Origin of the sequence: Pseudonocardia xinjiangensis (assembly GCF_050948425.1) — a bacterium.
GTDB classification, from domain to species: domain Bacteria; phylum Actinomycetota; class Actinomycetes; order Mycobacteriales; family Pseudonocardiaceae; genus Pseudonocardia; species Pseudonocardia xinjiangensis.
On the sequence record NZ_CP192009.1, the window covers coordinates 6373134 to 6429960 of the forward strand.

General features: G+C 72.5%; 52 protein-coding genes and 1 pseudogene (2 of these 53 only partly in view). 26 read left to right on the forward strand and 27 right to left on the reverse strand.

Annotated features, from left to right (window positions below):
* The 3 genes from ACQPZA_RS29980 to ACQPZA_RS29990 all read right to left on the reverse strand — a co-directional run.
* A protein-coding gene (locus tag ACQPZA_RS29980) for a class I SAM-dependent methyltransferase (RefSeq protein ID WP_433275466.1) crosses the window boundary here: on the reverse strand, positions 1 to 930 show its 5' portion. 27 nt of this gene lie to the left of the window's left edge; 930 of the gene's 957 nt are visible here — the first part of the coding sequence; it begins with the start codon at positions 928 to 930; its stop codon lies off the left edge, out of view.
* A gap of 25 nt (positions 931 to 955) precedes the next feature.
* The gene (locus tag ACQPZA_RS29985; protein ID WP_433275467.1) at positions 956 to 1735 is read right to left on the reverse strand and encodes an enoyl-CoA hydratase/isomerase family protein; all 780 of its coding nucleotides are present in this window, start codon (positions 1733 to 1735) and stop codon (positions 956 to 958) included.
* 106 nt (positions 1736 to 1841) lie between these two features.
* Positions 1842 to 2606, reverse strand: a complete 765-nt coding sequence (locus ACQPZA_RS29990) for an ABC transporter ATP-binding protein (protein ID WP_169394442.1) — start codon at positions 2604 to 2606, stop codon at positions 1842 to 1844.
* A gap of 155 nt (positions 2607 to 2761) precedes the next feature.
* Between ACQPZA_RS29990 and glgX the strand changes: the two genes are divergently transcribed.
* Positions 2762 to 4765 carry a glycogen debranching protein GlgX gene (gene glgX, locus ACQPZA_RS29995; RefSeq protein ID WP_433275468.1) on the forward strand — a complete coding sequence of 668 codons (2004 nt, stop codon included), beginning with the start codon at positions 2762 to 2764 and terminating at the stop codon, positions 4763 to 4765.
* Positions 4766 to 4781: 16 nt separating this feature from the next.
* Here the strand turns inward: glgX and ACQPZA_RS30000 are convergent, their stop codons facing one another.
* Positions 4782 to 5633 (reverse strand): alpha/beta fold hydrolase, encoded by an 852-nt coding sequence (locus ACQPZA_RS30000; RefSeq protein WP_433275469.1) that lies wholly within the window; start codon positions 5631 to 5633, stop codon positions 4782 to 4784.
* Between the two features lie 70 nt (positions 5634 to 5703).
* On the opposite strand from ACQPZA_RS30000, the gene ACQPZA_RS30005 reads away from it, so the two are divergent.
* The 3 genes from ACQPZA_RS30005 (at position 5704) to ACQPZA_RS30015 (ending at position 7752) form a co-directional block, all read left to right on the forward strand.
* Positions 5704 to 6336, forward strand: coding sequence for a TetR/AcrR family transcriptional regulator (locus ACQPZA_RS30005; RefSeq protein WP_433275470.1), 633 nt, complete (start codon positions 5704 to 5706; stop codon positions 6334 to 6336).
* A 31-nt stretch (positions 6337 to 6367) separates the two neighbouring features.
* Positions 6368 to 6586 carry an FmdB family zinc ribbon protein gene (locus ACQPZA_RS30010; RefSeq protein WP_169394388.1) on the forward strand — a complete coding sequence of 73 codons (219 nt, stop codon included), beginning with the start codon at positions 6368 to 6370 and terminating at the stop codon, positions 6584 to 6586.
* Between the two features lie 158 nt (positions 6587 to 6744).
* Positions 6745 to 7752, forward strand: coding sequence for a DUF6454 family protein (locus tag ACQPZA_RS30015; protein WP_433275471.1), 1008 nt, complete (start codon positions 6745 to 6747; stop codon positions 7750 to 7752).
* Positions 7753 to 7764: 12 nt separating this feature from the next.
* On the opposite strand, the gene ACQPZA_RS30020 is transcribed toward ACQPZA_RS30015, so the two are convergent.
* Both ACQPZA_RS30020 and ACQPZA_RS30025 read right to left on the reverse strand, forming a co-directional pair.
* The gene (locus ACQPZA_RS30020; protein ID WP_433275472.1) at positions 7765 to 9126 is read right to left on the reverse strand and encodes an FAD-binding oxidoreductase; all 1362 of its coding nucleotides are present in this window, start codon (positions 9124 to 9126) and stop codon (positions 7765 to 7767) included.
* 122 nt (positions 9127 to 9248) lie between these two features.
* Entirely contained in the window at positions 9249 to 10112 is an 864-nt protein-coding gene (locus tag ACQPZA_RS30025) for an NAD(P)H-binding protein (protein ID WP_433275473.1), read from the reverse strand.
* A gap of 91 nt (positions 10113 to 10203) precedes the next feature.
* On the opposite strand from ACQPZA_RS30025, the gene ACQPZA_RS30030 reads away from it, so the two are divergent.
* Positions 10204 to 10920 (forward strand): TetR/AcrR family transcriptional regulator, encoded by a 717-nt coding sequence (locus ACQPZA_RS30030; protein WP_433275474.1) that lies wholly within the window; start codon positions 10204 to 10206, stop codon positions 10918 to 10920.
* Positions 10921 to 10943: 23 nt separating this feature from the next.
* On the opposite strand, the gene glgP is transcribed toward ACQPZA_RS30030, so the two are convergent.
* Entirely contained in the window at positions 10944 to 13502 is a 2559-nt protein-coding gene (gene glgP / locus ACQPZA_RS30035) for an alpha-glucan family phosphorylase (protein WP_169394383.1), read from the reverse strand.
* Between the two features lie 225 nt (positions 13503 to 13727).
* On the opposite strand from glgP, the gene ACQPZA_RS30040 reads away from it, so the two are divergent.
* Positions 13728 to 15707, forward strand: a complete 1980-nt coding sequence (locus ACQPZA_RS30040) for an alpha-1,4-glucan--maltose-1-phosphate maltosyltransferase (RefSeq protein ID WP_169394382.1) — start codon at positions 13728 to 13730, stop codon at positions 15705 to 15707.
* Positions 15708 to 15777: 70 nt separating this feature from the next.
* Here ACQPZA_RS30040 and ACQPZA_RS30045 read toward each other — a convergent pair whose 3' ends face one another.
* Complete coding sequence (locus ACQPZA_RS30045) at positions 15778 to 16386, reverse strand: hypothetical protein (RefSeq protein ID WP_433275475.1); 609 nt, start codon at positions 16384 to 16386, stop codon at positions 15778 to 15780.
* Positions 16387 to 16669: 283 nt separating this feature from the next.
* On the opposite strand from ACQPZA_RS30045, the gene treS reads away from it, so the two are divergent.
* From treS to glgB, 3 genes and pseudogenes are all read left to right on the forward strand, one after another.
* Positions 16670 to 18421, forward strand: a complete 1752-nt coding sequence (gene treS / locus ACQPZA_RS30050) for a maltose alpha-D-glucosyltransferase (RefSeq protein ID WP_433275476.1) — start codon at positions 16670 to 16672, stop codon at positions 18419 to 18421.
* Positions 18418 to 19815 (forward strand): maltokinase N-terminal cap-like domain-containing protein, encoded by a 1398-nt coding sequence (locus ACQPZA_RS30055; RefSeq protein WP_433275477.1) that lies wholly within the window; start codon positions 18418 to 18420, stop codon positions 19813 to 19815. Before treS ends, ACQPZA_RS30055 begins: the two co-directional genes overlap by 4 nt.
* A gap of 101 nt (positions 19816 to 19916) precedes the next feature.
* Positions 19917 to 22106, forward strand: a pseudogene (gene glgB, locus ACQPZA_RS30060) (1,4-alpha-glucan branching protein GlgB); the annotation flags it as partial.
* A gap of 263 nt (positions 22107 to 22369) precedes the next feature.
* Here glgB and ACQPZA_RS30065 read toward each other — a convergent pair.
* Positions 22370 to 23632: a glycosyltransferase family 87 protein gene (locus ACQPZA_RS30065; RefSeq protein ID WP_433283053.1), complete on the reverse strand. Its 1263-nt coding sequence runs from the start codon at positions 23630 to 23632 to the stop codon at positions 22370 to 22372.
* 88 nt (positions 23633 to 23720) lie between these two features.
* Here ACQPZA_RS30065 and ACQPZA_RS30070 point away from each other — a divergent pair, with 88 nt between their 5' ends.
* Complete coding sequence (locus ACQPZA_RS30070; RefSeq protein WP_433275478.1) at positions 23721 to 25100, forward strand: neutral zinc metallopeptidase; 1380 nt, start codon at positions 23721 to 23723, stop codon at positions 25098 to 25100.
* A 185-nt stretch (positions 25101 to 25285) separates the two neighbouring features.
* Positions 25286 to 26305 carry an adenosine deaminase gene (add, locus tag ACQPZA_RS30075; protein ID WP_433275479.1) on the forward strand — a complete coding sequence of 340 codons (1020 nt, stop codon included), beginning with the start codon at positions 25286 to 25288 and terminating at the stop codon, positions 26303 to 26305.
* On the opposite strand, the gene ACQPZA_RS30080 is transcribed toward add, so the two are convergent.
* On the reverse strand, positions 26302 to 27528 hold the full coding sequence (locus tag ACQPZA_RS30080; protein WP_433275480.1) for an FAD-dependent monooxygenase: 1227 nt from the start codon (positions 27526 to 27528) through the stop codon (positions 26302 to 26304). The genes add and ACQPZA_RS30080 overlap by 4 nt on opposite strands.
* Before the next feature lie 109 nt (positions 27529 to 27637).
* On the opposite strand from ACQPZA_RS30080, the gene ACQPZA_RS30085 reads away from it, so the two are divergent.
* Entirely contained in the window at positions 27638 to 28102 is a 465-nt protein-coding gene (locus ACQPZA_RS30085) for a MarR family winged helix-turn-helix transcriptional regulator (RefSeq protein ID WP_433275481.1), read from the forward strand.
* A gap of 34 nt (positions 28103 to 28136) precedes the next feature.
* Here ACQPZA_RS30085 and ACQPZA_RS30090 read toward each other — a convergent pair whose 3' ends face one another.
* Together ACQPZA_RS30090 and ACQPZA_RS30095 are read right to left on the reverse strand one after the other, a co-directional pair.
* Entirely contained in the window at positions 28137 to 29051 is a 915-nt protein-coding gene (locus ACQPZA_RS30090; protein WP_433275482.1) for a tetratricopeptide repeat protein, read from the reverse strand.
* Between the two features lie 135 nt (positions 29052 to 29186).
* The gene (locus tag ACQPZA_RS30095; protein WP_433275483.1) at positions 29187 to 30077 is read right to left on the reverse strand and encodes an SCO6745 family protein; all 891 of its coding nucleotides are present in this window, start codon (positions 30075 to 30077) and stop codon (positions 29187 to 29189) included.
* A gap of 266 nt (positions 30078 to 30343) precedes the next feature.
* Here ACQPZA_RS30095 and ACQPZA_RS30100 point away from each other — a divergent pair, with 266 nt between their 5' ends.
* Complete coding sequence (locus tag ACQPZA_RS30100) at positions 30344 to 30637, forward strand: hypothetical protein (RefSeq protein WP_169394372.1); 294 nt, start codon at positions 30344 to 30346, stop codon at positions 30635 to 30637.
* A gap of 68 nt (positions 30638 to 30705) precedes the next feature.
* Here ACQPZA_RS30100 and ACQPZA_RS30105 read toward each other — a convergent pair whose 3' ends face one another.
* A complete protein-coding gene (locus ACQPZA_RS30105; RefSeq protein ID WP_169394371.1) occupies positions 30706 to 31014 on the reverse strand; it encodes a thiamine-binding protein in 309 nt (102 codons plus the stop codon).
* Positions 31015 to 31087: 73 nt separating this feature from the next.
* Between ACQPZA_RS30105 and ACQPZA_RS30110 the strand changes: the two genes are divergently transcribed.
* On the forward strand, positions 31088 to 31591 hold the full coding sequence (locus tag ACQPZA_RS30110; RefSeq protein WP_169394370.1) for a MarR family winged helix-turn-helix transcriptional regulator: 504 nt from the start codon (positions 31088 to 31090) through the stop codon (positions 31589 to 31591).
* Positions 31592 to 31615: 24 nt separating this feature from the next.
* On the opposite strand, the gene ACQPZA_RS30115 is transcribed toward ACQPZA_RS30110, so the two are convergent.
* Positions 31616 to 31843, reverse strand: coding sequence for a hypothetical protein (locus ACQPZA_RS30115; protein ID WP_433275484.1), 228 nt, complete (start codon positions 31841 to 31843; stop codon positions 31616 to 31618).
* A 111-nt stretch (positions 31844 to 31954) separates the two neighbouring features.
* On the opposite strand from ACQPZA_RS30115, the gene ACQPZA_RS30120 reads away from it, so the two are divergent.
* Together ACQPZA_RS30120 and ACQPZA_RS30125 are read left to right on the forward strand one after the other, a co-directional pair.
* A complete protein-coding gene (locus ACQPZA_RS30120) occupies positions 31955 to 32872 on the forward strand; it encodes a pentapeptide repeat-containing protein (RefSeq protein WP_433275485.1) in 918 nt (305 codons plus the stop codon).
* Positions 32869 to 33990 carry a helix-turn-helix domain-containing protein gene (locus tag ACQPZA_RS30125; RefSeq protein WP_433275486.1) on the forward strand — a complete coding sequence of 374 codons (1122 nt, stop codon included), beginning with the start codon at positions 32869 to 32871 and terminating at the stop codon, positions 33988 to 33990. Before ACQPZA_RS30120 ends, ACQPZA_RS30125 begins: the two co-directional genes overlap by 4 nt.
* A 212-nt stretch (positions 33991 to 34202) precedes the next feature.
* On the opposite strand, the gene meaB is transcribed toward ACQPZA_RS30125, so the two are convergent.
* On the reverse strand, positions 34203 to 35171 hold the full coding sequence (gene meaB / locus ACQPZA_RS30130; protein WP_433275487.1) for a methylmalonyl Co-A mutase-associated GTPase MeaB: 969 nt from the start codon (positions 35169 to 35171) through the stop codon (positions 34203 to 34205).
* A 24-nt stretch (positions 35172 to 35195) separates the two neighbouring features.
* Entirely contained in the window at positions 35196 to 36386 is a 1191-nt protein-coding gene (locus tag ACQPZA_RS30135) for an acetyl-CoA C-acetyltransferase (RefSeq protein ID WP_433275488.1), read from the reverse strand.
* 139 nt (positions 36387 to 36525) lie between these two features.
* On the opposite strand from ACQPZA_RS30135, the gene mce reads away from it, so the two are divergent.
* The 4 genes from mce to ACQPZA_RS30155 all read left to right on the forward strand — a co-directional run bounded on the left by mce (position 36526) and on the right by ACQPZA_RS30155 (position 41132).
* Positions 36526 to 36963, forward strand: a complete 438-nt coding sequence (mce, locus tag ACQPZA_RS30140) for a methylmalonyl-CoA epimerase (RefSeq protein WP_433275489.1) — start codon at positions 36526 to 36528, stop codon at positions 36961 to 36963.
* A 110-nt stretch (positions 36964 to 37073) separates the two neighbouring features.
* Positions 37074 to 38405 carry a crotonyl-CoA carboxylase/reductase gene (ccrA, locus tag ACQPZA_RS30145; protein WP_433275490.1) on the forward strand — a complete coding sequence of 444 codons (1332 nt, stop codon included), beginning with the start codon at positions 37074 to 37076 and terminating at the stop codon, positions 38403 to 38405.
* A 90-nt stretch (positions 38406 to 38495) separates the two neighbouring features.
* On the forward strand, positions 38496 to 39779 hold the full coding sequence (locus ACQPZA_RS30150) for a hypothetical protein (RefSeq protein WP_433275491.1): 1284 nt from the start codon (positions 38496 to 38498) through the stop codon (positions 39777 to 39779).
* Between the two features lie 480 nt (positions 39780 to 40259).
* Entirely contained in the window at positions 40260 to 41132 is an 873-nt protein-coding gene (locus ACQPZA_RS30155) for a helix-turn-helix domain-containing protein (protein ID WP_169399926.1), read from the forward strand.
* Between the two features lie 13 nt (positions 41133 to 41145).
* Here ACQPZA_RS30155 and ACQPZA_RS30160 read toward each other — a convergent pair whose 3' ends face one another.
* The 9 genes from ACQPZA_RS30160 to ACQPZA_RS30200 form a co-directional block, all read right to left on the reverse strand.
* A complete protein-coding gene (locus tag ACQPZA_RS30160) occupies positions 41146 to 41454 on the reverse strand; it encodes a hypothetical protein (protein ID WP_169399925.1) in 309 nt (102 codons plus the stop codon).
* Positions 41455 to 41470: 16 nt separating this feature from the next.
* Positions 41471 to 43255, reverse strand: coding sequence for a 3-hydroxyacyl-CoA dehydrogenase family protein (locus ACQPZA_RS30165; protein ID WP_433275492.1), 1785 nt, complete (start codon positions 43253 to 43255; stop codon positions 41471 to 41473).
* A 104-nt stretch (positions 43256 to 43359) separates the two neighbouring features.
* Positions 43360 to 44859, reverse strand: coding sequence for an aldehyde dehydrogenase family protein (locus tag ACQPZA_RS30170; RefSeq protein WP_433275493.1), 1500 nt, complete (start codon positions 44857 to 44859; stop codon positions 43360 to 43362).
* A 141-nt stretch (positions 44860 to 45000) separates the two neighbouring features.
* On the reverse strand, positions 45001 to 45660 hold the full coding sequence (nucS, locus tag ACQPZA_RS30175) for an endonuclease NucS (RefSeq protein ID WP_433275494.1): 660 nt from the start codon (positions 45658 to 45660) through the stop codon (positions 45001 to 45003).
* 111 nt (positions 45661 to 45771) lie between these two features.
* On the reverse strand, positions 45772 to 46668 hold the full coding sequence (murQ, locus tag ACQPZA_RS30180; protein ID WP_433275495.1) for an N-acetylmuramic acid 6-phosphate etherase: 897 nt from the start codon (positions 46666 to 46668) through the stop codon (positions 45772 to 45774).
* On the reverse strand, positions 46659 to 47588 hold the full coding sequence (locus tag ACQPZA_RS30185; protein WP_433275496.1) for a MurR/RpiR family transcriptional regulator: 930 nt from the start codon (positions 47586 to 47588) through the stop codon (positions 46659 to 46661). Before ACQPZA_RS30185 ends, murQ begins: the two co-directional genes overlap by 10 nt.
* Entirely contained in the window at positions 47585 to 48754 is a 1170-nt protein-coding gene (locus ACQPZA_RS30190) for an anhydro-N-acetylmuramic acid kinase (RefSeq protein WP_433275497.1), read from the reverse strand. The genes ACQPZA_RS30185 and ACQPZA_RS30190 overlap by 4 nt, the downstream gene beginning before the upstream one ends.
* Positions 48755 to 48758: 4 nt before the next feature.
* Positions 48759 to 50102: an MFS transporter gene (locus tag ACQPZA_RS30195; protein ID WP_433275498.1), complete on the reverse strand. Its 1344-nt coding sequence runs from the start codon at positions 50100 to 50102 to the stop codon at positions 48759 to 48761.
* A gap of 67 nt (positions 50103 to 50169) precedes the next feature.
* Positions 50170 to 51141, reverse strand: a complete 972-nt coding sequence (locus ACQPZA_RS30200) for a helix-turn-helix transcriptional regulator (RefSeq protein ID WP_433275499.1) — start codon at positions 51139 to 51141, stop codon at positions 50170 to 50172.
* Between the two features lie 43 nt (positions 51142 to 51184).
* On the opposite strand from ACQPZA_RS30200, the gene ACQPZA_RS30205 reads away from it, so the two are divergent.
* Both ACQPZA_RS30205 and ACQPZA_RS30210 read left to right on the forward strand, forming a co-directional pair.
* Entirely contained in the window at positions 51185 to 51715 is a 531-nt protein-coding gene (locus ACQPZA_RS30205; RefSeq protein WP_312859292.1) for an NUDIX hydrolase, read from the forward strand.
* 60 nt (positions 51716 to 51775) lie between these two features.
* Positions 51776 to 52939: an acyl-CoA dehydrogenase family protein gene (locus ACQPZA_RS30210; protein WP_433275500.1), complete on the forward strand. Its 1164-nt coding sequence runs from the start codon at positions 51776 to 51778 to the stop codon at positions 52937 to 52939.
* Between the two features lie 253 nt (positions 52940 to 53192).
* Here the strand turns inward: ACQPZA_RS30210 and ACQPZA_RS30215 are convergent, their stop codons facing one another.
* Positions 53193 to 53390 carry a helix-turn-helix domain-containing protein gene (locus ACQPZA_RS30215; RefSeq protein ID WP_169397833.1) on the reverse strand — a complete coding sequence of 66 codons (198 nt, stop codon included), beginning with the start codon at positions 53388 to 53390 and terminating at the stop codon, positions 53193 to 53195.
* 136 nt (positions 53391 to 53526) lie between these two features.
* On the opposite strand from ACQPZA_RS30215, the gene ACQPZA_RS30220 reads away from it, so the two are divergent.
* From ACQPZA_RS30220 to ACQPZA_RS30235, 4 genes are all read left to right on the forward strand, one after another.
* Positions 53527 to 53730, forward strand: coding sequence for a hypothetical protein (locus tag ACQPZA_RS30220; protein WP_433275501.1), 204 nt, complete (start codon positions 53527 to 53529; stop codon positions 53728 to 53730).
* Positions 53731 to 54388: 658 nt separating this feature from the next.
* A complete protein-coding gene (locus tag ACQPZA_RS30225; protein ID WP_433275502.1) occupies positions 54389 to 54907 on the forward strand; it encodes a MarR family winged helix-turn-helix transcriptional regulator in 519 nt (172 codons plus the stop codon).
* On the forward strand, positions 54904 to 56151 hold the full coding sequence (locus ACQPZA_RS30230; RefSeq protein ID WP_433275503.1) for an MFS transporter: 1248 nt from the start codon (positions 54904 to 54906) through the stop codon (positions 56149 to 56151). Before ACQPZA_RS30225 ends, ACQPZA_RS30230 begins: the two co-directional genes overlap by 4 nt.
* A 127-nt stretch (positions 56152 to 56278) precedes the next feature.
* Positions 56279 to 56767: a hypothetical protein gene (locus ACQPZA_RS30235; RefSeq protein ID WP_433275504.1), complete on the forward strand. Its 489-nt coding sequence runs from the start codon at positions 56279 to 56281 to the stop codon at positions 56765 to 56767.
* Positions 56768 to 56775: 8 nt separating this feature from the next.
* On the opposite strand, the gene ACQPZA_RS30240 is transcribed toward ACQPZA_RS30235, so the two are convergent.
* Positions 56776 to 56827: the end of a cytochrome P450 family protein gene (locus ACQPZA_RS30240; RefSeq protein WP_433275505.1), read on the reverse strand. The gene runs 1187 nt beyond the window's last position; the window shows 52 of its 1239 coding nt (coding positions 1188–1239); the start codon falls outside the window, past its right edge — the gene reads right to left on this strand; the stop codon is at positions 56776 to 56778.

Below are 56827 nucleotides of genomic sequence, written 5' to 3' on the forward strand. Positions count from 1 at the left end.
CGCGTTGTAGAACCACGCCCTCGGCACGACGCGGGTGAGCACGCGCTGGTCCAGCCACGACAGCCGCTGCCAGGAACGGTAGGCGAACATCGCCCAGCCCATGCCGAGCTTGCCCGCCGGCACCGCGGCCTCGAACGTCCGTACCGGCCAGCCCAGCATCGCCGCCGTGAACTCCTCGGTGACCACGCGGGCGTCCGCCGCCCCCGCCCGGCGGGCGATGCCCTCGAGCTCGGCCGGGTCGAACGTGTGGATGTCGACCACGGCCTCCAGCGCAGCGGCCCGGGACGACTCGTCCAGCTCCGCCTGCGGGCGCCGCCACCCCCGCAGGGCGGGCAGCCGCGTGATCGTCGTGGTCGCCTTCCAGGTGAGCGCCCCGAGCCGGCGCGCGTAGGCGTCGCCGACCGTGGTGGGCTCCCCGGCGAACACGAACCGGCCGCCCGGCTTCAGCACCCGCAGCACCTCGCGCAGCGCGAGCTCGACGTCGGGGATGTGGTGCAGCACGGCGTGCCCGACCACCAGGTCGAACGTCTCGTCCTCGTACGGGATGCGCTCGGCGTCGGCCACCCGGCCGTCGACGTCCAGCCCGAGGCCGCCCGCGTTGCGCAGGGCGGCCTGCACCATGCCCGGCGAGAGGTCCGTGACCGACCCCCGCTTCGCGACGCCCGCCTGCATGAGGTTGAGCAGGAAGAAGCCGGTGCCGCAGCCCAGCTCCAGCGCGTGCCCGTAGGGCCAGCCACCGTCGCCGGCCACGAGCCGGAAGCGGTCGGCGGCGTAGGTGATGCAGCGCTCGTCGTAGGAGATCGACCACTTGTCGTCGTACGAGCCCGCCTCCCAGTCGTGATAGAGGACGTTGGCCAGCTTCCGATCGTGCTGGGCAGCCGCCACCTGTTCAGCGGTGGCGTGCGGGTTCGGGGCCGGGTCCGTACTCATGGGTAGGCAGCATATGGGGCGCGCTTCAGCGTCCGCTGAACGTCGCCTTGCCCGGGCCCTTCTCCACGAACGACGTCATGCCGGCCGTCCGGTCCTCGGTGGCGAAGAGCGCCGCGAAGAGCTCCGCCTCCAGGTCCAGGCCGCTGCGCAGGTCGATGTCGAGGCCGCCGTCGATCGCCTTCTTGGCCGCCGCCAGCGCCACGGCCGGACCGGTGGCGAACTGCTCGGCCCAGCTACGGGCCGCGGCGTACACCTCGTCGGCCGGCACGACCTGGTCGACGAGGCCGATCGCCAGCGCCTCCTCCGCCCCGACCATCCGGCCGGTGAAGATCAGGTCCTTCGCCCGCGACGGCCCGATCAGCCGGGCCATCCGCTGGGTGCCACCGCCGCCGGGGATGATCCCCAGCAGGATCTCCGGCTGGCCGAGCTTCGCGTTGTCGCCGCACACGCGCCGGTCACAGCCGAGTGCCACCTCCATCCCGCCGCCGAGCGCGTAGCCGGTGATCGCCGCGACCGTCGGCTTCGGGATCTCCGAGATCGCCCCGAAGCAGGCGGAGAGCCTGCGCGCGACCGGGGCCACGTCGGAGTACGACATGGCCGTCATCTCCTTGATGTCGGCGCCCGCCGCGAACACCTTCTCCCCGCCGTACACGACCACGGCCCGGACGTCCGCCCGCCGTGTGGCCTCCTCGGCAGAGGCTTTCAGCTCCTCCTGCACCTGCCGGCTGAACGCGTTCATCGGGGGCCGGTCCAGCCGGATGGTGCCGACACCGGACTCGACCTCGAGGGTCACGAATTCGCTCACGGCCCCGACCCTAGATCAGGGGGTGTGCAGCCCGCGGGTTCAGGAAAGCCACTTTCACGCCCTCTCCGGGCAGGAAAGTGGCTTTCCTGAACTTCCGGGGAGGCTCCTACCGCAGCCACGCCGTGTAGCGGCCACGGCGGCGCTGCACCTTCAGCGGGAGGCCGAAGGTGGCGGTCAGGTTCTCGTCGGTCAGGACGTCGTCGAGCAGGCCGGCGGCCACGACCCCGCCCTCACGCAGCAGCAGGCCGTGGCTGTAGCCGACGGGGATCTCCTCGACGTGGTGGGTGACCAGCACGGACGCGGGGGCGTCCGGGTCGGCGGCCAGGGTCGCGAGCCGCCCGACGAGGTCCTCGCGGCCGCCCAGGTCGAGCCCGGCGGCGGGTTCGTCGAGCAGCAGCAGCTCGGGGTCGGTCATCAGGGCCCTGGCGATCAGGGTGCGCTTGCGCTCGCCCTCCGACAGCGTCCCGAAGGTCCGCTCGGCCAGGCCGCGCACCCCCAGCGCGTCCAGGAGCTGCGCCGCCCGCTCGGTGTCGGTCGTGTCGTACTGCTCCCGCCAGCGGCCCAGCACCCCATACCCGGCGCTGACCACGACGTCCTGCACCGTCTCGTCGCCCGGGACCCGCATCCCGAGCGCGGCCGAGCTGAGGCCGATCCGGGTGCGCAGCTCGAACACGTTGACCCGGCCCAGCCGTTCGCCCAGCACGTCCACCGTGCCCGCCGTCGGGTGCAGCTCCGCAGCGGCCAGCCGCAGCAGGGTGGTCTTGCCCGCCCCGTTGGGCCCGAGCACCACCCAGCGCTCGTCGAGCTCCACGGCCCAGTCGACGTCGTGCAACAGCGTCGACGTGCCCCGCCGGACCGCGACGCCCTCCATCCCGATGACGAGATCGGTGCCGTCGAGGTCGGTGTCGGTCCGCGCCCCGTCTCCAACGACGGTGCGTGGGCTGACGCTCAGTGGGGGGTTGCGTGCGGTGAGGAAGGACTCAGATTGCGATCCCGGCGCTGCCACGGGCCCTATCCTCGCCGATCGTGCCGGTCTTCCCACTGGGTGCCCATGCCGACGACGGCGGGGTCCGCTTCGCGGTGGCCTCCACCAGCGCGGACGCCGTAGAAGTGTGTCTCGTGGACGGTCCGGACGACGGGCTGACCGAGAAGCGGGTCGCGCTCACGGAACGCACGTTCGGCGTCTGGCACGGGTACCTCGCCGGGGTGACACCCGGGCAGCGTTACGGGTACCGCGTGCACGGTCCGTACCGGCCGTGGGACGGGCTGCGGGCCAACCCGGCGAAGATCCTCGTCGACCCCTACGCGCGGCGGATCACCGGCCGCGTCACCGATCTGTACGCCGCCCGCGGCTGGGTGGACGACCCGATGACGGGCCTGATGAGCACCGTCGACTCGCTCGGGCACGTGCCGCTCTCGGTGGTGAGCGCGCCCGACGTCCTCGCGAGCGGCCCCCGTCCGGACGTGCCGTGGTCGGAGACCGTGATCACCGAGCTGCACGTCCGTGGCTACACGAAGCTGCATCCCGAGGTGCCGCCCGAGCATCGCGGCACCTACCTCGGGCTCGCGCACCCGGCCGTGGTCGAGCACCTGAGCAGGCTCGGTGTCACCGCCGTCGAGCTGCTGCCGGTGGCCTCGATCGCCGAGGAGCCACCGCTGCTGCAGGGCGGCCGGACCAACTACTGGGGCTACGCCACGCTCGGCTTCCTCGCCCCGCACGCGGGGTACGCGAGCACGCCGGGTGCGGAGGTCGAGGAGTTCACCGCGATGGTGACCGCGCTGCACGCCGCGGGCATCGAGGTGATCCTCGACTTCGTCCCGAACCACACCGCGGAGGGCGGGGTCGGGGGCACCACGCTGTCCTACCGCGGTCTCGACGCGCCCGCGTACTACTCGCTGGGCGGCAACGGCCACGACGCCGACATCACCGGCACCGGCAACACGCTCGACGCCGGCTCGCCCACCGTGATCCGGCTGGTGTGCGACGCGATGCGGCACTGGGTCACCGTCTTCGGCGTCGACGGCTTCCGCATCGACCTCGCGAGCGTGCTCGGCAGGCCGCGCTCGGGGGCGTTCGACCCGCACTCGGCCCTGCTGACCGCGATCTCGGTCGACCCGGTGCTGTCCCGGGTGAAGCTCATCGCCGAGCCGTGGGACGCCACCGGCGAGGGCTACCGCGTCGGCGGTTTCGGTGTGGCCTGGTCGGAGTGGAACGGCCGATACCGCGACGCGGTGCGTGACTTCTGGCGCGGCCACGGCGGCATCGGCGAGGTCGCGTCCCGGCTGACCGGCAGCTCGGACCTGTACCGGCTGTCCGGCCGCCGCCCGTGGGCGTCGGTCAACTTCGTCACCGCCCACGACGGGTTCACCCTGCGCGACCTGGTGTCCTACGAGCGCAAGCACAACGAGGCCAACGGCGAGCACAACCGCGACGGCACCGACGACAACCGGTCCCAGAACTTCGGCGTCGAGGGCGAGACGTCCTCGCCGGTGCTCGTCTCCCAGCGGCTGGCCACGGCCCGCGCGATGCTCGCCACGCTGCTGCTGTCGACGGGCACCCCGATGCTGCTCGGCGGCGACGAGCTGTGGCGCACCCAGCGGGGCAACAACAACGCCTACTGCCTCGACGACGAGACGTCGTGGGTCGACTGGACGGGCGGGGCGGGGGCGGACTCGCTCTCCGCGTTCACCGCACGGGTGGCGGAGATCCGGCGCAGCTCCCCCGCGCTGCACCGGGACCGCTTCTACCGGGACGGCGAGGTGCTCTGGTGGCACCCGTCGGGGCGCCGGATGGGTGGGCACGACTGGCACGACGGCCACCTGCACAGCCTCGGCCTGCTGCGTGGGGAGTGGCTGCTGTTCCTGCACGCCGGCGACCCGGCACTGGCCGCGACGCTGCCCAAGGGGGGCCCGTACACGCCCGTGCTGGACAGCACCCGGCCGGACGGGGTCCCGGTGAGCCGGCGCCCGCTCCCCAGCAGCACGACCATCACCCTGCCGCCCCGGTCGCTGCTGCTCCTGCGCGCCTGACCGCGGGAGGCCCCGCTCAGCCGAAGAAGGCCGTCAGCTCGCGGGCGAGGTCCTCCGGCCGTTCCTCGGACAGGTAGTGGCCCGCGCCCGGGAACTCGACGAAGCGGGTGTCCCACGCCCGTCCCTCGGTGAGCGCCTTGACGAAGGGGAAGTAGATCCCGCCCATTCCCAGCACCGGCATCCCGAGCACCGGGTACTCCTTCGCGTCCTCGATGTCGTCGTGGAACGCCTGGTACCAGCGGTTGGCCGCCCGGACGGCGCCCGGCTGGTCGTAGGCCTCGGCGTAGACGGCCCGGCTGCGCTCGTCGATCGCGTCCGGCGGGGTGCCCATGTAGTCGATCAGCCAGTCCACGACCAGGCGGAACCGACCGGCGAGCAGCTTCTCGGGAAGGCCCTCGACCTGGTTGAAGGCGAACCACCACAGGTTGGGTCCGGCCGCGGTGGGCAGCAGCGGGAACGAGCGGAACGACTCGTCCGGGTGTCCGGGTTCCCAGAGCGCCAGCTTCGTGGTGGCCTCGGGATGGTTCGCCGCGAAGCTGAACGCCACCATCGAGCCGATGTCCTCACCGGCGATGCCGACCCGGTCGTGGCCGAGGGAGCGCACGAGCTCGTGGACGTCCGAGGCCATCGTCTTCTTGTCGTAGCCGCCCTCGGGCTTGTCCGACCCGCCCATGCCCCGCAGGTCGACGGCGATCACGCGGTACCGCCGCGCCAGGATCGGCATGACCTTGTGGAACTGCCACCACGTCCTGGGCCACCCGGGCAGCAGCACCAGCGGCGCGCCCTCGCCACCGACGACGTAGTGCAGCCGGATCCCGTTGACCTGGGCGTAGCCGTCCTCGAACCCGTCGAGCATGTCGCTCCCCACGTAGTTGAACAGTGGTTCACATTTCTAGCACGTTCGTGAACGATCACTCAACATGAACTAGGCTGCACCGGTGCCACGCCGACGCAGCTTCGACGAGACGGACGTCGTCGAGCGCGCCATGGAGATCTTCTGGACCCAGGGGTACGAGGCCACCTCCTACACCGACCTGACCGCGCACGTCGGCCTGCACCCGGGCAGCCTCTACCGGGCCTTCGGCGACAAGCAGGCGATCTTCCTGCGTTCCCTCGAGCACTACCGCGACTCGCAGACCCGGACGCTGGCCCCCTTCCTGCTGGCGGGGGGACCCGTCCTGCCGCGGATCCGGGCCGTGCTCGTGGGCTACCTCGACCTCGCGGCCCGGCAGCAACCGGCTCCGCGCGGCTGCCTGATCGCCAACACGGCAGGCGAGCGGCTCCCCGGTGACGCGGCCGTGGCCGCGCGCCTCGCGGAGATCCTCGCGCTCGTCGAGGACGGGTTCCTGCAGGGCCTGCGCAAGGCGTCACAGGAGGGCGAGGTGGTGCCCGGGCTGGACCTGCCGGCCTCGGCCGCCATGCTCACGATGCTGCTCGAGGGCCTCCAGGTACTGGTCAAGTCCGATCCGGACCCCCAGCGGCTCGCCCGCGCCGTGGACACCGCGCTCGCCGGGCTCGCCGCTCGCCCGGACGTGAGCGCGCCCGCCGACGAGGCGGCGTCGAGCGGCTGACCGCGCCCGTCGCAGTGGTTACGCTGCCCGCGTGCCCCGCTACGACTTCCGCTGCCGCGACTGTGGCTCGACCTTCGAGGTCAGCCGTCCGATGAGCGCGGCGAGCGACCCCGCCCGCTGCCCCGCGGGCCACGACGACACGGTCAAGCTGCTCACCACCGTCGCCGTCGGCGGCCTGAGCGCCGGCTCGCAGGCCGCGCCCGCCCGCGCAGGCGGCGGGTGCTGCGGCGGCGGCTGCTGCGGCGGCTGAGCGCGCCGGCCCCGTCGAACGTCCCGCGCGTGAGTTCTGGTGGTTGTCCGGCCCCGTTCATCTCGCATCGGGCGCAAAGCCGGTATCGATCACTAACTTCTCCAGCCGCGGCCCTGGCGGTCGCGGCACAGCGATGGCAGCGGGAGAGGTAGGCGTTCATGGGTCGGCGTTCGCGTCTGTTCGGACGGGGGGCCGCTGCCGCGGTACTCGCGGTCCTGGCACTTCTCCCCGGCGCGGGCGGCGCCGCTGCGGCGCCGGGCCCGGGCCCGGCGAGCTCTGCCGGTGACTCCGGCGGCGACCTGGCGTCGGACCTCGCGGCCGTGGACCGGTCGACGGCGTGGACGCAGCTGTCGACGGTGAAGCTGAACTTCCCGACCTACCACCCGGAAGGTCTCGTCGTCACGGCCGACCGGTTCTACCTCAGCTCGACACAGATCATCGAACCCACCCAGACCTACCCCGCGCCCGTCGACGGGTTCGACCGCACGCCCGGCAAGGGCGTCGGTCACCTGTTCGTCATCGACCGCACCGGGAAGCTCCTCAAGGACGTCGTCCTCGGCCACGGCGACGTCTACCACCCGGGCGGCATCGACCTGCACGGCAACGACCTGTGGGTGCCCGTGGCGCAGTACCGGCCGGGCAGCACGGCCGAGATCGACCGCGTGGACATCCGGACCCTCGAGGTCACCCGGGCGTTCACGGTCGACGACCACATCGGTGGCATCGTCTACGACGCCTCGACCGGTCACCTCGTGGGCAACAACTGGGGCTCGCGCACGTTCTACGAGTGGACGCCGAGCGGCAAGCCCGTCACCACCTGGAAGAACCCGGAGAACCTGGTGGACTTCCAGGACTGCCAGTACGTCCCCAAGGGAAAGATGGCCTGCGGAGGCATCACGAACCTCCCCCAGACGCCGACCGGGGGCGGCGCGAAAGCCACCTACGAGCTCGGCGGAATCGCGCTGCTCGACCTGCGGACGCATGCCGTCGTCAACGAGTTCCCGTTCCAGCAGTGGTCCGCGGCCGGTCATGTCATGACCCGCAACCCGCTGAAGCTCAGCGCCGACGGGGACGGCATCACGATGTGGGCGGCCCCGGACAACGGCGAGGAGAGCGCAGGCACCCAGATCTACACCTGGCAGGCAAAGGTCCCGAAGCGGAGCTGACCACCGCCCGGTTCAGGCCGGGAGCGGCGTCGCGGAGAAGACCCCGTCCGGGTCGAGCTCCCGCTTCAGCCGCTGCAGGCGGGGCAGGTTGGCGCCGTAGGCCTCCGCGATCTGGTCGGCGGCCTCCGGCCCGAGCACGTTGGGATAGCCGCCGGGCAGGGAGTACGGGGCCAGTGCCCGGCTCAGCCCGTCGGCCCAGGCCTCGTGGGGCGCCGGGTCCTGCGACGGTTCCCAGGTGGCGATGATCTGCATCATGAAGTGGTCGCTGCGCTGCGCGAACGCGGTGGCGGCCACCGGCACCCGCGCCGCGGCGCCGCGCAGGTACTGCCAGGAGATCACGGACAGCTCCGACGACCGCGCGTCGACCGCCGCGACGATGGCGGCGACGGCCTCGGGCCGCAGATCGGCCAGCGACCGCGTGCGGAAGTCGATGTGGCGGCCGTTCACCACCCGCGCGTCGGCCGGGGCGAAGGTGTCCAGGAACGGCATCGGCCGCACCTGGTGGACCACCGGGTCACCCAGCGCCGCGAACCGGGCCAGCACGCGCTCGCCCTCCGCCGGGTCGCCGGACCAGACCGGCGCGAGCAGCAGCGCCGGGGTGCCCCCCGGGGCCGAGGAGATGGCGCCCACCACACCGAGCTCGTCGGGTGCCGATGCCGCCAGCACGGCGTGGCCGCGCAGCACCGCTTCCGCCTGCGACCACGGGAACACGATGGGCCCGGAGAGCACGGTGCGGACCGGATGGAGCCGGATCCGCATCGAGGTGACCACTCCGACGTTGCCCCCGCCACCGCGCAGCGCCCAGAACAGGTCGGTGTTCTGGGACTCGTCGGCGGTGACCACGGCGCCGTCGGCGAGCACGACCTCGACCCCGACCAGGTTGTCGAGGGCGAGGCCGTAGCGGGGGCTCAGCGGGCTGTAGCCGCCGGCCAGGGTGAACCCGGCGACGCCGACCATGCTGACCGTGCCGACCACCGCGGCGAGCCCGTGGTCGGCGGCAGCGCCGGCGAGGTCGGCGGACGTCGCGCCACCCGCCACGACGGCGACCCGGGTGCCTGCGTCGATCTCGACGACATTCATCCTGGTCAGGTCGATCACGAGGCCCTCGTGCCGCAGGGCCCTGCCGGCCCAGTCGTGGCCGCCGACGCGCACCGAGAGAGGCAGGCCGCAGGCGCGGGCCGCGCGCACCGCCGCCTGCACGTCCTCGGTGCTCTCGCACATCACGAACAACGCGGGCCGATGCTCGACGCCACCGTTCCAGATCTCGCGGGCGTGGTCGTACCCGCTGTCGGCGGGCAGGAGAACGTGACCCTTGAGCAGGGGACCCAGTTTCTCGGCCGCCGATAATGCCCGTGCAGTGAAATCATCCGGCATTGAACCGACGCTACCCCGCGCCTCCACCGGTTCATGGGTCGATTCATTTCACCGGGAGTTTCGCGAGAATGTCGCCATTCCACGATTTGCCCGCCTACGGCATGCGGCGCCGAGCCACCCGGTCAGTCGCTGCGCAGCTGTTCGCGCAGCACCGTGCCCACGGTGGTGGGTTCGCGGCCGAGCAAGGTGGCCAGCGTCGGGTCGACGGCGGCGAACTCGGCGGCGCGGCTGGCGGCGAAGATGCCGAGCAGCTGGTCTGCCGACTCGGCGGGGACGCCGTGGCTCACCAGCTGTTCGCGGAACTGGTCGTCGGACGCGGTGGTCCTGGTGATCGTGCGGCCCGTGACGTCGCCGGCGATGCGGGCGATGCCGTCGAAGGTGAGCGCCTGTGCCGCGGTGAGTGACGGCGTGGGGCCCTCGAAGCGGCCTTCATCCGCCAGGATGGCGGCGGCTGCCGCGGCGAGGTCGGCGTGCGCGGTCCAGCTGACCGGCCCGTCCGCGGGGAGGACGACCTCGCCGGATTGCAAGGCGTGGCCCAGGAACTGCACCGCGCTGGCGGCGTAGAAGCCGTTACGCAGCGAGGTGAACGGCACGCCGCAGGCGCGCAGCGCTTCCTCGGTGGCGGCGTGGTCGCGGCAGGCCTGGAAGTGCGACGAGGCGCTGGCGCCCATGTGGCTGGTGTAGAGGATGCGGCGGGCGCCCGCCGTGACGGCCCCGTCGATCGCGGCACGGTGCTGTCGCACAGCCTCCTCGCCCATCTTGTCGACGGAGACGATGAGCACCTGAGTGGCCCCTTCGAACGCGTGAGCCAGGCTGCCGGCGTCGGTGAAGCTGCCCTGGCGCACCCGTACGCCTTGGCCGGCGAACGCTTGCGCCTTCTTCGGGTCGCGGACGCTGAGGCCGATCTGGTCCGCCGGCACGCGGGTCAACAGCTGTTCGACGATCTGGCGGCCGAGCAGTCCGGTGGCTCCGGTCACGATGATCATTGCGCGCTCCAGCCAGCTAGTTCCAGTGGAATCGGAACTAGCGTAACACCGATACTAACGGTGGCAGCAAGCCTGGGGTATCGTCGATACCATGCCCCCCGTCGACTCCGACACCACAGCCTTGGGCCGCGAGCAGGCCCGGCAGCGCGTCATCGAGGCCGCCGCCGAACTGCTGGCGCGCGATGGGCGCGACGCGGTCACCACCCGTGCGGTCGCGGCCGCGGCCGGCATGCAGGCGCCGGCCATCTACCGCCTGTTCGGCGACAAGGACGGGCTGCTCGAAGCCCTCGCCGAGCACGGCTTCGCCGCGTTCCTCGCGACCAAGCACGTCGACCCCCACCCGCAGGACCCCATCGAGGACCTGAGGGCCGCCTGGGACCTGGCGGTCGAGTTCGGCCTTACCAATCCCGCCCTCTACACGCTGATGTACAGCGAGCCCGCCGGCGCCACATCGACCGCCTTCAAGGCCGGAATGGAGATCCTGAGGGGCCGCATCCGACACCTCGCCGCCGGCGGCTGGCTCCGCGTCGACGAGGAACTTGCGGTCACGCTCGTCCACGCCACCGGACGCGGCGCGGTCCTCACCTGGCTGTCCCTGCCCGAAGACCGGCGCAACCGGGCCCTGTTGACCATCCTTCGCGAATCCATGGTTGCCGCCGTGACCACCCAGGAGCCGGCCGTCACGGACGCGGGCGCGGCCGGCGCCGCCCGCGCCCTGCGCGCCGCACTGCCCGAACAGACGACCCTGAGCGCCGCGGAGACGCAGCTACTGAGGGAGTGGCTGGACCGCCTCACCTCCGGCAGCTGAGCCCGGATCCACCGGTTGCGGGCTCAGTGGGCCAGCACGACCTTGCCCAGCTCCGCCGCCGTGGCGAGCAGGGGGTGGGCGGGCAGGACGCGCACCGTGTACCCGGTGAGCCCGGCATGCGGGAGCTTCACCACGGCCTCGAACCTGTCCCCGGCCCCGTCGGCCTCGCCCACGTGCTCCATGGCCACCGTCACCGCGTCAGCCAGGTCGTCGGTGTGGCCGACGCGTCCCACCACGGCCTCCACGGTGACGTCCTCCGGGCGCAGGCCCGCGAGCTGCACGGCAGCGCGCACGGTCATGGGCGCGCCGACCTCGGGGGTGTCCGGCAGGCCGGAGGCGTCCACCCCGGTGACCTCCACGCGGGTCCACGCCGCGTTCAGCCGGGCGCGGTAGCCGGCCAGCTCACGCGCCGGGCCGAAGTCGTCGGCGACGATCCGGGCGGCCGCGCGGGCGGCGGGCGCGTACCAGTCCTCGACGTACTCGCGCACCATGCGCGTGGCCTGCACCTGCGGGCGCAGCGTGGTGAACGTGTGGCGCACCAGCTCGGTCCAGCGCAGCGGCACGCCGTCGGTGCGCTCGTAGAACGCCGGCGCCACCTGGGTGGCCAGCAGCTCGTAGAGGGCGTTGGCCTCGAGGTCGTCGCGCTTGACCGGGTCGTCGATCCCGTCGGCGGTGGGGATGGCCCAGCCGTTGGCACCGTCGTAGAGCTCGTCCCACCAGCCGTCGCGGATCGACAGGTTGAGCCCGCCGTTCAGCGCCGACTTCATCCCGGACGTGCCACAGGCCTCCAGCGGGCGCAGCGGGTTGTTCAGCCACACGTCGCAGCCCCAGTAGAGGTAGCGGGCCATCGACATGTCGTAGTCCGGCAGGAAGACGATGCGGTGGCGCACAGCGGGGTCGTCGGCGAAGCGGACGATCTCCTGGATGAGCGCCTTGCCCCCGTCGTCGGCGGGGTGGCTCTTGCCGGCGACGACGAGCTGGACGGGCCGGTGCGGATCCAGCAGCAGGTCACGCAGCCTGCCCTTGTCGCGCAGCATGAGCGTGAGGCGCTTGTAGGTGGGGACGCGGCGGGCGAACCCGACGGTCAGCACCTCCGGGTCGAACACCTGGTCGGTCCAGCCCAGCTCGGGGGTCGACGCGCCGCGCTGCAGCCACGCCTCGCGCACCCGGCGGCGGACCTCCGTGACCAGCCGGGCGCGCAACGCGCGGCGCAGCTCCCAGAGCGTCTCGTCGGACGCCGGCTCCTGTGACGGCTGGGTGGCTCCCGGACCGGGGTCACCGAGCAGCGCCGTGACCTCCCTGGCCTCCCAGGTGTGGCCGTGGACGCCGTTGGTGACCGAACCGATCGGCACCTCGTCGGCGTCGAAGCCCTCCCAGAGCCCGCCGAACATGCCGCGCGACACCGCCCCGTGCAGGCGCGAGACGCCGTTGGCGCGCTGGGCGAGCCGCAGCCCCATGTGCGCCATGTTGAACATGTTGGGGTTCTCCTCGGCGCCCAGCGCCAGGATCCGGTCCATCGGCACGCCGGGGAGCACGGTGTCGGAGAAGTAGTGGCGCACCATGTCGACGGGGAAGCGGTCGATACCGGCCGGCACCGGGGTGTGGGTGGTGAACACGGTGCCTGCGCGCACCGCGGCCACGGCCTCGTCGAAGCTGAGCGGCTCGGCACCGTCGGCCGAGCGGTTCAGCAGCTCGCGGATGCGCTCGAGTCCGAGGTAGCCGGCGTGCCCCTCGTTGGTGTGGAACACCTCGGGCGCGGGGTGCCCGGTGGCGGCGCAGAACGCCCGCACCGCGCGCACCCCGCCGATGCCGACGAGGATCTCCTGCCGGATGCGGTGGTCCTGGTCCCCGCCGTAGAGCCGGTCGGTGACGCCGCGGTAGTCGGGGTCGTTCTCCTCGATGTCGGAGTCGAGCAGCAGCAGCGGTACGCGACCGACCGCCGCCTGCCACACCCGCGCGCGCAGCGTGCGCCCCGCCGGCATGGCCACGTCGACGAGCACGGGCTCGCCCGCGGGGTCCGTGAGCAGCTGCAGCGGGAGCCCCTGCGGGTCGAGCACCGGGTAGTGCTCGAGCTGCCACCCGTCCAGCGACAGCGACTGCCGGAAGTACCCCGAGCGGTAGAGCAGCCCCACCCCGATCAGCGGCACACCCAGGTCGGAGGCGGCCTTGAGGTGGTCGCCCGCCAGTACGCCGAGGCCGCCGGAGTAGTTGGGCAGCACCTCGCTGACGCCGAACTCCATGGAGAAGTAGCCGACGGCCGCGGGCAGGCTCGGGTCGTCCTCGCGCTCCATCTGGTACCAGCGCGGCTCGTCGAGGTAGCTCGCCAGGTCGTCGGCGAGCTCCCGGACGGTGACGACCGTGTCGGCGTCCTTGGCCAGCTCGCCGAACCGGGCCGAGGAGATCTCGCCCAGCAGCCGGACGGGGTCATGGCCTGCCCGCTCCCACGCCTCGGGGTCGAGGGCGGCGAACAGGTCCTGGGTGGGCGCGTGCCAGCTCCACCGGAGGTTGGTCGCCAGTGTCTGCAGCGGTGCCAGCGGCGTGGGCAGCTGGGCACGAACGGTGAACCGCCGGAGAGCTCTCACGGCGGGAACCATAGATGAATGGATCCCGGGATCGGTCAAGCGTGGGGCCGCCCCCGCGCAGCCGCGCCCGAGGGCCTTCTCCACGACCGGGGGACGACGGCTTGCGTCCGTACGGAGGACATCAGGTCACGATCACGTGAACGGCAACGACCCGTTCTGATCAGGCGCAGAGCGGGTAGATAGGTTTGTGACTTCCGCGACGGGCATGCAGCTGGGGGTGAGCCGATGACCGGTCGGCTGGGTATCGATGACGTCAGCCCCTCGGTAAGTGGCGGCCGCCATCCCAGCAAGGCCGTCGTCGGCGAGGTGGTTCCGATCAGTGCGACGGTGTGGCGCGAGGGCCACGACGCCGTCGCCGCCAACGTGGTCTGGAAGAAGGTGGGCAGCCGCGGTCCGGCCCACCACGTCCGGATGACGCCGACGGGCGCAGGCACCGACCGCTTCACGGCGATCGTGGTCGCCGACGAGCCGGGCCTGTGGACGTTCCGCGTCGACGCGTGGAGCGACCCGTGGTCCACGTGGCGCCACGCCGTCACGGTCAAGGTCGAAGCCGGGCAGGGCGCGGAGGAGCTGGCCAACGACCTCGAGGTCGGCGCCCGGCTGCTGCAGCGGGTCGGCCGCCGCCCCGGCGAGCGGGGCCACCGCGACCTGCTCTTCGGCGCCGCCAACGCCTTGCGCGACACCGCGATGCCGCTGCACGCCCGGGTGGCGCCCGCACTGTTCCCGGCCGTCCAGACGATCATGACCGAGCGCCCCGTCCGGGAGCTGATCACCCGCGGCCACGCGCAGCAGATCTACGTCGACCGCGAGCGGGCGCTCTACGGGTCCTGGTACGAGTTCTTCCCCCGGTCCACGGGCGGCCGGGACGAGACCGGCCGGGCCGTCCACGGGACGTTCGTCACCGCGGGCAAGGAGCTCGACCGCGTCGCGGCGATGGGCTTCGACGTCGTCTACCTCCCGCCGATCCACCCGATCGGCACCGTGCACCGCAAGGGCCGCAACAACTCGGTCAACGCGGGCCCCGGCGACGTCGGCTCGCCGTGGGCCATCGGCTCCGCCGAGGGCGGCCACGACGCGATCGACCCCGAGCTGGGCACGATCGAGGACTTCGACGCCTTCGTGGCGCGCACCCACGACCTCGGGATGGAGGTCGCGCTGGACTTCGCGCTGCAGTGCGCCCCCGACCACCCGTGGGTGGCCGAGCACCCGGAGTGGTTCACCGTCCGTCCCGACGGCACCATCGCCTACGCGGAGAACCCGCCGAAGAAGTACCAGGACATCTACCCGATCAACTTCGACAACGACCCGGCCGGGATCTACGCCGAGTCGCTCCGCGTGGTGCTGCACTGGGTCGAGCACGGCGTGCGGATCTTCCGGGTGGACAACCCCCACACCAAGCCGCCGAACTTCTGGCACTGGCTGATCTGGCAGGTGAAGGCCCGCTACCCGGACGTGCTGTTCCTGGCCGAGGCCTTCACACGCCCCGCGCGCCTGTTCGGGCTGGCCCGGCTGGGGTTCACCCAGTCCTACAGCTACTTCACATGGCGCACCACGAAGGCCGAGCTCACCGAGTTCGCGTTGATGCACGCGGAGCGGGCCGACGAGGCGAGGCCCAACCTGTTCGTCAACACCCCGGACATCCTCCACGAGTCGCTGCAGACCGGCGGCCCCGGAATGTTCGCCATCCGCGCCACGCTCGCCGCCACGATGGCTCCGACCTGGGGGGTCTACTCCGGCTTCGAGCTCTACGAGGGGGAGCCGGCCAAGCCGGGCAGCGAGGAGTACCTCAACTCCGAGAAGTACGAGCTGCGCCCGCGCGACTTCGAGGGCGCAGCGGCGAGCGGCAACTCGCTGGAGCCCTACATCACCCGGCTCAACGAGATCCGCCGCGCTCATCCCGCGCTGCAGCAGCTGCGCGACATCCACTTCCACCACGTCGACAACGACGCGATCATCGCCTACTCGAAGACCGAACCGGCCACGGGCGACACCGTCCTCGTGGTGTGCACCCTCGACCCGCGCGTGGCCCAGTCGGGCAACACCGCCCTCGACATGCCGGCACTCGGCGTGGACTGGAGCGACACGATCACGGTGCACGACGAGGTCAGCGGCGAGGTCTACCAGTGGGGCCAGTTCAACTACGTCCGGCTGGAGCCCTGGACCCACGTGGCCCACATCTTCCGCGTGGAACGGCCCACCGCCTGAGCATGCCCGTCCCGGTCCTCGCGGAGCGCGTGATCACTGCGAGGACCGGGGCGGCGCGGTGGCACTCCCGTCAGCGCGGCGAGTGCAGCCAGGGCTCGTGCAGGTCGAGGTAGCGCAGGTCGCGCATCAGGTCCATCTCCTCGGCCGGCACCTCCGCCGCCTCAGCGGGTTGCTGCGCCTCCGCCGCGCGCGCCTCGTCCTCCGAGGTGAAGTACGCGGCCTGCGTGAACGCCCCGTCCTCCCCGTCGTGGACGGCCACGAGGTAGCCGATGAGGTCGGGCCGCAGGTGCGGGAACCGTTCCTCGAACACGGTCATCGTCTCGCGCATCCGCACCAGGTCGGTGGTCCGGCCCTGGATCACCTGCACGAACCCGGCGCGGTCGGATCCACCGCCGCGGCCGGCGTGCACCTCGCTGCAGTCGTGGAAGCTCACCTCGCCGGTGAAGAGCTTCGACATCCCGGACCACCACTCACCCTGCAGTGCGCGGCCGCTGTTGCGCTGCGCCGCTGCCGAGGAGGCGAACCGGGCGATGCCGATGAACGTCCCGTCGTCGGTGACGCCCGCCGTGCTGCCGAGCCAGCCCTCCGCACCGGGCGCGAGGCGCTCGACCCAGTCGTCGAGCCCCCGGCGCGCTTCCTGGCGGTCGGAAACGGGCCCCTGGAAAACCTGGATGAACATGTCGTCTCCTTCCTCCTCCGGGCTGCGAGGGGCCGCCCAGAGTCCTCCCCGGCACGCCGCTCGACCAGAGCCGGATCGGTACCCGATCGACGACTGTCCGTCACCAGATCTTCACGATCTGCCGCGCACCCAAAGGTGAGCGCGGTCGTTGCTGCGACGGGTGCAGCAGATACCCTCATCCCAGCCACCGAGCCACGTTCTGCGCACGGGCACCACGCCCGGTAAGACTGGCCGGGTGCTCCTTCCGCCATCCGTCCCCGCCCGGTAGGAACGCGATACCCCTATGTCAATCGACACCTCGGCCGCCGACGCCCAGTTCGACGCCGACGACCAGCTGGTTGAGAGCTCCTCCGACGAGTACGGCCATGCGCGGACACTCGATGTCGACCGCGACTGGTTCAAGCGGGCTGTCTTCTACGAAGTGCTCGTCAGGGCGTTCTCCGATTCCAACCGGGACGGTACGGGCGACCTGCGTGGCCTCACGGAGAAGCTCGACTACCTGCAATGGCTGGGCGTCGACTGCCTCTGGCTCCCACCCTTCTACGACTCCCCGCTGCGCGACGGTGGCTACGACATCCGCGACTTCCGCGCCGTGCTCCCCGAGTTCGGCACCGTCGAGGACTTCGTCGTGCTGCTCGACGAGGCCCACAAGCGCGGTATCCGGGTGATCACCGACCTCGTCATGAACCACACGTCCGACACGCACCCGTGGTTCGAGGAGTCCCGCCGCAACCCCGAAGGTCCCTACGGCGACTACTACGTCTGGTCCGACGACGACTCCCGCTACGCCGACGCCCGGATCATCTTCGTCGACACCGAGACGTCGAACTGGACCTACGACCCGGTGCGCGGCCAGTTCTACTGGCACCGCTTCTTCTCCCACCAGCCCGACCTGAACTACGACAACCCCGCGGTCCAGGAAGCGATGCTCGAGGTGCTGCGCTTCTGGCTCGACCTCGGCATCGACGGTTTCCGGCTGGACGCGGTGCCGTACCTGTTCGAGCGCGAGGGCACCAACTGCGAGAACCTCACCGAGTCGCACGCCTTCCTCAAGCGGTGCCGGAAGGTGATGGACGACGAGTACCCGGGCCGGGTGCTGCTCGCGGAGGCCAACCAGTGGCCGTCGGACGTGGTCGAGTACTTCGGCGAGGCCGAGGTGGGTGGCGACGAGTGCCACATGGCCTTCCACTTCCCGCTGATGCCACGCATCTTCATGGCGGTGCGCCGCGAGAACCGCTTCCCGATCTCGGAGATCCTGGCCCAGACGCCGGCGATCCCGTCGGGCGCGCAGTGGGGCATCTTCCTGCGCAACCACGACGAGCTGACGCTCGAGATGGTCACCGACGAAGAGCGCGACTACATGTACGCGGAGTACGCCAAGGACCCGCGGATGAAGGCCAACATCGGCATCCGCCGCCGGCTCGCCCCGCTGCTGGAGAACGACCGCAACCAGCTCGAACTGTTCACCGCGCTGCTCTTGTCCCTGCCGGGTTCACCCGTTCTGTACTACGGTGACGAGATCGGCATGGGAGACAACATCTGGCTCGGCGACCGCGACGCGGTGCGCAGCCCGATGCAGTGGACCCCCGACCGTAACGCCGGCTTCTCCACGTGCGACCCGGGGCGGATGTACCTCCCGATCATCATGGACCCGCTCTACGGCTACCAGGCCGTCAACGTCGAGGCGCAGAGCAACTCCACGACGTCGCTGCTGCACTGGAACCGGCACATGATCGAGATCCGCAAGCGCCACCCCGCGTTCGGGCTCGGCGAGTACCACGAGCTCGGCGGCACCAACCCGTCGGTGCTGGCGTACGTGCGCAGCCACGGCGACGACGTCGTGCTGTGCGTCAACAACATGTCGAGGTTCCCGCAGCCCGTGGAGCTGGACCTGTCGCCGTGGCAGGGCTGCGCACCGCACGAGCTCACCGGTGGGGTGCCGTTCCCGCGGATCGGCGAGCTGCCCTACCTGCTGACGCTCCCCGGCCACGGCTTCTACTGGTTCTCGATCACCCCTGCGGAGGAGTCTGCGTGAGTCTTGCCGAGGAGCTTCCGACCCTGCTGCCCCAGTGGCTGCCTCAGCAGCGCTGGTTCGCCGCGAAGGGCCGCCCGGTCCGTGAGGTGGCGGTGGCCGCCGTGACCTCGCTGCTGACCGAGGGCGAACCGCTCCTCGACCTCGTACTGGTCGCCGTGACGTTCGACGACGACTCCCCGGTACAGCACTACCAGCTCCTCGTCGCCCGCAGGGAGCACCTGCGCGGCGACCTGGAGCACGTGTGCATCGGGCAGATCGGCAACTGCCTGGCCTACGACGGGCTGTGGGACCCGGCGGTCACCGAGTGGCTGCTCGAGTCGGTGCGCAACGGGCGCACGATCGGCAACGTGCGGTTCGTGCCCGAGCCCGGGGCGAAGATCGCCGAGGGGGCGATCGGGCGGGTGCTCGGGGTCGAGCAGTCCAACACCTCGGTGTCGTGGGGCGACCAGTCGATCCTGAAGATGTTCCGCCGGGTGGCCCCCGGGCTGAACCCCGACCTGGAGCTCCACCGGGCCCTGCGGTCGATGGGCAGCAACGAGGTCGCAGCACTGCAGGGCGCCATCGAAGGTGAGCTCGACGGCCAGCCGGTCACGCTCGGCATGCTGCAGGACTTCGCGGCCAACTCGGCCGACGGCTGGTCCATGGCGCTCGCGAGCGTCCGCGACCTGCTGGCCGAGGCCGACCTGCGCGCCGACGAGGTGGGCGGCGACTTCGCGGGGGAGGCGTCGCGGCTCGGTGAGACGGTCGCGGTGGTCCATGCCGAGCTGCGCCAGGCGCTCGGCGCGGACGAGGCCGACCCCCGGGCACTGGCTGCTACCTGGCACGACCGGCTCACCACGGTGGCCGGGCAGGTGCCGGCGCTGACCGAGTACGTGCAGCCGATCCGCGACGTCTACGACGCGGTCGCCGCGCTGGAGGGCTCCATCCCCACCCAGCGCGTGCACGGTGACCTGCATCTCGGCCAGACGCTGCGCACACCGTTCGGCTGGCTCGTGATCGACTTCGAGGGCGAGCCCTCCGCGCCGCTGTCGGAGCGGGTGAAGCCCGACTCGGCACTGCGCGACATCGCCGGGATGCTGCGGTCGTTCGACTACGCAGCGTTCCACCAGCTGTCCAAATGGGAGCCTGCCGGCGACTGGACCGATCCGTACCACGACTCGCAGATGGCGTGGCGGGCGCGCGAATGGGCCGAGCGCAACCGGTCGGCGTTCTGCGACGGCTACACCATCCGCGCCGGCGCAGACCCCCGCGAGCAGGCCACCCTCCTGCGGGCCTTCGAGCTGGACAAGGCCGTCTACGAGGTGCTCTACGAGACCCGTAGCCGCCCCACGTGGGCGCAGATCCCGCTGGCCTCGATCCGGCGGCTCACCATGGAGTCCGACCCCGCCGGCTGATCGCCCGAACGCACACCCAATCGTTGTGCCCACGCTCGGCGACACAGCCCCGATGGCAATAAGGTGCGCGAGTGGATCGCGAGGAGAACCCGACCCAGACGATCGACCCTGCGACGGAGCCGTTCCCGCCGGACCCGCAGACGATCGACCGCCTACTCGGTGGAGCGCACCACGACCCGCACTCAGTGCTCGGTGCCCACCCGCACCCGGACGGCACGGTCGTCCGGGTGCTGCGCCCGCACGCCGACGAGGTGCACGTCGTCCGCGAGGGCGGCGAGGGCCACCCGCTCGTCAAGGTGCACGAGGCCGGGCTGTTCTCGGGCGTCGTGCCCGGGCCGCCCGCCGACTACCGCCTTGCGGTGCGCTACGGCGAGCGCGTCGACATCGTCGACGACCCGTACCGCTGGTTGCCCACCCTCGGTGAGATCGACCTGCACCTGATCGGCGAGGGCCGCCACGAGCGGCTGTGGGACGTGCTCGGCGCCCATGTCCGCCACTACGAGACCCCCGCAGGCCCCGTCACCGGCACGAGCTTCGCCGTGTGGGCGCCCACCGCGCAGGGCGTCCGCGTCACCGGCGACTTCGACGGCTGGACGGGCTGGGCGCACCCCATGCGCGTGCTGGGCAGCTCCGGGGTGTGGGAGCTGTTCGTCCCGGGCATCACCCCGGGCGTCCGCTACAAGTTCCGCATCCTCGGCAAGGACGGCCGGTGGCGCGACAAGGCCGACCCCATGGCCTTCCGCACCGAGATCCCGCCGGCCACGGCGTCGGTCGTCGACGTGTCGGAGTACGAGTGGGGCGACGAGGAGTGGATGGCGGCCCGCGGGCTGCGCCAGGCGCACGTCGAGCCGATGAGCGTCTACGAGGTGCACCTGGGCTCGTGGCGCCAGGGCCTCACCTACCGGGAGATGGCCCAGGAGCTCGTCGAGTACCTCGGCGAGACCGGCTTCACCCACGTCGAGCTGCTGCCGGTGGCCGAGCACCCCTTCGGCGGGTCCTGGGGCTACCAGGTCACGTCGTACTACGCGCCGACGGCACGGTTCGGCACCCCCGACGACTTCCGCTACTTCGTCGACCACCTGCACCGCCACGGCTACGGCGTGATCGTCGACTGGGTGCCGGCGCACTTCCCGCGTGACGAGTGGGCGCTGGCGAAGTTCGACGGCACACCGCTCTACGAGCACGCCGACCCGCGCCGCGGCGAGCAGCCCGACTGGGGCACGCTCGTGTTCGACTTCGGGCGCACCGAGGTGCGCAACTTCCTCGTCGCCAACGCGCTGTACTGGCTCGAGGAGTTCCACATCGACGGCCTCCGGGTCGACGCCGTGGCGAGCATGCTCTACCTCGACTACTCCCGCCCCGAGGGCCAGTGGCTGCCCAACGTGCACGGCGGCCGGGAGAACCTGGACGCCGTCGCGTTCCTGCAGGAGATGAACGCGACCGTGTACCGCAACCACCCCGGCGTCATCACGATCGCCGAGGAGTCCACGGCGTGGCCGGGCGTCACGCGGCCCACCCACCTCGGGGGCCTGGGCTTCGGCTTCAAGTGGAACATGGGGTGGATGCACGACACGCTCGACTACGTCGGGCGCGACCCGATCTACCGGGGCTACCACCACAACCAGATGACCTTCTCGCTGATGTACGCGTTCAGCGAGAACTTCGTGCTGCCGCTGTCGCACGACGAGGTGGTGCACGGCAAGGGCTCGCTGTGGACCAGGATGCCGGGCGACGAGTGGAACAAGGCCGCGGGCCTGCGCGCGATGCTCGCCTACATGTGGGCCCACCCGGGCAAGCAGCTGCTGTTCCAGGGCGGCGAGTTCGGGCAGGAGCGGGAGTGGTCCGAGCAGCGTTCGCTGGACTGGCACCTGCTGGAGGACCCCCTGCACCAGGGCATCAAGACGCTCGTCGGTGACCTCAACCGCACCTACCGGGCCACCCCCGCCCTGTGGACGAAGGACGCCACCCCGGAGGGCTTCTCCTGGATCGACGCCAACGACGCGTCGGGCAACGTCCTGAGCTTCCTGCGCCACGGCGTCGACGCCGACGGCAAGCCCACCGTGCTCGCCTGCGTGGCGAACTTCTCGGGCACCCCGAAGCCGGACTACCGGGTCGGGCTGCCCTTCGCCGGCCGCTGGCGGGAGGTGCTCAACACCGACGCGCAGATCTACGGCGGCTCGGGAGTGGGCAACCTCGGGGCGGTGGAGGCCGAGTCGGCGATGTGGCACGGCAGGCCGGCGTCCGCCGTGCTGCAGCTTCCGCCGTCGGGTGTGCTGTGGCTGGTTCCCGAGCCCTTCGAGGGCGCGGTGCGCAGGCGCGGCATCGCGGCGGCCGAGGCCTCGGCGCTGGAGGCCACCGCCCCCGCTGCCAGCGCTGCAGCTGCCGCTGCCGCTGTAACTGCCACCGTCGATCCGGCCGATGCCACCGCGACCGGCGAGGACGACGTGGTCGACCAGGCCCCGGCGGCGCCCGTCACCGACGAGCTCCCCGAGGTGGCCCCGCCCGTCCCCGACATCTCCGTCGAGGACGTAGCGGCCGCCGACCCGCGGGTGGCTCAGGAACCGGAGGACGGCACCGAGGGAGTCGAGACCGGCGTAGTGACCGTCGAGTCGTCGGATCTCGCCGTGCCGTCCGCCACGTCCGAGCCGTCGGGCGCCACCGCGTCCGCCGAGGGCGGGCGCAACAACACCGCGCGCAACAACACCGCCCAGTAGCCGAGCAGGATCGCGCAGTAGAGGGACCGCCCGACATCCGGCCAGAAGCCGGCGGGCGGCCACTCCGCGTTCCACGACACCGGGATGACGATCACCGACAGCGCGACGGCCGCGATCGCGCCCTGCCGGAGCGCGATCAGCACGAGCACGCCCGGCCAGAGCAGCATCAGGTAGTTGTGCCAGGAGATCGGGGAGACGAGCAGCCCCGCGGCGACCACGGCCCACGGCACGGTCCCCGCCGGGTCGATGCGCTCGCGGTGGCGTCCGACCCAGGCGAGGGTGCCGACCAGGACGACGGCACCGAGCAGCGTGCCCAGCACCGACGGCACGCCGAACCGGACGGCGAGCCCGGGCAGCGAGGCGTTGTCCACCGTGTCGGGCACCGGCTCGGTGACCGCGATGCGCAGCCATTCCAGCCCGCTCGACGGCCCGGCCACGAGCACTCCCAGCAGGGTGGCGGCTGCCGCGGCGACCAGCCCGGCCCGTAGCGGCACCCACCGCCGCTGCACCGCGGGGAGCAGCAGCAACGGGGCGAGCGACGGTTTCAGCGCAACCGTGATCCCGAAGATCACGGCGGCGACCACCGGCCGTCCCCGTCGTTCGGCGATCCAGCCCGCCACCAGCCCGACGAGCAGCAGCGGATAGATCTGGCCGAGCACGAGCGTCCCGTGCAGCGGCGACGACGCCAGTACCGCCAGCACGGCCAGCGCCGTGGCCCCCCGGCGCAGGCGCAGCTCACGGGCCACGGCCAGCACCGCAGCCACGACGAGCACGAGGGTGAACGCGGCGAAGATCCGGTACGCGGTGAGCGAGGAGAACCCGGCCAGCGGCGTGAGCAGCAGCGTGAGCAGCGGCGGGTTGAGGTTCGTGAGCTTGGCGGGGGTCTTGTAGATGTCGGCGCCGTGGGTCAGCGCGACGGCCGAGTGCCAGAACGTGTCGAAGTCGACGTGCAGCTCGCGCATGTCGGGAGAGGGCAGCAGGGTGACCAGGGCATCGGGATGCCGCACGGTCAGCACGATCGCCGTGACGACCGACGCCAGCACGAGCAGACCGGCGATCCCCCACCGCACGACCACCGCCCGGTGGACGTGGGCCCCCCTCATCAACGACACGGTGCCTGACGCTATCCCGCCCGGTCGTGTCGGGCCGAACCGCTCCCCCGGAGCGCGCCGTCGCGCGATGATGTTCGGCGTGCGCGCCCTGTCACGGCCCCGACCGTCTGCCACCGCAGTGTTCGCCGTCGCCATGGGCGTACTCGTCACGGGATGCACGCAGGCCGTCCCGGGGCGGCCCGATGCAGCCCGGCCGCCGGTCACCGTCTCCGCCGCTCCCGCGCCGTCACCCCAGGCCCCGGTCCCGCTGTCCCCGGACGGGGTGGCGACGGCGGCCACGGGCGCCATCCAGGACGTCTGGCGCGGCGCCTTCCCTGCCGCGTTCGGGCGCCCGTGGAACGACATCCGCACGTTCGCGCCGGTCCGGACCGGCCACCCCGCCACATCGAGGCCACCGTGCGTGGAGCGGGTCGCCGACCTCGTCGGCCAGGCGTTCTACTGCCCCACGGCGGATGCGGTGGTGTGGGACGCCGACACCCTGCTGCCCGACCTGCACCGCCGGTTCGGGAGCGCCGGGGTCATGGTGGCGCTGGCCCACGAGGTGGGCCACGCCGTGCAGTCCCGGCTCGGGATCGACGCGGCGCAGGCCGGTGACCCCGGCCGGTACCCGGCGGTCCTGCTGGAGACGATGGCCGACTGCTACGCCGGGGTCGTCTTCGCCGAGCTGGCCGAACGGCCCGTCGCCGGGCTCGCCGTCGATCCGAAGGCCCGCGACGCCGCGCTGCTGGCGCTCGTCGGGTTCCGCGACCCCCTCGGCGTCCTGCCCGGCAACGACAGTGCACACGGCAACGCGTTCGACCGGGTCTCGGCGTTCCAGGACGGCTTCCGGGACGGCGCCGCCCGCTGCTCCGGGATGACCGTCGACAACCGCTCGTTCACGCAGCGCCGGTTCGGTTCGGCCGCCGACCAGGCCCGTGGCGGCGACCTCCCCCTGCCGGTGCTGCTCGAGGCCCTGCAGCAGGACGCAGACCAGTGGTTCGGCGCGCTCTCCCCCGGCTGGCGGGTCCCCCCGATCGGTGGTGCGAGCTGCCCGGCCCACGTGCCCGTGACCCAGGGGCCGGTGCGGTTCTGCGCGGCCGACGGCGTGCTGTCCATCGACCAGGGCGCGCTCGACACCCTGCACCGCGAGGTGGGCGACTACGCGGGCGCCACGCTGCTGGCGAGCCGGTACGGCATCGCCCTGCTGGCTGCGCTCGGCGCCGGGACCGAGGGGCCGGCAGCCGGCGCGGCGGCGGTGTGCCTGGCCGGTGCGTACACGGGCGCGCTGGTCGAGCCCGACGGCGGGTTCACCCTCTCTCCCGGCGACCTCGACGAGGCCGTGCAGGTGTTGCTGACCCACGACTGGGCCGCCCGCGACTCCGCGGGCGGCGTCGACACCACCGAGAGCGGCTTCGACCGCGTCAGCCGGTTCCGCGACGGCCTGCTCGGCGGCCCGCACGGCTGCCTGCCGAACCGCTGACGGGTGCGCGTGCACGCTTGACGCCCCCGCCTGCGGAGGGGAGGGTTGCCGAGTGGATCTCCGCAGAGCGGCGCTGCTCCGGCGCCCCCTCTACGGCGAGTGCTACGACCGGGGCGACGCCGACTGGTGATTCGGGCCGTGCACGCCCGTCCCCGTACCCGTCGTCCCCGGAAGGTCGTCCTGCCATGTCCACGTCCACCGTGGCGGATTTCGTCGCCGCGCTGCCCAAGGTCGAGCTGCACCTGCACCTCGTCGGATCCGCCTCGCTCGACACCGTGCTGACCCTCGCGCGGCGCCACCCCGATGGCGGCGTTCCCACCGAGCTCGACGCGTTGCGTCGCTTCTACACGTTCACCGACTTCCCGCATTTTCTCGACGTCTACCGCCAGGTGAACCTGCTGGTCACGGCGGCGGACGTCGTGACGCTGGTGACCGAGCTGGCCGCGGACCTCGCCGCCCGCACCGTGCGCTACGCCGAGGTGCAGGTCACCCCGGTGCGCCACCGGATGGGCGGGGTGGGCTACGACGACCTCGCGCAGGCCCTCGTCGACGGCCGGACCCTCGCGCGGGAACGGCACGGCGTGGAACTGGGCTGGGTCTTCGACGCCGACGCCATCCTCGGCCCGGCGGGCGCCGAGGAGACCGTCGACTTCGCCGTCGGGCACCGCCCGGACGGCACCGTCGGCATCGGGCTGGGCGGCTCGGAGCTGGGGGTCAGCCGGGCCGACTTCGCGCCCGCGTTCCACCGGGCCGTGGCCGCCGGGCTGCACAGCCTGCCCCACGCCGGGGAGACCGTGGGGCCGGGCGAGATCTGGGCCGCCCTCACCGAACTGGGCGCCGAACGGATCGGGCACGGCATCGCCGCCGCGCAGGACCCGCGGCTGCTCGAGTACCTGGCCGCCCACCACATCCCGCTCGAGGTGTGCCCGACGTCCAACCTCCTGACGGGTGCGGCGCCCTCGCTCGCCGCCCACCCGCTGCCCGCGCTGGTGGCCGCGGGCGTACCGGTCACGCTCGCGACCGACGACCCGGGGATGTTCCAGACCGACCTCGACGCCGAGTACCGGCTGTGCCACGACGTGTTCGGCATGGGCATCCCGCAGCTGGCCGAGATCGCCAGGACCGGGGCGCGGGCCGCGTTCTGCTCGGACGAGCTGCGCACTCAGATCCTCGCCGAGATCGACGCCGTCGAGGCCGCCGCCTAGGCGAGCCCGGCCGGGTGGCCGGTCTCTCGCAGGGCCGGGTAGCGGGGCAGCTCTATCGCGTCCGCCGGCGGGGCGATGACCCGCCCGGCGACGCCGCCGAGCCGCCTGGCGAGGGGGCTGCCGGCCAGCCGGACCGCGGTCCGCAGGGCGGCGACCCCCGCGCGGGACCGAGGATGGGCGATCGCGGGGACCCCGGGAAGGAGCTTCTGGGCCCGGTCGGCGTAGGGCCGCATGAGCGTCTCGAATCGCGCGAAGGCCCGGAGGGGATCGGGGGCGCTCGCGAGCTCCCCCGCGAGCACGTAGGCGCCGACCAGGGACAGGCTGGTACCCATCCCGCTCAACGGCGACGGGCAGTAGGCGGCGTCGCCGACCAGCCCGACCCGCCCGCGGCTCCAGCGGGGGATCCGCATCTGGCCGACCGCGTCGAAGTAGAACGCGTCCCGGTCGAGTGCTGCCAGCACGCGCTCGGTCTCCCAGCCCGCGCCCCGGAACGTCCGCCGGAGGATGCGCGCCTGGTCGGCGGGGGCGAGGTCCTCCAGCCCGCCGACGGACGAGGCGACCGAGAGGGTCGCCCGGATCGTCCCGTGGTTGTCCGGACGCAACGTCACCTGGCGCCCACCCGGGGCGAAGTACCAGCGCCACCAGTCGTCGTCGGCGGCCGTGCGCTCGATGGTCAGGTAGGCCATGTAGAGGCCGAGCCCGGTGGCCTCTGCGTCGGGGAGCACCAGCGATCGCGTGCGCGAGGTCAGGCCCTCGGCCACCACGACGGCGTCGAAGGTGCGCGCCCGCCCGTTCAGGAAAGAGGCCGTCACCGCGTCGCCGGTGTCGTCGAGGGCGGTGATCTGGTCACCGAAGACGTACTCGACGTCGCGGGCGGTGCTCTCGTGGAGCAGGCGCGCGAAGTCCCCGCGCAGAATCTCCATCTCGGCGGTCAGGCCGTCGCCGTCGGAGGTGCCTGCCGCGAAGGACGCGAGCGACCGGCCCTGCCCGTCGACGATCGTGCTGCCCAGCTCGCCGGTGCGCGCGGACAGGGTCTGCTCCTCCAGGCCCATGCGGCGCACGACCTCGCGACCGGCCCCGCGGACGTCGATGTTCTGCCCGGCCTCGCGCAGGCCGTCGAACCGCTCGACGACCGTCACCGCCCAGCCGGCCCGGTTCAGCCAGTAGGCCAGGGCGGGCCCCGCGATGCTTGCGCCCGAGACCAGAACGCTGCGAGAAGCCATCAGCCACCTTCGGTCCGGCCCGTGGCCGGTTCGGACGGGTAGTTAGACCATCTAGTATCTAGATTGTCTAACATGTTTCGGCCGGGTGCGCGCGGCGGACGGGAGCGGGATGGGCGGAACCTCGGGCGGCGGCGAGCTGGACCAGCTGACCGTCGCGGTACGGCGGCTGGGCGACGCGGTACGGCGGCTGGGCGACGCGTCGCGGGAGCTGAACGCGCGCAAGGCCCGCGAGCTCGGGATGAACACGACCGACATGACCGCGCTCTGCCTGCTCGAGCAACACGGACCGATGGGGGTCGTGGACCTCGCGCGACGGCTGGGCATCCGGGCGGCGTCGGGAAGCGCGATGCTCGACCGGCTCGAGCGGGCCGGCCACGTCCACCGGGCCCACGACGCGCGCGACCGGCGCCGCGTCACCGTCGCGATCACCGACGACGCCCGGTGCACGAACGCCGAGGCCTGGCACCCCGTCATCTCCGCGATCGACGAGGTGTCGGGCTCCCTGCACCCCGACGAGCGCGCCGCCGTGCTGGACTACCTCCGCCGCGTCGCCGCGGCGATGGAGGACCGGTAGCTCGGCCCGTCGGGGGGCAGGTGGGGTTGGCGGCTCAGAAGAGCGCGCGGGCGAGGGATCGCCGGCTCGCGGTGACCCGGGGGTCGTCGGCCGGGAACAGCTCGAACAGCCCCACGAGGTGCTCGCGAACGCGGTCGCGGTCGTCACCAGCGGTGCGCGCGACCGTGGCCACCAGCCGCGAGAAGGCCGCCTCGACGCGGTCGGTGGCCACCTCGGCGTCCGCGGCGGCCAGCTGGGCGTCGACATCGTCGGGAGCGGCGTCCGCGCGGGCGATGGCCGAGGGGTCGGCACTCTCCGCGCGGGCCAGGAACCGCACCTGCGACAGAGCAGCAGCGGCCTGCTCGTTGGCCGGCTCGACGGCCAGGATCTGCTGGTAGGCGTCCTCCGCGGCCGCGTAGTCGCCGCGTTCGAGCGCGTCCTCCGCCGCGGTGAAGCGCGGGTCCTCCGGCTCCTCCACCGGCTCGTCCACCGCCCCGGCGCCTGCCTCCGCCTGGGCGATGGCGGGCATCCGGTCACGCAGGGCGTCGAGCAGCGCGGCGATCCACTGGCGCACCTGGGGTTCGGGCAACGCCCCGTTGAACGCGTCCACCGGCTGGCCCCCGACGACGGCCACCACCATGGGGATCGACTGGACCCCGAAGGCCTGCGCGATCCGCGGGTTGGCGTCGACGTCGACCTTCGCCAGGATCCACGCGCCGTTGCCGGCCTCGGCGAGGCGCTCCAGCACCGGCGAGAGCTGCTTGCACGGGCCGCACCAGGTGGCCCACAGGTCGATGACGACCGGGACCTGCATCGACCGTTCGAGAACGTCGGTCTGGAAGGTCTGCTCGGTGACATCGATGACGAACGCGCTGCTGCCAGCGTGTTCCGCTCCCCCGGACGCCGGCTGCGGGCGGGCCGCGGCCTCCGAGCGGGCCTTCAGGGCGGACAGGTCGACCGCACCGGCCATGGCGGACGACAGTGCGGCCGTTCTGGCCGCCTGACGAGGATCGGGTCGGGACACGTGTTCATCCTGCCATCGGCCGCATCCGCCGTGCCTGTCTGGTGCCCACGCCGCACGGCGGCCTGCGGAGCGGTTTCGCGCTCACGTCACCGGCACGAGCGGACGCAGTCCCATCGGGTTGGCCGCGAGGAACCCGCCGGCTCCGATGATGGCGCTGACCAGCGGGGCGACCAGGTCCACCAGCCGGTCGGCCGCCGCGGCCCCGATCGCGGCCACCGGCGGGTCGGCGAGCGCGTCGGTACGGGCCTCCACCTCGGCCCGCACGGCGCGTCCGGCCGGCGTCAGCGCCCCCTCCTCGAGCAGGCCGCGCTCGGAGAGCCGGCGGGCCGCGTCCGTCCACTCCTCCTCCGACCAGCCACGGCGCCTGCGCAGCCACTCCGCATCCATCGCGTGGTCGGCCGCGAAGAGGACGAGCGCCTCGCCGGGATCCAGCCCGGCCGTGAGCAGGGCGGCGACGTGCCCGTCGCCCCGTTGCTCGCGCAGGACGGTCTGCGCGTGCCACAGCACGAGGTGCGGTGCCTCCGGCCACTCCAGGGCGAGGTTGGCCGCGGCGAGCGGACGTCCTGCCGTGGGTGCGGCCAGCGCCGCGTCCCGTGCGATCGCGGCCACTGCGGCCATCTCGGGGGAGCCGAGCACCTCCGCACCGAGCAGCCGCCGCAGTGCCGCGTCGACCGCCTGGAGGCGGAGGTCGAGGTAGCGCTCGGGACCCGCCAGCTCCCACACGGCCGGCACCGACCTCGCGACGAGCCCCGGATGGAAGTTGTAGAAGAGAGCCGCGACGAGCTCGGCAGCCGCCGGCCCGAGCGGAGCGGCGCGCAGCGCGAAGTAGCTCATCCAGTAGCCCTTGGTGCCCAGTGCTTCGCACGCCGCCTGGCACTCCGGTGCGAAGTACACGACCGCATGCACCGGCTCCAGCGCCCGCCACATCCGACGGGACCGATGATCGTCGGTGGCGCCCGGAATCTCGTTCATCGCACTCCTCGCAGTTTGTTGATCGACATTCCCACCCGGCGTCACGACGGGGAGAACCCGCGCGGAAGTTCACCGGTCCGGTCGTTTCGGTGACCCTGCGCAGTCGAGATTCGAAATCCCGTCATCCGTCGGGGCCAGATGGTCACCGGACTGGCAGAACACCGGGGACGCCCGGGCAATCGTTGAGAAGGGTACGAGTGATCAATGGTCGCTCTGCGTCGAATCCACTGCCGCGGGTACGCGGCCTCCCCCTCCAAGGAACCCGCATGAGCACGGAGAACACCGTTGCCGACCGCCTCCTCCAGGACGCCCGGAGGAGGACAGCCAAGAGTGAGAGCCCGAAGCTCGGGAAGGCGGCCCTGATCGTGGGCGTGGTCGCCGTGATCGTCAGCCCGGTTCCGCTCATCGCCTGGATCCTGGGCGCCACCGCACTGGGCCTCGGCAGCGCGGCCTCCCGCCGCCCCGTTTCCGCGAAGCGGGCCAAGATCGCGATGCTTCTCGGCACGGCCGCCATTCTGCTCGGCGTCTTCTTCTTCACCCTGGTCATCAGCCGGGGCTGAGTAGTTCCTCCGTTTCCGGGCCGAACAGGCCGGCGCTGCGGCGCCTGCCCGTTCGGCCCGGACGCGGTTCAGCCCTTGTCCAGCGCCGCCTCGACCCGCTCCACCTTGGCCGTCAGCTGGCCGGAGTGACCGGGCCGGATGTCGGCCTTCAGCACCAGGCTCACCCGGGGGGCGTGAGCCTGGACCGCTTCGACGGCCCGCTTCACCACCTCCATGCCTTCGTCCCACGTCTCGGATTCGATCGTGGTGAACATCGAGGTGGTCTCGTTGGGCAGCCCGGACTCGCGGACGACGCGGACGGCCGCCGCGACCGCCTCGCTCACGCTGTCGGTGCCGGAGTTGCCGCCGGACGGGGCGATGCTGAATGCGAAGAGCATGGTCGCCAGCCTGCCGCAGCAAAGGCGACGACCGCGACCCCGAGCGTGCACCTCACTGCTAGCGTCGCCGGTCATGGCCACCCACGACCCGCTTCCGTTCGACCCGATCCTGCGGGCGGCGGCGATCTGGGACGAGCGGATCGGACCCGCGCGCACGATGGCCGCGGTGACCAGCGTGATGCGGGTGCAGCAGATCCTTCTCTCCGCAGTGGACGGGGCACTGCGCCCGCACGGTCTGACGTTCGCCCGGTACGAGGCACTGGTGCTGCTCAGCTTCTCCCGCACCGGCAGGCTGCCGATGCGGGTGATGGGTGAGCGCCTCCAGCTGCATCCGACGAGCGTGACCAACATCGTGGATCGACTGCAGGCCGACGGGCTCGTGCGCCGCATCCCGCACCCGACCGACCGGCGCGCGACGCTGGTGGAGATCACCGAAGCCGGCACCGCCATCCTGGAGGACGCCACGAAGTCGGTGACCGCGATCGAGTTCGGCCTCAGCGGCCTCGCTCCGGAGCAGGAGACCGAGCTGACCGACCTGCTCGCCAAGGTGCGCAGGGCAGCGGGCGACTTCGACTGAGGCGGCCCGCCGCCGCGCGAGCCCTCACGCCGACGGCGGACCCACGCGCCCTCCGGCGCCCCCGCCCCGCCCGGCCCCCGGCCGTCGCCGGTGGCGCCGACGACCGCCGGGCCACGACCGCATGGTGCGGCTGCGCGTGGACCGCGTGGCCGCGCGGCGCCCGGCCCGGCGCCGCCCTCCCGCGTAGTAGCCGCTGACCGCTCCCCCGGCCGACCCCGCGAGCACGCAGACCGAGTACGTCGTCAGATCCATCGTCGTCCCCCCTCCACCGCTGTTGACGCCTGTTGCGGCAACAGCGTTGACAGTAGGTGGCGACCCCGACAGTCTGAGCGACGACGGAGAGATCGACGGCGAGGAGCTGACGTGCGAGGCCGGATCCTGCTGGGAGCCAGCGTGCTCGCTGCCCTCGTCGTCACCGCGTGCACCACGGTGGTGCTGATGCTGGTCGAGCCCGCCGTGTCCCCGGCCGAGGCGATCAAGACCGGTGGCCTCAGCGGTGGCGCCGTCGTCGCCCTCTACGCGCTCTGGCTCAACGACCGCAGGCGCCGCACCGAGGAGGCGCGCCACGAGCTCGAGACCGAGAAGGTGGCGGACGAGCGCTTCGCACGGTCGGTCGAGCTCCTGGGCAACGAGGCCGACCAGGTGCGCGTCGGCGCACTGCACGCGCTGGTGTGGCTCGCCGAGTCCAGTCCCCGCTACAAGCAGACGGTGCTCGACGTGCTGTGCGCGTACCTGCGCAGGCCCTTCTCGCATCCGAGCTACGCACTGCGGGCTGACGACCCCGACCAGGCGCCCGCCACCGGGGGCGCCCCGGACGCCGACCTGGAACGGCAGGTCCGGCTCACCGCCCAACGGCTGATCACCGATCTGCTGCCGTGGGGGATGAACCACGACCCACGCGCCTACCATCTGGATCTCACCGGCGCGAGCCTCGAGTACTTCCGGCTGGAGGGCCGCAGGATCGGGCGGCTCACGGCCCGGCGCACGCGGTTCTACGGCATCACCCGGCTCGGCGGCGTCGAGGCGAGCAAGCCCGCGATGTTCTCCGGTGCCTCCTTCCTGGGCAAGGTGGACATGCGCGACTCCCGGTTCGGCGGAGGGGTCTCCTTCCAGGGCGCCACCTTCTGCGGCGAGGCGGTCCTCCAGGGCGCCTCCGCTGCCACCTTCGTCGATGTCGACAGCACACCACCGGAACGGCACTCCGGTGTCCTCACCGTCGCCGAGGGCACCAGGGTGGCGGGCGACCGGGCGAGCTGGCCGCTCGCCTGCACGCCGGCATGACCAGCGGCGCGGGGTCCACGAGCCTGCGGTCCGCCAGGGCGGCGCTCAGCTGGTCCCAGGCCGACGCGGCCAGGCAGCTGGCGGCGCTCGGCCGCGCCACGGGCACCCCCGTCGCGGCCGCGGCGAGCCTGAAGACGCTCCTCTCCCGCTGGGAGAACGGCCACGCCCTGCCGGAGCCGCACTACCGGTCGCTGCTGGCCGAGCTGTACGGCCGCTCCCCTGCCGATCTCGGAATCGCCGGGCCGCCACCGGCCGACGCCGCCTCCACGGCACCCGCCCGGCTCCGGGCGGCGGTCGCCGCGGCCGCAGCCGTCGGCGACACCGGTGTCGAGCTGTGGTGGGAGCAGCTGGCGATCGCCGGCCGGCTCGACGACGAGGTGGGCGCAGCCGGAGCGGGCGAGCTGGTGCGCGCGCTGGTCGAGCAGCTCGACGAGACGCTCGTCCACAGCCTGGTGGCCGGCCACCGGGTGGAGGTGGCGGCCGTGCTGGCCGGGGCCGCAGCACTGGCCGGGGCCCAGGAGCTCGACAGCGGCCGCCCCGACGAGGCCTGGCGCCGTTACGACCGCGCCCGCACCGCCGCGCGGGAGGCCGGCCTTCCCGAGGCCGTCGCCGTGGCCGGGCAGGCCGCCGTGCTGGTCGACGTCGGTGAGCCCGGCGCCGCCGTCGAGCTGCTCGAGCGGGCCGGCCCGGCCACCTCAGCGCCCGCCCAGGTGCGGCTGGAGGCCGCACATGCCGTCGCCCGCGCCGCGGCGGGTGACGACGCGGCCGCCCGCCGGGCCATCGCGGCGGCCGAACAGCGGCTGCGGCGTGCACCGGTCGACGTCGTCGCTCCCCGCGGCATCCCGGTCGTCGAGCTGGCCGACCTGCACCGCTGGCACGGCCGCACCCTGGTCGAGCTCGGAGACGCCACGGCGGTCGGGCCCCTGGAACGGGCACTCGCCTCCGCTCCCCGATCGGTCCGCCATCGGGCCGCCGTCCACGCCGACCTCGCGCTCGCACTCGCGCCGGCCCGGCCGCTCGACGCGGCCGAGCACGCCCGCCGGGCGAGGGAGCTCGCGCGACGCATCGGCTCGGAGCAGACCACCGCCCGCCTGGCCGCACTGAGCCCGCCCCCGTAGCTCGCCCGGGTACATGTCTCCGGGTCGGTGGGCCAGCCGGCGAGTCGCCCGTCCCGCACGCGAGTCGCCCGTTCTGCGTCCGCGAGTCGCCCGTTTCGTGCGCGCGAGTCGCCCGTTTCCTGCTGCAGGCCGCCAACGTCGTGGTCCCGTGTCGCTGTTGTGCGGCCGCAGATACCGCGTCGTGTGTCCATGACGCGGCCGGGGCGTCAGGGTCAGGGTGGGGTGACCTCGGCCGTCAGCTCGTCGGCTGCGCGGTAGGGGTCCAGCTCGCCGTCGAGCACCCGCCGCGCCAGATCGCGGAGCCCGTGCACCCCACGGAGGTCGCCGATCCGGGCGCGGACCTGGTCGAGGGTGATGGCCTCGATCTCCGCCTCGGCGCGCCGGAGCCGCCGCCGCTCCCGCTCGCCCACCGCGTCGAGCCAGTCGCGGTGGGCGTCGAGTGCGGCCACCAGGTCGCCGACGCCCTCCCCGCGCGCGGCGACGGTGCGCACCACCGGTCGCTCCCAGCCGCCGGCCGGGGGCTCCCCGAGCGAGAGCATGTGCCGCAGGTCGCGGATCGCCTGGTCGGCGCCGTCGCGGTCGGCCTTGTTCACCACGAACACGTCGGCCACCTCGAGGATCCCCGCCTTGGCCGCCTGGATGCCGTCGCCCGTGCCGGGGGCCAGCAGGACCACCGTGGAGTCGGCGAGCGAGACCACCTCCACCTCGGACTGCCCCACCCCGACGGTCTCGATCAGCACCACGTCGCAGCCCGCCGCGTCGAGCACCCGCAGGGCCTGCGGGGTGGACCACGCCAGGCCGCCCAGGTGCCCCCTGGCGGCCATCGAGCGGATGAACACCCCGTCGTCGGTGGCGTGCTCTCCCATCCGCACCCGGTCGCCGAGCAACGCGCCACCGGAGAAGGGCGAGGACGGGTCGACGGCCAGCACGCCGACGCGCCTGCCCTGGGCCCGCAGCGCGCGGACCAGCACCGATGTGGAGGTCGACTTGCCGACACCCGGTGGCCCGGTCAGGCCCACCACGTGGGCACGCCCGGTGTACGGGGCAAGTGCGGCGGCCACCTCACGCAGCTGCCCGGTGTCGCCGCCGTCCTCCACCAGGGAGATCAGCCGCGCGACGGCCAGCTGTTCACCACGCCGGGCCCGGCCGACCAGGTCGGCCACCGCCACCCGGCGCGCCATGGCAGTGGGGGTCGGCTCGCGGGGTCAGCTCGCCGCCGGCACGCGGATGACCAGGGCGTCGCCCTGCCCACCGCCGCCGCAGAGCGCCGCCACGCCGACACCGCCACCACGGCGCCCGAGCTCCAGCGCCAGGTGCAGCGCGAGGCGGGCACCGGACATCCCGATCGGGTGGCCCAGCGCGATCGCGCCCCCGTTGACGTTGACCTTCTCGGGGTCGACTCCCAGCTTCTTCGTGGACACCACGCCCACCGCCGCGAAGGCCTCGTTGATCTCGATGAGGTCGAGGTCGGAGACGTCGATGCCCTCCTTGGCGCACGCGGCCCTGATGGCCTGGGCCGGCTGCTCGTGCAGGCTCGCGTCGGGGCCGGCGACCACGCCGTGCGCCCCGATCTCCGCGATCCAGGTCAGCCCGAGCTCCTCGGCCTTCGCCCGGCTCATGACCACCACCGCGGCGGCGCCGTCGGAGATCGGCGAGGACGAGCCCGCGGTGATCGTGCCGTCGGAGGAGAAGGCGGGGCGCAGCTTCCCGAGGCCCTCGGCGGTGGTGGTGCCGCGGATGCCCTCGTCGGTGTCGACGACGACGGGATCACCCTTGCGCTGGGGCACCGTGACCGGAGTGATCTCCTGGGCGAACGTCCCGTCCACCGAGGCCTTGGCCGCGAGCTGGTGCGAGCGGGCGGCGAACGCGTCCTGCTCCTCGCGCGTGACGTCGTAGCGGGAGTTGTACTTCTCCGTGGACGCACCCATCGCGACCTGGTCGAAGGCGCAGAAGAGGCCGTCGTGGGCCATGTGGTCGAGCATCGTGACGTCGCCGTACTTGAACCCGGCGCGGGACTTGGGCAGCAGGTGGGGAGCCTGCGTCATCGACTCCTGGCCGCCCGCCACCACGATGTCGAACTCACCCGCCCGGATGAGCTGGTCGGCCAGTGCGATGGCGTCGAGCCCGGACAGGCACACCTTGTTGATGGTGAGCGCGGGAACGTCCATCGGGATGCCTGCGCCGGCGGCCGCCTGCCGGGCCGGGATCTGGCCGGCGCCTGCGGTGAGGACCTGGCCCATGATCACGTACTGGACCTGGTCCGGGGCGACACCCGCCCGTTCGAGCGCCGCCTTGATGGCGAAAGACCCGAGCTGGGCCCCACTGAAGTCCTTCAGCCCACCCGAGAGCTTTCCCATCGGGGTACGGGCCCCTGCCACGATCACGGATCCGGACACGATCGACCTCCAGCGGCTGCGACGGCGCGGGCAACAACGATACCCGTGCTGACCCCGATGATCCCGGTTCACGACACCGCAGGAGTGGTGACGCCTCGCACAACCGCACGTCAACGCCGTACCGGGTTACATTCCCGCCATGGGAGAGCACACCGTCCTCGCGGTCGACCACGTCGGGATCGCCGTCGCCGACCTGGACGAGGCCATCGCCTGGTACGCCGAGACGTTCGGACTGGTCGCGACGCACGAGGAGACCAACGAGGAGCAGGGGGTGCGCGAGGCGATGCTGTCTGCGCCCGGCGACGCCGGGGCCGCGGTGCAGCTGCTCGCCCCGCTGCGCCCCGACTCCGCGATCGGCAAGTTCCTCGACCGCAACGGCCCGGGGATCCAGCAGATGGCCTACCGCGTGGCGGACATCGAGGCCACCAGCGCCGCGCTGCGGGACAAGGGCATGCGACTGCTGTACGACGAGCCCCGCCGGGGCACCGCAGGCTCCCGCATCAACTTCGTGCACCCGAAGGACGCGGGAGGCGTGCTCGTGGAGCTGGTGGAGCAGGCGACGACCGACACCCACTGACGGAAGTGGCGCTGGTCACTCCCGTCGAACGAACCCGCCGGATACCATACTACGCAGTAACCTGTGGGATACCACGCACCCGACGCGACTCGAGCCAACGGAGGCCAGCCGTGCAGGAGATCCTCGACGCGATACTCGCCGACCAGGACGCCGCCCTCGGCGGACTCGACGTCCCGGAGCACTACCGCGGCATCACCGTGCACGCCGACGAGACGGAGATGTTCGCGGGCATCCCGACCCGCGAGAAGGACCCGCGCAAGAGCCTCCACCTCGACGAGGTGCCCACCCCGCAACCGGGGCCCGGCGAGGCGCTGGTGGCCGTGATGGCCAGCGCCATCAACTACAACACGGTCTGGACCTCGATCTTCGAGCCGATGCCGACGTTCGACTTCCTGCGCCGCTACGGCAGGCTCTCGCCGCTCACCAAGCGCCACGACCTGCCCTACCACGTGGTCGGCTCCGACCTGGCCGGTGTCGTGCTGCGGGTGGGCCCCGGCGTCAACCTGTGGAAGCCCGGAGACCGGGTGGTGGCCCACTGCCTGTCGGTGGAGCTGGAGAGCCCCGACGGGCACAACGACACGATGATGGACCCCCAGCAGCGCATCTGGGGGTTCGAGACGAACTTCGGCGGCCTGGCCGAGCTGTCGCTGGTCAAGTCCAACCAGCTCCTGCGCAAGCCCCAGCACCTGACGTGGGAGGAGGCGGCGAGCCCCGGGCTCGTCAACTCCACCGCCTACCGGCAGCTCGTCTCCCGCAACGGCGCCGGCATGAAACAGGGCGACACGGTGCTCGTCTGGGGGGCGTCCGGCGGGCTCGGCTCCTACGCCACGCAGTTCGCGCTGAACGGCGGCGGCACCCCGGTCTGTGTCGTCTCCTCGCCGGAGAAGGGCGCGATCTGCCGCGCAATGGGCGCCGAGCTGATCATCGACCGCAGTGCGGAGGGTTACCGGTTCTGGAAGGACGAGCACAACCAGGACCCGACGGAGTGGAAGCGCCTCGGGGCCAGGATCCGTGAGCTGACCGGCGGCGACGACCCGGACATCGTCTTCGAGCACCCGGGCCGGGAGACGTTCGGCGCCAGCGTCTACGTCGCCCGCCGGGGCGGCACGATCGTCACCTGCGCGTCGACGACCGGCTACGAGCACACCTACGACAACCGGTACCTCTGGATGAACCTCAAGCGGATCATCGGCTCGCATTTCGCCAACTACCGGGAGTCGTTCGAGGCGAACCGGCTGGTCGAGAAGGGCCTCATCCACCCGACGCTGTCCAAGGTGTACCCGCTCGCGGAGACCGGCCAGGCCGCGTTGGACGTCCACACCAACAGCCACCAGGGCAAGGTCGGGGTGCTGGCGCTCGCACCCTCCGAAGGACTCGGCGTGACCGACCCGGAGAAGCGCGCGAAGCACCTCCACGCGATCAACCGCTTCCGCGGCGTCTGAGTGCAAGTCCTTCCCACGAGCGGGTGAGGGCATTCACCATCGTGGTTGCACCTGGGGACGCTCCCAGGCGTGCCCGGTACGGTGACCTCCATGCCCGCAGACCCCGTTCCGTCCTCGACCGACACCGGCTTCGAGGTCGTGCGAAGGGGTTACGACCAGGGCCAGGTCGACACTCACCTGCGCACTCTGGACGCGCACATCAGCATCCTCGTCACCGACCGCAACGCAGCGCTCGAGCAGGCGGGCCAGCTCGCCAGGGAGCTCGACGAGGCGCGGGTACGGGCGGAGAAGCTGCGCGCGCAGGTCCGCACGCTGGTGAGCCCGGGGCACAACGTGCAGGGCATGAGCGAGCGGATGCGCACGATGCTGCGGCTGGCCCAGGACGAGGTCGCCGAGATGCTCAGCCGGGCCGAGGCCGAGGTCAGCAGGCGCATCACCGAGGCCGAGGCACAGAAGACGCAGATCATCGCCGCGGCGCAGGCCGAGGCGGAGACGATCGAGGCGCAGCGGGCGGAGGCGCTCGCCGAGGCCCGCGCCGAGGCCGAGGCGACCACGGCCCAGCGGACGGAGATCCTCGCCGCGGCGCAGGCCGAGGCGGAAGCGATCAGGGCGCAGAAGGCGCAGATCATCGCCGACGCCCGGGCCGAGGCGGAGACGATCGTCGCCGCGGCGAAGGCCAACGCCGATGAGCTCACCCGGGACCTCGAGCGGGCCCGCGCCGAGCTCGACCTCGAGCGCCGGATCACCCGCGAGCAGCTCGCCGCGGAGCACCGCGAGGCACAGCAGCGGCTCGCCGACGAGCTCGCGATGGCCGAGCAGGACAGGGCCCGCGCCTGGGCCGAGTCGGAGGCGCGCCGCGCCACGGCCGAAGAGGACTTCGTGATCGCCCTGGACCAGCGCCGCTCCGAGGCGCTGGCCGCGATCGCCGCGGAACGGCAGGAAGCCCACCGGCAGGCGGAGGAGCTGCGCGCGGCGGCCGCAGCGCGCTACCGCGAGGAAGAGGAGAAGGCGAAGGCGATCGGCCGCGCGGTCGTCGGCGACGCAGAGAACCGGCTCGGCGAGCTCATCGAGCTGCGCAAGCGGATCAGCGAGCAGCTGGGCGACGCCCGGGTGATCCTCGACCGCGCGCTCGTCACCCTGACCGCGCCGAGGGAACAGCCCGCCGTGGATCAGGGCCGGGCCGAGAACGGTGTGGTGCCTGCTCCTCGGGATCCCGCCGCCCCCGCTACCGCCACCGCCGAGAACGGCTCGGACGCGGGCGCCGGCGGCGACGACAGCAGCGACGCCACCAGCAGCAGCAGGGACAGCACGGGCATCGACCCGAACGGCGCGCGCCCCCGTCCTCGTCCCCGGGCGGCGGCCGGCCGCCGCTGAGCGGGTCAGCGGCCCAGCCGCTGACCTCCCGGCCGATTCGTCGGGCAGTCCGCGCACCTCGGCTGCTCCGCTGAGTTCCGACGATCCTGCTCGTCGAGCCACACCTGGTGGCGGGCGGCGGCGATCCTCTTCCACGCCTCGTGCCGCGCCACGGTGTCCATTCGCCCGATGATCAGGGCAATTCCTACCAGTACAGCGATTCCGACGACCGCCATCATGGTCAACATGGTCCGTACCCCCTTCGTCGAGGGGCGACCCCGCTACCCGCCCCGGGTCGGAGTCGGGAGCCGCAGATCCAGGTTGCGCTTCGGAATCCTCGACTTGCAAGGCAATACTGGGAATCCCACATCGTTCCACCTGTACAGCGCACCCGGACGTCACCCTCCGATGGGATTCCAAAAAGCAAGTACCTGATCGGCGCTGTCATCATTGGACCGCCAGAGTGGACACTCCGCATCCGGACATGATCGGAGGCGGGAAATGGCGCCTGACGAGGGTCCCCTGCTGCCCCGCCGACGGCTCGGCGCAGAGCTACGCCGTATCCGGGGCCACCGCACTCTCGACGAGGTCGCCGACGCCACCCTCATCTCCACGTCCAAGCTCAGCAGGCTGGAGAACGGCCAGGGAGCTCCCCAGCCGCGCGACATCCGCGACCTCATCGTGTTCTACGACGTCGACACCGCCACTGCCGACCGGCTGCGGCAGTGGGCGGGGGCAGGGCGGCGGCAGGCCTGGTGGAAGCAGTACTCCGACGTGGTGTCGCCGCCGCTCAACGCCTACCTCGACTTCGAGTCGGGGGCGTCCACGATCAGGGCGTTCGCACTCTCCCTCATTCCCGGTTTGCTCCAGACCGCGGAACACGCCGGGCACCTGCTCGGGAAACTGCCGCCGCCGAGAACTGCCGAGCAGATCCAGCGGTTGATCGAGATCCGCGGTCGGCGGCAGGAACTGCTGCTGGCCGCACGCAGCCGCACCCGGCTCATCACCGTGATCGACGAAGGCGCGCTGCACCGTAAGGTCGGATCTCCGGCGGAGATGCACGCGCAGCTCGATCAGCTGCATCGCCTTTCGCTGCTCCGCAACATCACCATCCAGATCCTCCCCTACGACGCCGGGGTGCACGCCGGCCTGCTGGGCATGTTCACCGTCTTCCAGTTCGCCGACGACGTCGACCGCGACATCGTCGCGATCGAGACCCATTCCGGGCAGCGTTATCTGAAGGAACAGTCGAGCGTGCAGGAGTACCTGCGGATGTTCGACGGGCTGAGCCACCGGGCGCACGACCCCGACGAGTCGCGGGAGCTGCTCGAGAAGATCATGTCCACCCTCCCCGCCCCGAAGGACCCTCGCTGACCCCCGGTCGCCGTCACCGCCACCGCCGCCGGCCCGGCCCGCGCCGGTCGCGGGCCTGCCAGCAGGGGGCGTGCCAGTGCCTGCGCTCCTCCACCGACCCGAACTCGGCGGCGGGCCACGCCACGACGTGCGGGGCGCCGGCCGGGATCAGGTGGTCGCAGCCGGGGCAGCGGTAGGTCTTCGCCGACGACGAACCCGGGACGCTGCGCACCATCCACTCGCCGTCGGACGCGCTCTCGACCCGCGTGAGGGACGCCGACCGCAGCGGGACGTGCTCGGTGCGCCCCGGCGTCGGGCGGCGCGGGCGGTTGGATCTGGGCACGGCGAGCGCAACAGCCTCAGCGCGCCGCGTAGTCCCGGAAGCCGTGCCCGGTCTTGCGGCCCAGCCTTCCCGCGGTGACCAGGTGCTCCAGCAGCGGGGCCGGGGCGAGACCGGAGAGCCGGAACTCCTGGTAGAGCGACCGCTGGATGGCCAGCGAGACGTCCAGACCCACCACGTCGAGCAGCTCGAAGGGCCCCATCGGCAGCGCACAGCCGGTCTTCATGGCGGCATCGATGTCGTCGGCGGTGGCGTAGTGCGCCTGGAGCATCTTCACCGCGTCGTTGAGGTAGGGGAACAGCAGCGCGTTGACGATGAACCCGGCCTGGTCGCCGCAGGACACCGGCACCTTCCCCAGCCGCTCGCACAGAGCGCGGGCCGAGGCCGCCACCTCGGGAGCGGTGGTGATCGTCGAGACCACCTCCACGAGCTTCATCTGCGGCGCGGGGTTGAAGAAGTGCAGCCCGACGACGTCCTGCGGGCGGGACGTGGCGGCGGCGCACTCCACCACCGGAAGCGACGACGTGGTGGTGGCGAGGATCGCGCCCGGCTTGCAGACCTCGTCGAGTGCCCCGAACACCGCCCGCTTGACGTCGAGCTCCTCGGCGATCGCCTCGACGACCAGGTCGACGTCGGCGAGGCCCTCCAGGTGCGTGGTGCCGGTGATCCGGGCCAGCGCGGCGTCGCGGTCGTCCTCGGTGGCCCGGCCGCGCACCACGGCCTTGTCCAGCGACTTGCGGACCGTGGCCACGCAGCGGTCGATCTTGGACTGCGAGCGCCCGCGCACGATCACGTCGAACCCGGCTCTGGCGAACACCTCGACGATGCCCGTGGCCATGGTGCCGGTGCCGATCACCCCGACGCGCTGCACGTCGCGGCCGGCCACCTCGGGAGCACCGGCACCGGACGGGGTGAGGGCGTCGGGCACGACCTCGGAGCTGTGCGGCTTGGCGTAGGTGTAGAAGCCACGGCCGGTCTTGCGCCCGAGCAGGCCCGCGGTGGTCATCTGCCGGAGCACCGGGGCGGGGGCGTGCATGAGGTTGCGCGACTCGCGGTACATCGTGTCGAGGATCTCGTAGCTGGTGTCGATCCCGATCAGGTCGAGCAGGGCCAGCGGGCCCATCGGGTAGCCGCAGCCGTACCGCATGGCGGCGTCGAGGTCCTCACGGCTCGCGTAGTGCGCCTCGTACATCTGCGCCGCGTGGTTGAGGTACCCGAACAGCAGCGCGTTGGCGATGAACCCGGCACGGTCGCCGATCACGACCGGCACCTTGTCGAGCGTGGCGGCGAACGCCCGGACGTCGTCCACGACGTCCTGCTCCGTGACGACCGTGCGCACCAGTTCCACGAGCTTCTGCACCGGCGCCGGGTTGAAGAAGTGCATCCCGATGACCTTGCCGGGGCGCCCGGTGCGCACGGCCAGCTCGGTGACCGACAGCGACGACGTGTTGGACGCGAGGATCGCGTCCGGACGGCAGACCTTGTCGAGCTCCGCGAACAGCGTGGCCTTGAGGTCGAGGTGCTCCGGCACCGCCTCGACCACGAGGTCGGCGTCGGCCAGGCCGGCCAGTGACGTGGTGGTGACGATCCGGGCGAGCAGCTCGTCGGCGTCCTGCTGCGTCAGCTTGCCGCGGCCGACCGCGCGCGCGGTGGACGTCTCCAGGTGCGTGCGACCGCGCTGAACCGCCTCGTCGTCCACCTCCGCGGCGACCACGTGCAGCCCACTGCGGGCGAACACCTCGACGATGCCGGCACCCATCGTGCCCAGACCGACCACACCGACCGTCCGGAACTCCCGTGCCACCGTCCACCTCCCGTTTCACCAGGGACAATCCCCGGGATCCTCGCATTACAGGGGCGCGTACGGGCGGCCGTGTGACTGCCCCGACCCGGACGCGCCGGTTGCGTCTACCGGCCGTGTCGCAGCCGCACGATCCCGAGCAGTGCCTTCATCCCGCGCGAGGTGCGCCGGAAGCTGGTGACGGGGATGGGCAGCGCGAACCGCTGGCGCGCCACGGCCTGCGTACGCGTGAACTCGCGCAGCCCGTCGGCACCGTGGATGCGTCCGAAGCCGGAGTCGCCCACACCCCCGAAGGGCAGGCTGGGGATGCCCGCGAAGGAGATCACCCCGTTGATCGACACCATCCCGCAGCGCAGCCGCGCCGCGATCTCCTCGCCGCGGCTCTTCGAGAACACGGTGGCGCCCAGGCCGTACCCGGTGGCGTTGGCCCGGCGCACGGCCTCGTCGACGTCGGGCACCCGGTTGACGACGAGCAGCGGCCCGAACGTCTCCTCGGTGACCGCGGTGCTGTCCTCGGGCACGTCGACGATCACCACCGGCTCGACGAACGGCCGCTGGACCGACTCCGCCCCGCCGACCACCGCACGCCCGCCCCGGGCGAGGGCGTCCTCCACGTGGCGGCGCACCACGTCCACCTGGGACGGCATCGTCATCGGCCCGAAGTCACCGGTCGACCCGGAACGCAGGCCGCGCGCCCCGGCCACCACCTTCTCGGTGAACGCGTCGGCCACCGCGTCGAGCACGTACACCCGCTCGACGCCCACGCAGGTCTGGCCCGCGTTGGACATGGCGCCCCACACCGCGGCGTCGGCGGCCGCTCCGAGGTCGGCGTCGGCGTCGACGATCAGCGCGTCCTTGCCACCGCACTCGATGACCACCGGGGTGAGCGTCTCGGCGCAGGTGGCCATCACGCGCTTGCCCGTGGCGGTGGAACCGGTGAACGCGATCTTCCCGACCCCCGGGGCCCGGCAGAGCGCGGCGCCGGTCTCGCCGAAGCCCGTGACGACCTGCAGCAGGGGCTGCCCGTCCACGATCTCCGCGAGGGTGTCGGCCAGCGCCACACCGACGCCGGGCGTCAGCTCGCTGGGCTTGAAGACCACCGCGTTCCCGGCGGCCAGCGCGTAGGCGATGGAACCCATCGGGGTGAACACGGGGTAGTTCCACGGGCCGATCACTCCGACCACCCCGATCGGCACGTACGTGATGCTCGCGGCCTGGTTGCTCATCAACAGCCCGGCGGAGACCATGCGGCGGCGCAGCACCTTCTCGGCGTGCTTCGCGGCCCAGTCCAGGTGGTCGATCGCCAGTACGAGCTCGAGGCGCGCGTCGTCGAGCGGCTTCCCCGTCTCGTCGGAGACGACCTGGGCGAGGTCGTCGATGCGGCGCACCAGTGCCTTGCGCCACTCGCCCAGCCTCCGACGGCGCTCGGCGAAGCCCAGCCCGGCCCACCACTGCGCCGCACCCGCTGCCCGCGCCACGGCCGCCTCGACGGCGGCGGCGTCGTGCACCGGATGCGTGCCGACCACGTCGCCCGTCCGCGGGTCGAGCGACTCGAACGTGGCCGAGGTGCCGCTGACGCCGGGAGCGGGCGTTTCGGTGGCGGTCATTACCCAAGAGTAGGGGCAGCGGCAACCGGCCTGCAGGGCGCGCGTGCCGGGGGCCGGGGAACGTGCAGCAAAGCCACTTTGCGGCAACGAGGTTGCAGGAAAGTGGCTTTGCTGCAACGGGCGGGGCGGGGCCGAAGCGGCTCAGAAGAGGCGCAGGTCCTTGCTCTCGGTGCCGCGCAGCGCGTCGTAGTCGACGGCGACGCACCGGATGCCGCGGTCCTCGGCCAGCGTGCGCGCCTGCGGCTTGATCTGCTGAGCGGCGAACACCCCCGCCACCGGCGCGAGCAGGGGGTCGCGGTTCATGAGCTCCAGGTACCGGGTGAGCTGCTCGACGCCGTCGATCTCGCCGCGGCGCTTGATCTCCACCGCGACGCTGCGCCCGTCGGCGTCCCGGCAGAGCAGGTCGACCGGGCCGATCGCGGTCATGTACTCGCGCCGCACGAGCGTGTAACCCTCGCCCAGCACGCCGGGGTGCGCGGCCAGCAGCTCCTGCAGGTGCGCCTCCACACCGTCCTTCACCAGGCCCGGGTCGACGCCCAGCTCGTGCTTCGAGTCGTGCAGCACCTCGTCGATGGTGATCACGAGGGACTCGTCGGCCTTGTTGCGCACCGTCCACACGCCGGGCTGCTCCTCCAGCCAACACGGCGGGCTCATCCAGTTGAGCGGCTTGTAGGCGCGGTCGTCGGCGTGGATGCTCACCGATCCGTCGGCCTTGACCAGGAGCAGGCGCGGGGCCATCGGAAGATGTGCGGTGAGCCTGCCGACGTAGTCCACCTGGCAGCGGGCGATGACGAGACGCACCAGGGCGACCCTAGTGCCCCCGAAATCGGGGGACCGCGGCCGGGCCGTGCGCCGGTCCTCGCAGAGCCCCCCGGCCTCTGCGAGGACCACGCGCCGGTGCCACGCCGGCCGTCAGGACATCCCGACGGCCTCGCGCACCCGTCCTCCCGCCTCGGCGAGCCGGTCGAGCGCCGCCACGCGCGAACAGCAGGCCAGCAGCATCACGACCGCGACCTTCGGCTGGCCGCCCGCGGCCTCCAGCGTGGCCGCTGCGGTGGCGGCGTCGGTGCCCGCTGCGGTGGCCACGATCCGGCGGGCCCGGTCGACGAGCTTGGCGTTGGTCGGCCGGACGTCGACCATGAGGTTCCCGAACACCTTGCCGTCGCGCACCATCGCGGCGGTCGAGAGCATGTTGCAGACGAGCTTCTGCGCCGTGCCCGCCTTGAGGCGGGTGGACCCGGTGAGCACCTCGGGGCCGGTGTCGAGCTCGATCGCGACGTCGGCGTGGGTGCTGACCACGGCACCGACGTTGCAGGCCACCGCCACCGTTGCCGCGCCGACCGAACGCGCGTGGTCGAGCCCGCCGAGCACGTAGGGGGTGCGCCCGCTCGCCGTCAGGCCGACCACGACGTCGTCGGGCCCGAGCCCGATGCCACGCAGGTCCTCGGCGGCGAGCACGGGATCGTCCTCGGCACCCTCGACGGCCTCGGTGACCGCCCGGCGCCCGCCGGCGATCAGCCCGACCACCTCGGTGGGATCGGTGTCGAACGTCGGCGGGCACTCGACGGCGTCGAGCAGGCCGAGCCGGCCACTGGTGCCCGCGCCCAGATAGACCAGCCGGCCGCCCCGCCTCCGCGCCGCGACGATCAGCTCGACGGCCTCGGCCACCTGCGGCAGTGCCGCGGCGACGGCCTCGGGGGCGCGCCGGTCCTCGGCGTTCATCAGCGCGAGCAGGTCGGCAACGGGCATCCGGTCGAGGTTCGTGGTGGCCGGGTTCGGGGCCTCGGTGGTGAGCGACGTCAGGTCCATGGTTGTCCATCCACATCGGATCGATCGGGGCCGGCTCCGGCACCGCCACGTGGTTCGGCGCGCTCCCGCGGCGGACGGCCCGCGCCACCCGAGACCGCCCGGTGCGTGCGTTCCAGCGCGGCGAGTGCCCCCGGCGTGCGGTAGGCGACGCCGACGAACACGGTGTCGACCACCAGCAGCTGGCTCGTGCGGCTGCCCATCGCCGCGGAGCGGAACCCGAACTCCCGGCCGGCCGTGAGCAGCGTGTGGTCCGCGGCCCTGGCCAGCGCGGAGCGGGATGCCCCGGTGACCGCCACCGTGACCGCGCCCGCCGACCGCGCGGCCTGCAGGGGCCGCACGACCCCCGCCGTCTCCCCGGAGTGCGAGATGCCGATCGCGACATCGCCCCTGCGGAGCAGGGCCGCGCTCACCATGGCGGCGTCGTGCTCGGGACGGGCCAGGCACAGCACGCCGATCCGGCCGAGCTTGACCGCGAGGTCCTGGGCCACCAGCCCGGAGGCCCCGATCCCGTAGACGTCGATCCGCCTGCTGCCGGCCATCGCCGCCACCACCGCCTCCAGTGCGTCGCCGTCGACGAGCTCGGCGGTGCCGGCGAGCTGCTCGCTCTCGAACGCCGCGAGCTTGCGCAGCACCGTGGGCATCGGGTCGTCGTCGGCGACACCCGAGTCCAGCGGCAGCCCGGCGCCGTGGCGGCTGTCCAGCGCGGCGAGCGCCAGCCGCAGCGCGGGGTAGCCCGGGTAACCGAGCCGCCGCGCGATCCGGGCGACCGTCGCCGTGCTCGTCGCGGTCTCCCGGGCCAGCTCGGTGATCGTGAGCTGGGCAGCGGCTCCCGGGTCGGCGCCCAGGCGGGTGGCCACCTTCGTCTCGGCGGGTGAGAGCTCCGGGAGCACGGCCCGGATCCGAGCGGCCAGGTCGGTCATGGCACGACCTCCAGCACCCGGGGCAGCTGCTCAGGGCGCTGCCGCCAGGGGAGACCGGCCCGCCCGGGGAGCACGGCCCCGAGCACGCTCGGGTGCCGCGCCCCGGTGCAGCTCGCCACGGTGGCCGGGACGTCGTGCACGGTGCAGAAGCCCAGCAGCGCGAACGCGTAGGCCTCCTTCCACAGCGCGGGGAGGCCCAGCTCGTCCGACGTGCGCACCGGGACCCCGGGCAGCTCCGCGGCGAGCATGCCCATCAGCGTGGGGTTGCGGGTGCCGCCGCCAGCGGCGATCACCTCGGTGCCGCCGACGCCACGGACGGCGTCGCCGACCGTGCGTGCGGTCAGCGCGGTGAGGGTGGCCGCCAGGTCGTCGTCGGCGACCGGCGGGCGCCCCGCCAGAGCGGCGTGCAGGTACCCGCGGTGGAAGAGCTCCTTGCCGGTGGTCTTCGGCGCCCGGCGCGCGTAGTACGGCTCGTCGAGCAGCCGTCCGAGCAGGGCGGCGTCCACCCGGCCGCGCGCGGCCATGGCCCCGTCGACGTCGCAGGTCAGCCGGCCGCCGGTGCGGTCGGACACCGCCAGGTCGAGCAGCGCGTTGGCCGGACCGGTGTCGAACGCGATCGGGTCCGCGCCGGGCGGGGCGACCGTCACGTTGGCGATGCCACCGAGGTTGAGCGCCACCGGCGCACCGGGGCGTCCGCGCAGCCACAGCACGTCGACCATGCTCACCAGCGGGGCGCCCTGGCCGCCCGCGGCGACGTCGCGGCTGCGCAGGTCGGCCACCACCGCGCAGCCGGTGCGCTCGGCGATCCAGGCGGGCTGACCGATCTGCAGCGTGCCGCGGACGGTGCTCCCGTCGACCCAGTGGAAGACGGTCTGACCGTGCGCGACGACGAGGTCCGCTCGCCCGGCGCACAACTGCGCGTTCGCGTCGGCGGCGGCCTCGGCGAAGGCCTGCCCGATACCGGCGTCCAGCCGGCAGACCTCCTCGATCGTGGTGACGGCCGGGGGCAGTGCCGCGGCGATCCGGGCGCGCAGCTCGTCCGGGTAGGGCGTGCTGACCCCGCCGAGCAGGCGCAGCACGATCCGGTCGTCGTCGAACCGGAGGTCGGCCGCCGCCGCGTCGATTCCGTCGAAGGACGTCCCGGACATCATCCCGATCACCCGCACGCCCTCACTCCCCCAGCGGCCTGCGGTGGCCGTCGCGGCGCAGCGTGGCCAGTGCGGCGGCGCTGACCACGCAGGTGGCCATCACGTAGTAGGCCGGAATGTCCACATCGGACGTCTGGGCGATCAGCGCCGTGATGATCAGGCCCGCGGAGCCGGAGAAGACCGCGTTCGACAACGAGTAGGCCAGGCCGAGCCCCGTATAGCGGACGCCGGTCGGGAACATCTCCGACAGCATCGCCGGTCCCGGTCCGGCGATGAGGCCGACGACCGCGCCCGCCACCAGCACGGCGAGGCCCTGCAGGAACGTGCCGCTGCCGCGGTCCTGCAGGATGTTCAGCAACGGCAGCGCGAGCACGACGATCAGCACGGTGCCGGTGAGCATCACCGGGCGCCTGCCGATCCGGTCGCTGAGCACACCCGCGGGCAGGATCGTCAGCGCGAAACCGGCGTTCGCCAGCACCGTGGCCACCAGCGCCTGCTGGAACGACGCGCCCAGCGACGACTGCAGGTAGGCGGGCATCACGACGAGGAACGTGTAGCCCGCCGCCGACCAGCCCATCAGGCGCGCCGCCCCCACCGCGATGGCGCGCGCGGTCGCGGCGGCACCGGGCACCGCGACGGGCTCGCCGCCCACCGCTGCGTGCGGGGCCGCGGCCGCCCGGCGGAACGACGGCGTCTCCTCCAGCCGCAGCCGCAGCCAGAGCGCCACCAGGCCCAGCGGCAGCGCGAGCAGGAACGGCACCCGCCATCCCCACAGCGCGAGCTGGTCGGCGGTGAGCACCGCGCCCAGGATCGCCGCGAGCCCGGCACCGGCGAGCAGCCCGAGCGCCACGGTGAAGGACTGCCACGAGCCGTAGAGCCCGCGCTTCCCGGCGGGCGCGAACTCCGTCATCACCGAGACCGCCCCGCCGAACTCACCCCCGGCGGAGAGGCCCTGCAGCACCCGGACGAGCGTGAGCAGCCACGGCGCCGCGGCACCGACGGTGGCGTAGGTGGGCAGCACGCCGATCAGGAAGGTCGCCCCGGTCATCAGCAGCAGGACGAGCACGAGGGTGGGCTTGCGGCCGATCCGGTCGCCGACCCGGCCGAACAGCGCGGCCCCGACCGGCCGGAAGAAGAAGGCCAGCGCGAACGACGCGTAGGTCTTGATCAGGCTCTCCAGCCCGCCCGCTCCGTCGGGGCTGAAGAAGTTGGCGGCGATGATCGTGGCGAAGAAGCCGTAGACGCCGAACTCGTACCACTCGATGAAGTTGCCGACCGTGCCCGCGACGACCGCGCGCCGGGAACTGCCGGTGCCGGTCTCGCCGGTGCCGGTCTCGCCGGTGCCGGCTCCGCGCGTGGTGGTCATCCCGCCTCCCTCGATGGCAATAATGCTCACCACCGGAAGACAGAGATGTCAACGATTGACACCCGAGTCACATCGGTGCGTTGCGGGCCGCGAGCGCGGCACCCGCAGCGGCCAGCGCGACCCGCAGCTCGGGCGGCTCCAGCGCCTCCACCTCACCGCCGAGCCCCGTGAGCTGGCCCGCCGCGACCGGGACGCTCTCCACGTCGAGCTCCACCTCGCGCCAGCCCTCGGTGTCCGGCGGCCCGGCGTGCGCCACGGCCCGCACCGCCGCGTCGGAGTCGGCGACGTGCGACAACCACTTCAGCCCCCGCGGCCCGAGCCGCAACCGCACCGTCTCCCGCAGCATCTGGCTCTCGAACCGGCCGGCCGCCCCCGCCCACCACTCCGCGAGGTCGAACCCGTCCGGCCGCGTGAAACCCTCGCCCGTCGGCTCCGCCGCGGCGATCCGGTCGACCCGGTAGGTGAGCACGTTCTCCCCGCTCCGCGAGGCCAGGTACCACGTCCCCGCCTTGAGCACGAGCCCGAGCGGTTCGACCGTCCGCTCCACGACGTCGGAGCGCCGCCGGTAGGAGATGCGCAGTCGCCGCTGCTCCCACACCGCCTCGGCGACCGCGGCGAGCTGCGTCACCTGCTGCGGGGTGTGGAACCAGCCGGGCGCGTCGAGGTGGAAGCGCTCCGCGACGGTCCTGGCGTGCTCCCGCAGCTCCGCCGGCAGGGTGGCGAGCAGCTTGGCCTGCGCCCCGGCCAGCGCAGCGCTCATGCCCAGCTCGGCGAGCACCTGCGGCGCGCCCACCGCGAAGAGCGCCGCCGCCTCCTGCGCCGTCAGCCCGTCCAGCCGGGTGCGCCAGCCCTCGACGAGCCGGATGCCGCCGCCGCGTCCGGGCTCGGTGAACAGCGGCACCCCCGCGGCGGAGAGCGCGGCGACGTCGCGGTAGATCGTCCGCTCGGAGACCTCCAGCTCGCGCGCCAGCTCGGCCGCCGTCGCCCCGCGCAGGCGCTGCAGGGTGAACAGCAGGGTGACCATCCGGGACGCGCGCACCCCCGGATCGTGCCCGATCCCGGCAGACCGGCACGGTGGTCATGTGGAGACGCTCAGTACCCGCCAGGTCTACGCCAACAACTGGATGTCCGTCCGTGAGGACGCCGTGCGCCGCCCCGACGGCTCGAACGGCATCTACGGCGTGATCGACAAGCCGACCTTCGCACTGGTGATCCCGCGTGACGGCGACCGGCTGCAGATGGTGGAGCAGTTCCGTTACCCGGTGGGGCGGCGCCGCTGGGAGTTCCCGGCGGGCACGGCCCCCGGCCGGGCCGAGGTCGACCCCGCCGACCTGGCGGTGCAGGAGCTGCGGGAGGAGACCGGGCTCGTGGCCGGCCGGATGGAGCTGATCGGCCGGCTCGAGGTGGCGCCCGGGATGTCGAGCCAGACCGGCACCATCTGGCTGGCCACCGAGCTCACCGAGGGACCCACGCAGCGCGAGCACACCGAGCAGGACATGCGCGCGGCCTGGTTCACCACGACGGAGTTCGAGGCGATGGCCCGCTCCGGCGAGATGACGGACTCCCAGAGCCTCGCCGCCTACCTGCTCCTGCAGCTGCACGATCGCCGCTGAGAGCGGGGACGGGGCAAGATCTGGCCGACACGACCGATTCGACCGGAAAGGGACCGCCGCATGGACCTGCGCGAGACCGACGAGCAACGGCTGCTGCGGTCCTCCGTCGCCGCGATGGCGGCGAAGTACGGCCACGACTACCTCCTGGAGAAGGCGCGGACCGGCGCCAAGACCACCGAGTTGTGGGCCGATGCCGCCGCGGCCGGCTACCTCGGCGTGGCGGTGCCCGCCGAGTACGGGGGCGGCGGCGCGGGGATGGTCGAGCTCACGATCGTCGCCGAGGAGATCGCCGCGGCGGGCTGCCCGTTGCTGCTGATCGTGGTCTCGCCCGCGATCGCCGCCTCGGTGATCGCGAGGTCCGGCACCACCGACCAGAAGGAGCGCTGGCTCCCCCGTTTCGCCGACGGCTCCGTCCGGATGTCGTTCGCGATCACCGAACCGGACGCGGGATCGAACTCGCACCGGATCACCACCACCGCCCGCCGCGACCCCGACGGCGGCGGGTGGCGCCTCCGCGGCACCAAGTACTACATCTCCGGCGTGGACGAGACGGACGCGACGCTCGTGGTCGCCCGCCTCGAGGACGCGGCCGCCGGCACCCTGCGCCCCGCGATGTTCATCGTGCCCACCGACACGCCGGGGATGACCTACCAGCCGATCGAGATGGCCATCCACAGCCCCGAGAAGCAGTTCACGATCTACTTCGACGACGCGTTCGTGCCCGACGACGCGCTGGTCGGCGGGGAGGAGGCCGGGCTCGCAGCGCTGTTCGCCGGCCTCAACCCGGAGCGGATCACCGTGGCGGCCTACGTCAACGGCCTCGCCCGCTACGCCCTGCGCAAGGGCGCCGCCTACGCCAGGGACCGCACCGTGTGGCAGGCGCCGATCGGCAGCCACCAGGCGATCGCCCACCCCCTCGCCAAGGCCCACGTCGAGGTCGAGCTCGCCCGCCTCGCCACCACCCGCGCCGCCTGGCTCTACGACGAGGGCGACCAGACGGCCGCGGGCGAGGCGGCCAACATGGCCAAGTACGCCGCCGCCGAGGCCGCCATCAACGCCGTCGACGCCGCGGTGCAGGCGCACGGCGGCAACGGGATGTCGGTGGAGTACGGGGTGGGCACGCTGATCGGCGCCGTCCGCGCCACCCGGATCGCCCCGGTGAGCCGGGAGATGATCCTGAACTACATCGCCCAGCACTCACTCGGCCTCCCCCGCTCGTACTAGACACGGCCCGGCCCACCCGCGAGTCGCCCGCTCCCCGCCCGCGAGTCGCCCGTTTCTCACACGCGAGTCGCCCGATCCCGCGCACCCACCCAGGGACCGCGCCACGACGAGAACGGGCAACTCGCGCCCCAAAACCGGGCGACTCGCGGCACCCGGGTCGTCGTCGCAGAGCGAGCGTGCTCCTCGCAGACCCCACAGCATCTGCGAAGAACCCAGGGCCTCTGCGAGGACCTCATGTAGCGGGGGTGCGGCGTCAGTCGTCCCGCTTGCGAGCGGCTCGCAACTGTTCCTGAACGTCGCCGAGACGCCAGCGGTGATGCCCGCCGGGCGTGCTCCACGTGGGAATGATCAGTCCGCTCCGCGTCCACTTCAAGATGGCTCCGGGCGACACACCGAGCAGTTTCGCAAGCTCACCAGTAGTGAGCAGCTTGTCTCCCGGCCCACTGGTCACGCTCCGACGCTAACCGGCCGATGTACTCGCTGTAGCTCGCTGGACGCGCTGTACCTGTCGTACGTGCAGTACGCGACTTGCACGCTGTACGCGTTTGACGCGATACTCCACCGCGCGACTCGAGGGGGGTTCGAACGTGTCCGACGAGCAGTCCGCGGAGCGAGTGGAGCCGGAGCGAACAGGTGACCGCGGCGCGCCACCGCCTCCGGAGGGGATCGGGGGCTTCTGGGTGGTGACGCTCCCGGACGGCACCTACTCCTGCGGCATCGCCCCGAACGTCGCGGAGGCTCAGGAGCAGATCAACTTGCGCAGCGGGCGGGTGTCCCGTCGTGGCAGGTGATCCACAGACCACGTGGGCGGCGCTCGTGGCAGTTCTCGCGGCGATGCCGGAGGTGTCCGCGAGGCTTGCGGCCAACCACGTGAATGATGGGGCCGGCAGATGTCGCGGGTGCACAACTGCCGGCCGTGGGACGCCCGCAGCACGCCACCCCTGCACGCTGTCCGCGCTCGCCGCCGCAGCCCGCGGTGCCGCTCGACCGAGACTCCGGTAGATCGCTGATCGCTCCGAGATCCACGTGCTGGCCCCGCGCCGGGCCAAGAGCCGCATCTCGCGACGATCACTCCGGGCCCCACCCGCGAGTCGCCCGATCCCGCGCACCCACCCAGGGACCGCGCCACGACGAGAACGGGCAACTCACGCCCCCAAACCGGGCGACTTGCGGCACCCGGGTCGTCCTCGCAGAGCGAGCGTGCTCCTCGCAGAGCCCCCAGCATCTGCGAAGAACCCAGGGCCTCTGCGAGGACGTCAGCTGGCGGGGGTGTCATGCCGCAGAGATCGCTTCGCCCCACGCCCGCGAGTCGCCCGTTCCCCGCCCGCGAGTCGCCCGTTTCCCACGCACCCACCTAGGGACCCCCTGTGGTCGCTGGCAGCCGTGCCGGGCCCGGCGACGCCCGGAAACCCGTGAGCACTGTCATATCAGCACTGTTACATTAGCGCTGTGACATCGCCCCCAAGTGACGCCGACCCGACACTCGAGAGCACGATCCGCCCGCTGCGGGACCTGCTCCGGGCGATGGACGACGACATCGCCCAGCTGTACGCGCAACGCGGCGTGCCCGTCCGCACCCGGTTCAGCATGGCGCTGATCCGCCTGCACCACCTGGGCCCGATGAGCGTGAAGGAGCTCGCCGAGCAGATCGACGTGACGCACTCGGCCATGAGCCAGACCGTCACCGCCATGCGGGGGGACGGGCTCGTCGAGAGCTCACCCGGCTCGGACGCCCGCACCCGCACCGTCTCGCTGACCGACCGCGGCCGCGCGCTCGTGCCGTTCCTCGAGGACGAGTGGCGCGCGACGGAACGCGCGTGGGCGGAGCTGGAGACGGAGCTGCCCTACCCCCTCACCCGCGTCGTCGACGACATCGCGGAGGCGCTGCAGCGCCGTTCCTTCCTCGACCGCATCACGCAGCACCTCGACGAGCGCGGCGAGGGCCACGGGCCGGAGCAGGAGGCGTGAGGGCGCTGGACGGGATCGTCGACACGCGTCCACTGCGGTCGCACCCGGCGTTCCGCCGGCTCTGGGTCGGCACGACGGCGTCGAGCTTCAGCGGCCAGATCGCGGTGGTCGCGGTGCTCTACCAGGTCTGGGAGCTCACGCACAGCTCCGTGTGGGTCGGCGCCATCGGGGTCGCGACGGCCGTGCCGACGATCGTGTTCGGCCTGGCCGGCGGCGCGCTGGCCGACGCCGTCGACCGGCGCACGCTCGTCATGCTCTCCAGTGCGGGCGCGGTGACCGCGGCCGTACTGCTCGCCGTCCAGGCCGCCGCCGGGGTGCAGTCGTTGGCACTCGTGCTGTTCCTGGTGGCCGCGCAGACATCGTGTGGAGCGCTGGGCTCGTCGGCCCGCCGCACCTTCGTGGCCCGGCTGCTCCCGCGCGACCAGGTTCCGGCCGGCATCGCGCTGAACCACGTCAGCTTCCAGGCCGCGATGCTGGTCGGGCCGGCCGTCGCCGGCCTGGTTCTCGCCCGCGGGGGCCTCACCTGGGCCTACGTCCTCGACGCCGCGGCCATCACCGTCTCCCTGTACGGGGTGGCCCGGCTGCCGAGCATGCGGCCGGACGGCGCGGCGCGGTTCAGCCTGGCCTCGACCTGGGACGGGTGGCGGTTCCTCGTCCGGCGCCCGGCGTTGCGCGGTGCCCTGGCCACCGACCTCGCCGCCACCGTGCTCGCGATGCCCATCGCGCTGTTCCCGGTGATCAACCAGGAGCGGTTCGGGGGGAACCCGGAGACCCTCGGCCTGTTCCTGTCGGCGATCGCGGTGGGTGGGATCGCCGCCAGCCTCACCTCGGGTCTCCTGGGCCGCGTCGGCAGACCGGGGATGGTCTCGCTGGTCGCCGCGGCCGTCTGGGGTCTGGCGCTGGCCGGTTTCGGTCTCTCCGACACGCTGCCGGCGACGTTCGCGTGTCTCGTCGTCGCCGGGGCCGCCGACACCATCTCCGTCATCTCCCGCGGCACCCTGGTCCAGCTGGCCACGCCGGATGCCTACCTCGGCCGCGTCAGCTCCGTCGAGGGCGTCGTGGGCGTCGGCGGCCCGGGCATCGGCAACGCCAGGGCCGGAGCCGTGGCCGCCCTCACCTCGGCGTCGACGGCCGCGGTGACGGGCGGGCTCGCGTGCGTCCTCGTCGTGGTCGCGCTGGCCGTCACCCACCCGGCGCTGCGGCGCTGGAGCCCGCGGGAGACGTCGGCGGCACCTCCGGGGTGACCGCCATTCCCGTCCTGCTCGATATCGTTCTCCAGATTTGATCGACATTCGCGGACTGGTAACCCACCGTCAGGATCGGTATTGAAATGACGGGCGGCGGGTTTATGGTTCCTCCCAGGGAGAAGCCATGACACCACCGCAACGACGCGAGATCGACGTGGCGGCCCGCAAGGTGCACAGGATGGCGGTCGACACGTCCTTCGCCGTGTTCCGGGCCCGGTTCGAGCAGGCCGTGCCGAGGTTCGACGCGCCGGCGTTCACCCAGCTCACGAGAGCGGAAGCGAGCTGGGAGGCCCTTGTCCGCGCAGTGACGGACAAGGCGCCCCACGGCTTCGTCACCCACTGGAGCGGCGACATCTCCTCGATGGTGTGCCCGGAGGGCAACTGCCGCCGGTGCCGGGCGTACCTGCTGGACAGTCCGCCGGTGCTGTTCCGTGCGCCATTGCGCGCGGCGATCCACGAGGACGCGGCGGGGCGAGTGCGATTCGTGACCGACCGGCCCAGCGCGCGGTTGGCGAGCCTCGGTGACCCCCGGATCGCGCGGTTCGGCGAGGACCTCGACCACAAGCTCGACGCGCTACTGGAGTTCCTCGGCGTCACCGCGACGCCGGCCTGAGCCCCGCGTCAGGCCAGCCGCACCGGCAGCCGGGTGAGCCTGCGCGACCCCGGCAGCTGC

Coding starts and splice junctions, on each gene's coding strand:
- ACQPZA_RS30100 (WP_169394372.1), top strand. CDS start 30,344: ATGAGCACGGAGAACACCGTTGCCGACCGCCTCCTCCAGGACGCCCGG.
- ACQPZA_RS30090 (WP_433275482.1), bottom strand. CDS start 29,051: ATGGCCGGTGCGGTCGACCTGTCCGCCCTGAAGGCCCGCTCGGAGGCC.
- add (WP_433275479.1), top strand. CDS start 25,286: ATGTCCACGTCCACCGTGGCGGATTTCGTCGCCGCGCTGCCCAAGGTC.
- ACQPZA_RS29990 (WP_169394442.1), bottom strand. CDS start 2,606: ATGGAGGGCGTCGCGGTCCGGCGGGGCACGTCGACGCTGTTGCACGAC.
- mce (WP_433275489.1), top strand. CDS start 36,526: ATGGGAGAGCACACCGTCCTCGCGGTCGACCACGTCGGGATCGCCGTC.
- ACQPZA_RS30080 (WP_433275480.1), bottom strand. CDS start 27,528: ATGGCTTCTCGCAGCGTTCTGGTCTCGGGCGCAAGCATCGCGGGGCCC.
- ACQPZA_RS30105 (WP_169394371.1), bottom strand. CDS start 31,014: ATGCTCTTCGCATTCAGCATCGCCCCGTCCGGCGGCAACTCCGGCACC.
- ACQPZA_RS30115 (WP_433275484.1), bottom strand. CDS start 31,843: ATGGATCTGACGACGTACTCGGTCTGCGTGCTCGCGGGGTCGGCCGGG.
- ACQPZA_RS30020 (WP_433275472.1), bottom strand. CDS start 9,126: ATGCCGGATGATTTCACTGCACGGGCATTATCGGCGGCCGAGAAACTG.
- ACQPZA_RS30015 (WP_433275471.1), top strand. CDS start 6,745: ATGGGTCGGCGTTCGCGTCTGTTCGGACGGGGGGCCGCTGCCGCGGTA.
- ACQPZA_RS30025 (WP_433275473.1), bottom strand. CDS start 10,112: ATGATCATCGTGACCGGAGCCACCGGACTGCTCGGCCGCCAGATCGTC.
- ACQPZA_RS30150 (WP_433275491.1), top strand. CDS start 38,496: ATGCCCGCAGACCCCGTTCCGTCCTCGACCGACACCGGCTTCGAGGTC.
- murQ (WP_433275495.1), bottom strand. CDS start 46,668: ATGGACCTGACGTCGCTCACCACCGAGGCCCCGAACCCGGCCACCACG.
- ACQPZA_RS30030 (WP_433275474.1), top strand. CDS start 10,204: ATGCCCCCCGTCGACTCCGACACCACAGCCTTGGGCCGCGAGCAGGCC.
- ACQPZA_RS30195 (WP_433275498.1), bottom strand. CDS start 50,102: ATGACCACCACGCGCGGAGCCGGCACCGGCGAGACCGGCACCGGCGAG.
- ACQPZA_RS30085 (WP_433275481.1), top strand. CDS start 27,638: ATGGGCGGAACCTCGGGCGGCGGCGAGCTGGACCAGCTGACCGTCGCG.
- ACQPZA_RS30210 (WP_433275500.1), top strand. CDS start 51,776: ATGGACCTGCGCGAGACCGACGAGCAACGGCTGCTGCGGTCCTCCGTC.
- ACQPZA_RS30185 (WP_433275496.1), bottom strand. CDS start 47,588: ATGACCGACCTGGCCGCTCGGATCCGGGCCGTGCTCCCGGAGCTCTCA.
- ACQPZA_RS30235 (WP_433275504.1), top strand. CDS start 56,279: ATGACACCACCGCAACGACGCGAGATCGACGTGGCGGCCCGCAAGGTG.
- ACQPZA_RS30045 (WP_433275475.1), bottom strand. CDS start 16,386: ATGTTCATCCAGGTTTTCCAGGGGCCCGTTTCCGACCGCCAGGAAGCG.
- treS (WP_433275476.1), top strand. CDS start 16,670: ATGTCAATCGACACCTCGGCCGCCGACGCCCAGTTCGACGCCGACGAC.
- ACQPZA_RS30125 (WP_433275486.1), top strand. CDS start 32,869: ATGACCAGCGGCGCGGGGTCCACGAGCCTGCGGTCCGCCAGGGCGGCG.
- ACQPZA_RS30065 (WP_433283053.1), bottom strand. CDS start 23,632: ATGAGGGGGGCCCACGTCCACCGGGCGGTGGTCGTGCGGTGGGGGATC.
- meaB (WP_433275487.1), bottom strand. CDS start 35,171: ATGGCGCGCCGGGTGGCGGTGGCCGACCTGGTCGGCCGGGCCCGGCGT.
- ACQPZA_RS30095 (WP_433275483.1), bottom strand. CDS start 30,077: ATGAACGAGATTCCGGGCGCCACCGACGATCATCGGTCCCGTCGGATG.
- ACQPZA_RS30155 (WP_169399926.1), top strand. CDS start 40,260: ATGGCGCCTGACGAGGGTCCCCTGCTGCCCCGCCGACGGCTCGGCGCA.
- ACQPZA_RS30040 (WP_169394382.1), top strand. CDS start 13,728: ATGACCGGTCGGCTGGGTATCGATGACGTCAGCCCCTCGGTAAGTGGC.
- ACQPZA_RS30170 (WP_433275493.1), bottom strand. CDS start 44,859: ATGACCGCCACCGAAACGCCCGCTCCCGGCGTCAGCGGCACCTCGGCC.
- ACQPZA_RS30110 (WP_169394370.1), top strand. CDS start 31,088: ATGGCCACCCACGACCCGCTTCCGTTCGACCCGATCCTGCGGGCGGCG.